Source organism: Nocardia heshunensis, from assembly GCF_054782115.1.
In genome coordinates, this window is record NZ_BAAGTC010000014.1 from 1 (window position 1) to 57,671 (window position 57,671).

General features: G+C 63.6%; 50 protein-coding genes (1 of these 50 running past the window's edge). 26 read left to right on the forward strand and 24 right to left on the reverse strand.

Translation table 11 applies throughout. The features are described 5' to 3' along the window. From ACYVN4_RS35635 to ACYVN4_RS35650, 4 genes are all read right to left on the reverse strand, one after another. Positions 1-1,105 (reverse strand): hypothetical protein (locus ACYVN4_RS35635; RefSeq protein WP_460726983.1); only part of this gene is annotated, 1,105 nt, incomplete at its 3' end. Next, positions 1,105-1,428, reverse strand: coding sequence for a hypothetical protein (locus tag ACYVN4_RS35640; protein WP_460726985.1), 324 nt, complete (start codon positions 1,426-1,428; stop codon positions 1,105-1,107). The genes ACYVN4_RS35640 and ACYVN4_RS35635, both read right to left, overlap by 1 nt. After that, positions 1,418-1,783: a hypothetical protein gene (locus ACYVN4_RS35645; RefSeq protein ID WP_460726987.1), complete on the reverse strand. Its 366-nt coding sequence runs from the start codon at positions 1,781-1,783 to the stop codon at positions 1,418-1,420. The genes ACYVN4_RS35640 and ACYVN4_RS35645 overlap by 11 nt, the downstream gene beginning before the upstream one ends. 378 nt (positions 1,784-2,161) lie before the next feature. After that, positions 2,162-2,680 carry an alpha/beta fold hydrolase gene (locus tag ACYVN4_RS35650; RefSeq protein ID WP_460727181.1) on the reverse strand — a complete coding sequence of 173 codons (519 nt, stop codon included), beginning with the start codon at positions 2,678-2,680 and terminating at the stop codon, positions 2,162-2,164. On the opposite strand from ACYVN4_RS35650, the gene ACYVN4_RS35655 reads away from it, so the two are divergent. Together ACYVN4_RS35655 and ACYVN4_RS35660 are read left to right on the forward strand one after the other, a co-directional pair. Continuing rightward, positions 2,612-2,854: a CGNR zinc finger domain-containing protein gene (locus tag ACYVN4_RS35655; protein WP_460727168.1), complete on the forward strand. Its 243-nt coding sequence runs from the start codon at positions 2,612-2,614 to the stop codon at positions 2,852-2,854. The genes ACYVN4_RS35650 and ACYVN4_RS35655 overlap by 69 nt on opposite strands. Before the next feature lie 357 nt (positions 2,855-3,211). Continuing rightward, positions 3,212-4,315 (forward strand): SMI1/KNR4 family protein, encoded by a 1,104-nt coding sequence (locus tag ACYVN4_RS35660; protein ID WP_460726989.1) that lies wholly within the window; start codon positions 3,212-3,214, stop codon positions 4,313-4,315. Positions 4,316-5,083: 768 nt separating this feature from the next. On the opposite strand, the gene ACYVN4_RS35665 is transcribed toward ACYVN4_RS35660, so the two are convergent. Next, positions 5,084-6,559, reverse strand: coding sequence for an MFS transporter (locus ACYVN4_RS35665; protein WP_460726991.1), 1,476 nt, complete (start codon positions 6,557-6,559; stop codon positions 5,084-5,086). 805 nt (positions 6,560-7,364) lie between these two features. Here ACYVN4_RS35665 and ACYVN4_RS35670 point away from each other — a divergent pair. The 4 genes from ACYVN4_RS35670 (at position 7,365) to ACYVN4_RS35685 (ending at position 10,745) form a co-directional block, all read left to right on the forward strand. After that, the gene (locus ACYVN4_RS35670) at positions 7,365-8,684 is read left to right on the forward strand and encodes an ABC transporter substrate-binding protein (protein WP_460726993.1); all 1,320 of its coding nucleotides are present in this window, start codon (positions 7,365-7,367) and stop codon (positions 8,682-8,684) included. Continuing rightward, positions 8,681-9,616: a carbohydrate ABC transporter permease gene (locus ACYVN4_RS35675; RefSeq protein ID WP_460726995.1), complete on the forward strand. Its 936-nt coding sequence runs from the start codon at positions 8,681-8,683 to the stop codon at positions 9,614-9,616. Before ACYVN4_RS35670 ends, ACYVN4_RS35675 begins: the two co-directional genes overlap by 4 nt. Next, complete coding sequence (locus ACYVN4_RS35680) at positions 9,616-10,464, forward strand: carbohydrate ABC transporter permease (protein ID WP_460726997.1); 849 nt, start codon at positions 9,616-9,618, stop codon at positions 10,462-10,464. The genes ACYVN4_RS35675 and ACYVN4_RS35680 overlap by 1 nt, the downstream gene beginning before the upstream one ends. Before the next feature lie 62 nt (positions 10,465-10,526). Further along, on the forward strand, positions 10,527-10,745 hold the full coding sequence (locus ACYVN4_RS35685; RefSeq protein ID WP_460726999.1) for a hypothetical protein: 219 nt from the start codon (positions 10,527-10,529) through the stop codon (positions 10,743-10,745). An 18-nt stretch (positions 10,746-10,763) separates the two neighbouring features. Here the strand turns inward: ACYVN4_RS35685 and ACYVN4_RS35690 are convergent, their stop codons facing one another. After that, positions 10,764-11,306 (reverse strand): hypothetical protein, encoded by a 543-nt coding sequence (locus tag ACYVN4_RS35690; RefSeq protein WP_460727001.1) that lies wholly within the window; start codon positions 11,304-11,306, stop codon positions 10,764-10,766. 252 nt (positions 11,307-11,558) lie between these two features. Next, a complete protein-coding gene (gene mtnB, locus ACYVN4_RS35695; RefSeq protein WP_460727003.1) occupies positions 11,559-12,287 on the reverse strand; it encodes a methylthioribulose 1-phosphate dehydratase in 729 nt (242 codons plus the stop codon). A 640-nt stretch (positions 12,288-12,927) separates the two neighbouring features. On the opposite strand from mtnB, the gene ACYVN4_RS35700 reads away from it, so the two are divergent. Then, entirely contained in the window at positions 12,928-14,091 is a 1,164-nt protein-coding gene (locus tag ACYVN4_RS35700) for an FG-GAP repeat domain-containing protein (protein ID WP_460727005.1), read from the forward strand. Positions 14,092-14,155: 64 nt separating this feature from the next. Here the strand turns inward: ACYVN4_RS35700 and ACYVN4_RS35705 are convergent, their stop codons facing one another. The 3 genes from ACYVN4_RS35705 to ACYVN4_RS35715 form a co-directional block, all read right to left on the reverse strand. Further along, positions 14,156-14,746, reverse strand: a complete 591-nt coding sequence (locus ACYVN4_RS35705; protein ID WP_460727007.1) for an LppP/LprE family lipoprotein — start codon at positions 14,744-14,746, stop codon at positions 14,156-14,158. Positions 14,747-15,260: 514 nt separating this feature from the next. Further along, positions 15,261-15,518 (reverse strand): hypothetical protein, encoded by a 258-nt coding sequence (locus tag ACYVN4_RS35710; RefSeq protein ID WP_460727009.1) that lies wholly within the window; start codon positions 15,516-15,518, stop codon positions 15,261-15,263. 376 nt (positions 15,519-15,894) lie between these two features. Further along, the gene (locus ACYVN4_RS35715; RefSeq protein WP_460727011.1) at positions 15,895-16,284 is read right to left on the reverse strand and encodes a hypothetical protein; all 390 of its coding nucleotides are present in this window, start codon (positions 16,282-16,284) and stop codon (positions 15,895-15,897) included. A gap of 801 nt (positions 16,285-17,085) precedes the next feature. On the opposite strand from ACYVN4_RS35715, the gene ACYVN4_RS35720 reads away from it, so the two are divergent. Next, positions 17,086-17,499 (forward strand): Rossmann-fold NAD(P)-binding domain-containing protein, encoded by a 414-nt coding sequence (locus tag ACYVN4_RS35720; protein WP_460727013.1) that lies wholly within the window; start codon positions 17,086-17,088, stop codon positions 17,497-17,499. A 182-nt stretch (positions 17,500-17,681) separates the two neighbouring features. On the opposite strand, the gene ACYVN4_RS35725 is transcribed toward ACYVN4_RS35720, so the two are convergent. Beyond that, positions 17,682-18,722: a polyprenyl synthetase family protein gene (locus ACYVN4_RS35725; protein ID WP_460727015.1), complete on the reverse strand. Its 1,041-nt coding sequence runs from the start codon at positions 18,720-18,722 to the stop codon at positions 17,682-17,684. Positions 18,723-18,983: 261 nt separating this feature from the next. On the opposite strand from ACYVN4_RS35725, the gene ACYVN4_RS35730 reads away from it, so the two are divergent. Then, entirely contained in the window at positions 18,984-20,009 is a 1,026-nt protein-coding gene (locus ACYVN4_RS35730) for a terpene synthase family protein (protein ID WP_460727017.1), read from the forward strand. On the opposite strand, the gene ACYVN4_RS35735 is transcribed toward ACYVN4_RS35730, so the two are convergent. Then, positions 19,916-20,785 (reverse strand): hypothetical protein, encoded by an 870-nt coding sequence (locus tag ACYVN4_RS35735; RefSeq protein ID WP_460727019.1) that lies wholly within the window; start codon positions 20,783-20,785, stop codon positions 19,916-19,918. The two genes, ACYVN4_RS35730 and ACYVN4_RS35735, sit on opposite strands and share 94 nt — an antisense overlap. Before the next feature lie 132 nt (positions 20,786-20,917). Then, positions 20,918-22,135, reverse strand: a complete 1,218-nt coding sequence (locus ACYVN4_RS35740; protein ID WP_460727021.1) for a helix-turn-helix domain-containing protein — start codon at positions 22,133-22,135, stop codon at positions 20,918-20,920. 199 nt (positions 22,136-22,334) lie between these two features. On the opposite strand from ACYVN4_RS35740, the gene ACYVN4_RS35745 reads away from it, so the two are divergent. Continuing rightward, positions 22,335-23,660, forward strand: a complete 1,326-nt coding sequence (locus tag ACYVN4_RS35745; RefSeq protein ID WP_460727023.1) for a cytochrome P450 — start codon at positions 22,335-22,337, stop codon at positions 23,658-23,660. Between the two features lie 87 nt (positions 23,661-23,747). Here ACYVN4_RS35745 and ACYVN4_RS35750 read toward each other — a convergent pair whose 3' ends face one another. Further along, on the reverse strand, positions 23,748-24,692 hold the full coding sequence (locus ACYVN4_RS35750) for an alpha/beta hydrolase (RefSeq protein WP_460727025.1): 945 nt from the start codon (positions 24,690-24,692) through the stop codon (positions 23,748-23,750). 514 nt (positions 24,693-25,206) lie between these two features. On the opposite strand from ACYVN4_RS35750, the gene ACYVN4_RS35755 reads away from it, so the two are divergent. From ACYVN4_RS35755 to ACYVN4_RS35780, 6 genes are all read left to right on the forward strand, one after another. Then, positions 25,207-25,527, forward strand: coding sequence for an EthD family reductase (locus tag ACYVN4_RS35755; RefSeq protein ID WP_460727027.1), 321 nt, complete (start codon positions 25,207-25,209; stop codon positions 25,525-25,527). Between the two features lie 512 nt (positions 25,528-26,039). Continuing rightward, positions 26,040-26,423 (forward strand): antibiotic biosynthesis monooxygenase family protein, encoded by a 384-nt coding sequence (locus tag ACYVN4_RS35760; protein ID WP_460727029.1) that lies wholly within the window; start codon positions 26,040-26,042, stop codon positions 26,421-26,423. A 144-nt stretch (positions 26,424-26,567) separates the two neighbouring features. After that, positions 26,568-27,038 carry an ester cyclase gene (locus ACYVN4_RS35765; RefSeq protein ID WP_460727031.1) on the forward strand — a complete coding sequence of 157 codons (471 nt, stop codon included), beginning with the start codon at positions 26,568-26,570 and terminating at the stop codon, positions 27,036-27,038. Positions 27,039-27,264: 226 nt separating this feature from the next. Next, a complete protein-coding gene (locus tag ACYVN4_RS35770; protein WP_460727033.1) occupies positions 27,265-27,915 on the forward strand; it encodes a nuclear transport factor 2 family protein in 651 nt (216 codons plus the stop codon). 567 nt (positions 27,916-28,482) lie between these two features. Continuing rightward, positions 28,483-29,496 (forward strand): NAD(P)-dependent oxidoreductase, encoded by a 1,014-nt coding sequence (locus tag ACYVN4_RS35775; protein ID WP_460727035.1) that lies wholly within the window; start codon positions 28,483-28,485, stop codon positions 29,494-29,496. 191 nt (positions 29,497-29,687) lie between these two features. Beyond that, a complete protein-coding gene (locus ACYVN4_RS35780; protein WP_460727170.1) occupies positions 29,688-30,179 on the forward strand; it encodes a DUF4240 domain-containing protein in 492 nt (163 codons plus the stop codon). Positions 30,180-31,053: 874 nt separating this feature from the next. Here ACYVN4_RS35780 and ACYVN4_RS35785 read toward each other — a convergent pair. Next, positions 31,054-31,917 carry an aldo/keto reductase gene (locus tag ACYVN4_RS35785; RefSeq protein WP_460727037.1) on the reverse strand — a complete coding sequence of 288 codons (864 nt, stop codon included), beginning with the start codon at positions 31,915-31,917 and terminating at the stop codon, positions 31,054-31,056. 331 nt (positions 31,918-32,248) lie between these two features. Here ACYVN4_RS35785 and ACYVN4_RS35790 point away from each other — a divergent pair, with 331 nt between their 5' ends. Both ACYVN4_RS35790 and ACYVN4_RS35795 read left to right on the forward strand, forming a co-directional pair. After that, a complete protein-coding gene (locus ACYVN4_RS35790; RefSeq protein ID WP_460727039.1) occupies positions 32,249-33,070 on the forward strand; it encodes an alpha/beta fold hydrolase in 822 nt (273 codons plus the stop codon). A 626-nt stretch (positions 33,071-33,696) separates the two neighbouring features. After that, positions 33,697-35,223: a zinc-ribbon domain-containing protein gene (locus ACYVN4_RS35795; protein ID WP_460727172.1), complete on the forward strand. Its 1,527-nt coding sequence runs from the start codon at positions 33,697-33,699 to the stop codon at positions 35,221-35,223. Between the two features lie 333 nt (positions 35,224-35,556). Here ACYVN4_RS35795 and ACYVN4_RS35800 read toward each other — a convergent pair whose 3' ends face one another. Further along, the gene (locus ACYVN4_RS35800) at positions 35,557-37,506 is read right to left on the reverse strand and encodes a BTAD domain-containing putative transcriptional regulator (protein WP_460727041.1); all 1,950 of its coding nucleotides are present in this window, start codon (positions 37,504-37,506) and stop codon (positions 35,557-35,559) included. Between the two features lie 36 nt (positions 37,507-37,542). After that, the gene (locus tag ACYVN4_RS35805) at positions 37,543-38,730 is read right to left on the reverse strand and encodes an FAD-dependent monooxygenase (RefSeq protein ID WP_460727043.1); all 1,188 of its coding nucleotides are present in this window, start codon (positions 38,728-38,730) and stop codon (positions 37,543-37,545) included. A 104-nt stretch (positions 38,731-38,834) separates the two neighbouring features. On the opposite strand from ACYVN4_RS35805, the gene ACYVN4_RS35810 reads away from it, so the two are divergent. Beyond that, positions 38,835-39,587 carry a TetR/AcrR family transcriptional regulator gene (locus ACYVN4_RS35810; RefSeq protein WP_460727045.1) on the forward strand — a complete coding sequence of 251 codons (753 nt, stop codon included), beginning with the start codon at positions 38,835-38,837 and terminating at the stop codon, positions 39,585-39,587. Positions 39,588-39,769: 182 nt separating this feature from the next. Here the strand turns inward: ACYVN4_RS35810 and ACYVN4_RS35815 are convergent, their stop codons facing one another. Further along, positions 39,770-40,876: an alpha/beta fold hydrolase gene (locus ACYVN4_RS35815; protein ID WP_460727047.1), complete on the reverse strand. Its 1,107-nt coding sequence runs from the start codon at positions 40,874-40,876 to the stop codon at positions 39,770-39,772. A gap of 823 nt (positions 40,877-41,699) precedes the next feature. On the opposite strand from ACYVN4_RS35815, the gene ACYVN4_RS35820 reads away from it, so the two are divergent. After that, on the forward strand, positions 41,700-43,511 hold the full coding sequence (locus ACYVN4_RS35820) for an AfsR/SARP family transcriptional regulator (RefSeq protein WP_460727049.1): 1,812 nt from the start codon (positions 41,700-41,702) through the stop codon (positions 43,509-43,511). Between the two features lie 441 nt (positions 43,512-43,952). Here ACYVN4_RS35820 and ACYVN4_RS35825 read toward each other — a convergent pair whose 3' ends face one another. The 3 genes from ACYVN4_RS35825 to ACYVN4_RS35835 form a co-directional block, all read right to left on the reverse strand. Further along, the gene (locus tag ACYVN4_RS35825) at positions 43,953-44,303 is read right to left on the reverse strand and encodes a hypothetical protein (RefSeq protein WP_460727051.1); all 351 of its coding nucleotides are present in this window, start codon (positions 44,301-44,303) and stop codon (positions 43,953-43,955) included. Between the two features lie 830 nt (positions 44,304-45,133). Continuing rightward, the gene (locus ACYVN4_RS35830; protein ID WP_460727053.1) at positions 45,134-45,877 is read right to left on the reverse strand and encodes an SDR family oxidoreductase; all 744 of its coding nucleotides are present in this window, start codon (positions 45,875-45,877) and stop codon (positions 45,134-45,136) included. 214 nt (positions 45,878-46,091) lie between these two features. Then, a complete protein-coding gene (locus ACYVN4_RS35835) occupies positions 46,092-46,889 on the reverse strand; it encodes an alpha/beta fold hydrolase (protein WP_460727055.1) in 798 nt (265 codons plus the stop codon). Between the two features lie 397 nt (positions 46,890-47,286). Here ACYVN4_RS35835 and ACYVN4_RS35840 point away from each other — a divergent pair, with 397 nt between their 5' ends. From ACYVN4_RS35840 to ACYVN4_RS35855, 4 genes are all read left to right on the forward strand, one after another. Beyond that, positions 47,287-48,330 (forward strand): aldo/keto reductase, encoded by a 1,044-nt coding sequence (locus ACYVN4_RS35840; RefSeq protein ID WP_460727057.1) that lies wholly within the window; start codon positions 47,287-47,289, stop codon positions 48,328-48,330. Between the two features lie 31 nt (positions 48,331-48,361). Beyond that, a complete protein-coding gene (locus tag ACYVN4_RS35845; RefSeq protein ID WP_460727059.1) occupies positions 48,362-48,742 on the forward strand; it encodes a PPOX class F420-dependent oxidoreductase in 381 nt (126 codons plus the stop codon). Continuing rightward, on the forward strand, positions 48,739-49,065 hold the full coding sequence (locus ACYVN4_RS35850; RefSeq protein WP_460727061.1) for a putative quinol monooxygenase: 327 nt from the start codon (positions 48,739-48,741) through the stop codon (positions 49,063-49,065). Before ACYVN4_RS35845 ends, ACYVN4_RS35850 begins: the two co-directional genes overlap by 4 nt. A gap of 266 nt (positions 49,066-49,331) precedes the next feature. Then, positions 49,332-50,510, forward strand: a complete 1,179-nt coding sequence (locus ACYVN4_RS35855; RefSeq protein ID WP_460727063.1) for an alginate lyase family protein — start codon at positions 49,332-49,334, stop codon at positions 50,508-50,510. Positions 50,511-50,816: 306 nt separating this feature from the next. Here the strand turns inward: ACYVN4_RS35855 and ACYVN4_RS35860 are convergent, their stop codons facing one another. The 3 genes from ACYVN4_RS35860 to ACYVN4_RS35870 form a co-directional block, all read right to left on the reverse strand. Beyond that, positions 50,817-51,863, reverse strand: coding sequence for a glycosyltransferase family 2 protein (locus ACYVN4_RS35860; RefSeq protein ID WP_460727065.1), 1,047 nt, complete (start codon positions 51,861-51,863; stop codon positions 50,817-50,819). Between the two features lie 1,115 nt (positions 51,864-52,978). Next, entirely contained in the window at positions 52,979-53,275 is a 297-nt protein-coding gene (locus tag ACYVN4_RS35865) for a putative quinol monooxygenase (protein ID WP_460727067.1), read from the reverse strand. A gap of 12 nt (positions 53,276-53,287) precedes the next feature. After that, positions 53,288-54,328, reverse strand: coding sequence for an aldo/keto reductase (locus ACYVN4_RS35870; RefSeq protein ID WP_460727069.1), 1,041 nt, complete (start codon positions 54,326-54,328; stop codon positions 53,288-53,290). Positions 54,329-54,451: 123 nt separating this feature from the next. Between ACYVN4_RS35870 and ACYVN4_RS35875 the strand changes: the two genes are divergently transcribed. Both ACYVN4_RS35875 and ACYVN4_RS35880 read left to right on the forward strand, forming a co-directional pair. After that, positions 54,452-55,300, forward strand: a complete 849-nt coding sequence (locus ACYVN4_RS35875) for a helix-turn-helix transcriptional regulator (protein ID WP_460727071.1) — start codon at positions 54,452-54,454, stop codon at positions 55,298-55,300. Positions 55,301-55,937: 637 nt separating this feature from the next. Continuing rightward, positions 55,938-57,671 carry the 5' portion of an AfsR/SARP family transcriptional regulator gene (locus ACYVN4_RS35880; RefSeq protein ID WP_460727073.1) on the forward strand. It continues 1,527 nt past the right edge of the window, so only the first 1,734 of its 3,261 coding nucleotides appear in the window; it begins with the start codon at positions 55,938-55,940; the stop codon falls past the right edge of the window.

Below are 57,671 nucleotides of genomic sequence, written 5' to 3' on the forward strand. Positions count from 1 at the left end.
TGGCGCCGGGACCGCCTGGGGTGGCGCCGGGACCGCCTGGGGTGGCGCCGGGACCGCCTGGAGTGGCTGGACCCTTGGGGGGATTGTTCGCCCCTTCCTGGATCGTCTTGGCCGCCGCCGCGTAAGCGGTATCCCAAGCGGCGGCGGCGGTCTCGAGCGGCGCGATGTAATAGCGTTGTTCGGCGTCGGGGGTCAGGGTGTATTTGCCGAAGTCAGAGCTCGTGACGTCGGCGTCCCCCTGGTACAGGACCACGTTCATGGCACTGAGTGCACTGCCGCCCGTGCTCTCCATGATCTGATTGGATTCCTGTGCGGTGGTCGGCGGCTCGTACTTGAGCTGGTCGTTCAGACGGTCTTTGATCTTGACCAGGTTATTGAACAGGTCGGAACTTGTCTTCGTGGCGTCGTACGTGGTGTGTGCAATGTCCTGGTGCGCCTGAATATAAGCTTCTTGCTGGCTCTGCAACTGACTCTGCAGGTCGATGCTCGCATCTCGGACTTTAGACCAACCGTTCGCCTCTGTAATTTGCAGTCCGGCGAGTTCCGTGATGAAGTCGGGTACGGCCTGGGGATCGCGGAGCCCGAGCGTATTCACATCCCACCACATCATGAACTCGGTATTCGCTATCAGGGCCCTCAGCGGTCGGCTGGCTCCCTTCGGCCTAAAGAGTCTGGTGTCTACGGCATCCACTTGCCCCTTGCCGTCGGTCGGTTCGAAACCATAGGCGCTGAACTGTGGTGCGGCCGATAGTTCATTGCAATAAGCGTCGACAGCGTTGTTCTTAACCGCTACGATAAAATCCCTATATTTGGGGTCGTCGGCAAGTTGGGCACCTTTCGCGGCATCGAGAAAATCCTGTTTGAATGACTTGGGATCATCCCAGGCGTCAGTGTTGTAGAGTTTCTTCCAGGCTTCTTTGAGTTCTTCTGGACTCAGGTTCAGGAGTTTGTCTAGGGCATCCTTGATCTGCGTGTTGGTGAATCCATATGATCCAAGCTGGTGGAAGAATGCTGCGGGCTTCCAATTGTCCCTAATGCTATAATAGACAGTATCGACGTTGCTGATAGGCTCTGGCGGCTGGGGGCGTGGAGGCATGCCGGACATCAGGCGTCCTTCTGGCTGGCGGTGACGTCGTGGCCCGGCGGAATCTGCAGTACATCCGCCTCCTCGATTTTGCTGGCCGCATCGCGTAAGTGGTCGCCCGCGCGCTCGTGACTGGTGGCCTGACCGTGGGCGTCTGGGATTAGACCGGTGTAGCTGTCTATCAGGTAGGCATGCGTGGGCGCGTGGAACGTTCCGTTGCGTCTCAGGAAAGCGTCGAGATATTCTTGCGGAACTTTGGCTTTCCGAAGTATTGCTGCGACGGCATCGTGTTGCTCGGCGATGCGACGAAACTCATCCGGACGGGCGTCTAAATTATCCGACATTTTCGTCTGCTTTCTTCTGTAGGCTGCTCGCCACATCGGGGTGCAATTCCCATACGACCTCCTCGAACGGGCGAGGCAGCTGGGCCGGGTCGTTCATCGCGAGGGTGTATTGCCGCTTGGTGTCCGCGGTGCTTTCGGTGATGGCCGCCATGATTTCCGCGGCCAGTTCCCGGTTGTCGAACCGATCGCAGGTTCCGGGCGTCAGATATAGGTTCCGCAGTCGTCCGCGTACATCGACCTCGGGAATGACCAGTCCACTCGGTGATGGACGGCGTGCCACGATTGCATCGGCTCGTTCCCGAATTTCGGCGATGTGATGGCGCAATTCCCGCCTCATGCTGAATCCGGCCAGCACGTCGGGATGGAGCTCTCTCATCGGTCCCCGCTCGTCAGTGGACGGCTCGGACAGACGCGTGCTGTTGCGAGGGGGGAGTGGTGACGATGGGCGGTTGGCCGGGGTCGGCCCGGGCGGGAGGCGGCGGAGTCGCGAGGGCACTCGGGTTCGGTTGCTCGCCGTTGTGATCGGCAACGGCTGGAGGCAGTTCGGTGATGCCACGGTTGAGCAGGCCGACCGGCGTGGGGCTGCGTGGAATGAGCCGAGATGGATCCGAGGCTACCGTGGTGGAGTCGGGCGGATCTGGAAAGAACGGATCCGGAGTTATCGACCCATCCACCGTCATGTCCGTCGACACCGCCTTCCGTTTGACCTGGCTTTCATTGTCGGCTGTTCCCCCTACTGGGAACGGATGGTGCGGTTTCCGGCATCGTCGAGATGCATTGTGTTGCACAGGTTCTGAGTGGTGGAATGGCGACGGTCTTGAAGGACGAGTTCGGGCATTCCACTCTGGGAATCATCCGGGGCGGGAACTAGATTTCCCATCGAGCGACAGCGCCGAAGATCTCGTCGTGCTTGCCCCACGTGATCATGGTTGGGGCTGGTGGGGCAGTAGAAGAACAGCTGGAGCTGAATCTCTTTGGTGCCCGGTTCGATCCAGACGAGCCGACGTGCGAAACGGATATCCCAGAAAGGGATAAACCCTTCGAGGAAGGCGTTTTCGTGGTGACTGTTCAGTGCGGTCATCTGCTCGGGATGCTGGGCGGCGATGCGCAATCCGATCGTGGCGGTGTATTCCTGGATGTGAAGCGCAAACTGGTTGAGGCCGCGATGGTCGGGCGCGATCAGATGGTATTCGTCGGCGAGTTCATCGAAGGCTGGACGAATCATTGCCGAACTGGCGGGAGCACCGGGCACCAGCACGAGCGTCGGATTGCTCGGATCGCCTGCCTCCCACGGATTCGACGCTGCGAGGATCCCGGCTGCGTGCTGTGGTTCCTCGACACCTCCCGCACCGCCGCTCCGGGCTTCCTTGCATCAGGTGCGGGCATGTCAGTTCTGGTGCCTACCAATGGCATCCGTCAGGTGTGAGCGGACTTATTGCCACCATTGGGAATAGCTCAAACTGGAAGCCCCTAACGTTCCGATCGCTCAGCGATGTTCTGTGGATCTTCGCAGCGGGGGACTATGTCGACCGGATCGGATTACCCCTTCGATCCTGACGTTGCATGTGTCGATCACGTAATCATATGGAAGAGGTTTGAAGTGCCCGATACTGGTTCAGCCGGTCCGCTCGATCTGGCTAGCTTCTTGTCCTTCGTCGGTTCAGCAGTCGGTCTGGGAAGCTCACTGCTGAGTTTCGCTCTCTGATCGAAGCAAAATGCCAAGGCGTGTACCTCGCGACCACCGGGCTGCGAATGTGCGGCACATCCGATCGAGGGGTCCTTCGTGAATCCTGGCCTGGCACTTCTGAAGTCGCTCATGCCGCCACCGCCGCTGCCGCCGGTGGTGGCGCCGCCGTGGTCGGCGATCCAGCAGGCGATGCACCTCACGCTTCCCGCCGACTATCGCGAGTTCATCGATTGTTATGGGGACGGGGAGATCAACCACGTGCTCTCCGTGTTCTTTCCGGCGCGCCAACGCGGGCCCCGTCCTACCCTGACGGTTCTGCTCGACAACACCCGGTCGCTCCGAGAGAGCGGATTCTTCGACGATCTCGATGCCGCTTGCCCGAATCCGGCTGCGGGCCGGCTGACATCGGACAATCTCCTGCTGTGGGGGCAGACATCCAACGGTTGCCTGCTTTTCTGGGCTACCGACGGCGAGGATCCGGACACCTGGCCGATCCGTGTTCACTTTCAGGACAGCGAATCCCGCGATCATTGGGTTGACTTCGACGGCGGCATGGTCGATTTTCTGGTCAGCCTCGGTAATGGCGGTTCCTCCCAGACGAACCGGTTGATCGGCGATCCGCGCGGCGCCATGCGCTGGAGCAGGCTGAGGGATTGGAAATACGACTACGGTCGGCCACCCGCCGCCGTATTCGATGACCGCGTTCGCCTGGACAGCGACCGGTCCGTCGAGGGACGTCGCGCGTCCCACGGTTCGTTTGTCCCCTTACGCAAATATGGTCAACACGGTGGCGATCAAGCCCACTGGTGGCGAACCGGACAGGAACGACCTCTCATCGAACTCGAGGAGGCAGGTACCTCGATCCGGCTCAGCGGGGGCAGCCAACCTCCCGGCATCGTCTATTCGCTGAACGGCACCGCCGACCTCTCGGCCGATGGTGAGCTGGAAACCATCGGGGTACAGCTACTTTGCGATGGTTATGCCATCGATACGGCGCTGGTCGAAACCGGCCGCCCACGGCAAGCCGAGCTCGCGGCCGAGGTCTGTGTGCCCGCGGAGGGGCCCGGGGCCTCGATCCAGCTTCGAGTCGTCGCGCGTGGCCGGGATGACGTTGTCATCGTCAACCGCGTCCATTTACAGGCGAAGGGCACGCTGGGAACTGAAGTCCCGGCCAGACCTGCTCCTTCACTGGACTTCTGATCCAAGAAACGGATCTGTCGCTCGAGAACGAGGCAGTGTGACCATTCGTGCCCCCTGCCTACGACGAGGCCGCCACCGAGGCTGAAGACGCCCGAACACACCGCTTCGATAGCCGACCATCGTCGGCGCGCCCGGATGCCGCGTGAGGCTGACCCGATCCGGACCGCCCGTGTGTGGGGGGCTACCGCGAGTGGACCGTTGTTCCATCTCGACCAGTCACTGGGATTCACCGCCGGCCTGCTGCCGTAGGACCGCAGTGCGGGGATGCTCCACGACCGCGAGGGTGGCCCTGACCCTTACACGCGCGCGGTCGTGGAGCTACGTGATCGACTGTGTCTGATCCGATTCAACTGGTCTGCGTGTGAAACCAGCCGCTGCTGGAGCAGTGCATACGAGGGTCGACACGCTGGGTGCCGAGTCTTCGCTGGGTCAGCGAGCACGTAAAGCGATCGTACGATTGCCGATCTCTTCGGTGGGTCGACATACCTACCCGCTCATGGGAACAGTCGTCTGGGGTTTGGCGCGGTGCGGCCTCGCCTTCCAACCCTGGGAGTTGGAGGGTCTCGTCCGGAAGGCGAGGCACATCACGATGGGCGCCTGTTGCGGTCTCCGCGTCCGCAGCGGACTTCGCGCCGGCGATCACGGGAACGGGTGGTGGTGGAGGCTCCACGGCCGTCGGTAGCGAATCGTGACCCCGGGGTTGCACCTGTGCGCTGGTGCGACCCGGGCCGCTGAAGTCTAGTCAGTCACCGCCCTGCCCATCCGTCGTCAATTCCCATGCGCGGGAATGTCCGAGGAGGCCAGCGGCGGGGCGATGTCCTCGAGCGAGCGACCCTCGGCATCGACGGCGAGGGCGCGCGCGACCAGACCACCACCGATCATCACCGTTGCGCCCAGGAGGTAGCCGATGAACAGGCGGCCCGGGTGGGTGCCGTCGCCGATGAGTGCGCCGTAGATGACCGGGCCCAGGGCGCCGAAACATTGTGCGATGGCGAAGAATACGGCGATAGCCTGGGCGCGGACCTCGAGGGGGAAGATCTCGCTCACGGTGAGGTAGGCGGCGCTGGCACCGGCGGAGGCGAAGAAGAAGGTCACGCACCAGCAGAGGGTTTGGGTGTAGGCGTTGAGGGCTCCGATATCGAACAAGCAAGCCGACACCGCGAGTGCGACGCCGGAGACCATGTAGGTTCCGGAGATCATGACGCGGCGGCCGATGGTGTCGAAATAGCGCCCAATCATCAAGGGCCCAACCAGGTTTCCTACAGCGAAGGCGATCAGGTAGACCGGGGTCATGGTCGCCGCGACGCCGTAGAACTTGCCCAGCACCAAGGTGTAGGTGAAGAAGATCGCGTTGTAGAGAAATGACTGACTGATCATCAGGCTCGCGCCCAGGATTGCCCGAGAGGGGTACTCGCGGAACAGGATTCGCGTCAGTGCCGCGTATCCGACATGGTTGGCGGGTCGGATACACAGTGCGTGGGTGTCGTCGACGGCTGCCAGTTCGACACCGCTGGCACGCACCTCGTCCTCGATCGCGCGGATGGTGGCTTCGGCCTCGTCACCGCGGCCGTGCATGATCTGCCAGCGGGGGCTCTCGGGGAGGTCGCGACGAACCAGCAGGATCACCAGCCCGAGTACCGGCCCGAGCAGGAAGCCTAGGCGCCAGCCCGCGGACAAGCTCACGTACTCGAGCAGCACGTAGGTGCCCAGGGTGCCGAGAATCGCACCGGCCCAATAGGTTCCGTTGACGGCGATATCCACGCGCCCGCGGTGGCTCGCTGGGATGAGTTCGTCGATGGCGGAGTTGATCGCCGCGTATTCGCCGCCGATGCCGGTTCCGGCCACGAAGCGTGTGAGATATAGGAAGGCCAGCCAGCCGGGTCCGGATCCCAGGGTCAGCGCGGTGAGTCCGCTGCCGAGCAGGTAGACGCCGAGGGTGATCATGAACAGTTTGCGTCGTCCGAGGCGATCGGAGAGATTGCCGAAGAACAACGCGCCGAACACTTCCCCGACCAGGTAGACAGTGGCGACCAGGCCGACCGCGGTGGAGGACAGGTGCAGGGTTTCGGGCTTGGTGAGGGTGTCGGCGACCGCGCCGGCCACGGTGATCTCGAGCCCGTCGAGCACCCAGGCGACGCCGAGGGCGATGACGATCCGGGTGTGGAAACGCGACCAGGGCAATCGGTCGATACGCGCGGGTATCGTCGTTCGCACCGTACCGGACGTGCCGATTTTCTCTGCCATGTCGACTCCCGAGCTACGTCTCTGAGACTCCGGACGCAGATGCCGCGGACCACGGCCGCCGGCCGGATCCGATCCCCTGCTGATATTCCGACCAGAGTAGGTCGTCCCCAACGATGGGAGGGTCGACTGTCATCGAAACAGCTTATGCCCCTTTCGAATTCACATGATCCATCAACGGTGTGCCGCGTTGTGTGGCGGCTGTCCAGGCGTGGGTGAGAATGGTGCAGCCGTGTTGCTGCCCTGCTTCGACATCGAGATGCGCCTGGGCGGTCTGATCGAGTCGATGGCATGCGGCGATCCGGTGGGTGAGGATGCCCTGTGCGACAAGGGATGTCGCCTCACCGGGTTGCTTGCGCCATCGCGGGTTCGGGGATGGCGAACATCCAGGCGGCGCGGGTGGCGACCCGTAATACTGGCCGCGGCAATGACGAAAACACCTGCGTGCCTGGCTATCTCGATAGCAATGGTGGGCCACGGCGCCCGCACCTCCAGTGACGAGGACGGTCAATTGCGGATACTGCGAGACCGCGACCCTGTGTTGGTGGCGCATCAGGAATTACGCGCCGTACGTGTGGGGATGCCGGCCGCTGTTTGGTGAGAGTCTGTGCGGACGCTTCACAATAAGCCAATGAACAACGGTACGATAACCCGGGTGTGAATTGGGTGTTGAATCAAACGCGTTGGTTTGCAACGGACTTCGCAAGGCGATGCCATCAGCCGAACAATCGAATCTTGCATACGCCGTTATCTGACGGTACGGTATGCGGCGGCACTGGAACGGCCCGGAGGTCAGGAGCTGAGCTGGATGTTCGATAGATCGTTCGGGCGGCGGACATTCCTGCGGGGTGCCGGGGCCCTCGGAGCCGCGGCGGCGGCACTGCCCGCGACCGCCTGCGGCTACGACGACGGCGCTTTGACGTTCTTCTTCCAAGCCAATCCCGAAGAACTGCGGGGCCGGATGAGAATCATCGACGAATTCCAACGTCAACGGCCGGGAATCACCGTGCGAACGGTGGCCTCCGGACCCGACCCGATGCAGCAGATGTCCACGTTCTGCGCGGGTGGAAGGTGTCCGGACGTGCTGATGGCGTGGGATTTGACCTATGCCGGACTCGCCGATCGCGGGGTGCTGCTGGATCTCAACACCCTGCTCGACACCGATCCGGTGTTCGCCGCCCAGTTGCGGGCCGACAGCGTCGATACGCTCTACGACACATTCCAGTTCAAGGGCGGGCAGTTCGCCTTCCCGGAGCAGTGGGCCGGGAACTTCCTGTTCTACAACAAGCAACTCTTCGCCGATGCCGGGTTGAAGAAGCCGCCGACGCGCTGGGATCAGCCCTGGAGTTTCGACGAATTCTTGGACAGCGCAAAGGCTTTGACGAAGCATGACGCCTCGGGGAAGACGACGCAGTGGGGTTTCGTCGATACCTGGGTGCCGTACTACTCGGCGGGCCTGTTCGGGATGAACAACGGCACCCCATGGTCGGCGCCGCGGGCGAATCCCGCGCATCTGAATTTCGACGACGACGCCTTCCTCGCGGGTGTCCAGTTCTACGCGGATCTGTCCAACACCCACCGGGTGGCACCGACCCCCGCCGATCGGCAGTCCATGTCCACGATGGACATGTTCGTGTCGGGCAAGGCCGGTATGGCGATGGGTGGACACTGGCGCTACGGCACATTCACCCGCACCGACGCGGTGGACCTGGATCTGACGGTGCTGCCCGTGGGCTCGAAAAACACTGGTGCACAGTCGAATATCGGCACCACGGGGATCGCGATCGCGGCGAGCAGTCCGCGCAAGCAACAGGCGTGGGACTTCCTGAAGTTCATGACCGGGCCGGTGGGACAAGCGCTGATCGGTGAGTCCGGCCTGTTCGTGCCGGTGCTGCGATCCGCGGTGAACTCACCGGGATTTGCCAAGGCCCACACCAGGATCGGCAACCTCACGGTGCTCACCGACGGTCCAGCCCGATCCGGCTGTTTGCCGGTCACGCCGGTGTGGGAGGAAATCGACGCGTTGATGGACCGGAGCATGGGACCCGTACTGCGCGGTGCGCGGCCCGCGGCTTCCTTGAAGAGCGCCCTGTCCCGCGATATCGACCAGGTGCTGGCCAGACAATGACCTCACTGCTGAATGCGCCGCCCGAGGTTCGCGCCGCGGCCGGATCGACCACGGCGAAAACGCGGGTGCGGCGGTGGGCGCTGGTGTTCATCGCGCCGAACCTGTCCGCGATAGCGCTGTTCATGGTATTCCCGCTCGCGTTCTCGCTGTACATGAGCGTGCAAAGGTGGGACCTGTTCACCGCGCCACGGTATGTCGGATCGACCAACTTCCGGACCCTGCTGACCGCGGATCCGCTGTTCGCCATCGCCGCGCGCAATACGGCGATCTTCACGTTCGGCACGGTTGTCCCCACCGTGCTGATCGGCGCGGCCGTCGCGGCGATACTGAATCGGAAGATCAAGGGGATCAGCATCTTTCGCACGATCCTGTTCCTGCCGTTGGCGGTGTCGTCGGTCGTGATGGCCTTGGTGTGGCAGTTCGTGTTCAACACCGAGGACGGGCTGCTCAACATTGTGCTCGGCTGGTTCGGGCTCGCTGCGGTGCCGTGGCTGGTCGACCCGAAGTGGGCGATGGTCTCGCTGTGTCTGGTCAGCGTGTGGAAGAACGTGCCCTTCGCGATCGTCGTGCTGCTGGCCGCGATGCGCGGTGTACCGGAGTCGCTCTACGAGGCCGCGGCGATCGACGGCGCCGGCGAGGTGCGGCGATTCTTCGCCATCACGCTGCCGCTGATCCGCGGGGCGCTGTCGTTCGTGGTGGTGGTTTCGGTCATCAACGCCTTCCAGGCATTCGACCAGGTCTACGTCCTCACCGGCGGGCACGGCGGACCCGAGTCGGGAACCTACGTTTTCGGAATCATGTTGTTCCAGCACGCGTTCGCGTTTCTCGACTTCGGCTACGCGTCGGCGCTGTCGTGGGTCATGTTCGTTGTCCTGTTCGCGCTGACGGTGGCGCAACTGTGGTTCGCACGCCGCCACACGGGGGAGGACTGATGACCGTCTCGAGCGAACGCCGGATCAGACGCGGCCTGCTGCGCGGTCTCGCGCTCTACACCGGATTGATCGCGGCCGCCTGGTGCGCGCTGGCTCCGATCCTGTGGGCGGTGTCGGGGTCGCTGAAGAAGGAATCCGACGTCGGTGCGCCGGTGCTGCTTCCCGCGCATCCGCAGTGGTCGAACTACACGGACGTGTTCACGATGATGCCGTTCTGGCGGATGCTGCTTAACACGACGATCTACGCGGGAGCGGTCACGGCCGGACAAGTGTTCTTCTGTTCCTTGGCGGGGTACGCGTTCGCCCGGCTCCGATTCACCGGTCGTGACACGCTTTTCGTCCTGTACCTGGGTACCCTGATGGTCCCGTTGACGGTCACCGTCATACCGCAGTTCATCCTGATGCGTGCCTTCGGCTGGATGGACACGCCGTGGGCGATGATCGTTCCGGGCTTGTTCGGCAGCGCTTTCGGCACCTATCTCATGCGACAGTTCTTCCACACCCTGCCCCGTGATCTGGACGAGGCCGCCGTGCTCGACGGCTGCTCGCCGTGGCAGGTGTACTGGCGGATCCTGCTGCCCAACGCCAAGCCCGCCGCCACCGTCCTCGCGGTACTGACGTGGGTCAATGTGTGGAACGACTTCCTCTGGCCCCTGGTCATGGTGCAGCGCAAGGACATCGGCACCCTCACCCTCGGATTGGTGTGGATGCAAGGCCAATACGTGTCGAGATGGCCGGTACTCATGGCCGCTGCCATCCTCATCCTGCTACCGCTGGTCGCGGTCTACGCGCTGGCCCAGCGCGCTTTCCTGCGCGGCGTCGCGACCACCGGACTCGGCGGCCGATAGACCACACGGTCGCGGCGAGCGTCGGATCTCGTTTCCCACAACCCATTCCAAAGGAGCTCGACATGACCAGCAGTACGGTTACCCGAGTGGCAACCATCACCACCGCGATCGCTCTCGGGCTCGCCGGACTCGCCCTCGGCGGCACCCTGGATACACCGGCGACCGATGTCGATGGCCCACCGACCTGTCACGAGGGATTCTGCCGGGGGTATTCAGGCTCCGACGACATGTTCTGGCCGTGGGGAATGCTGCTACCCACCGGCAGCACCGGATCCGCGTAGCTTCCACCCGCAGGAACCCTAGGGTCGACTCACCGCAGGGCGGAAAGCGTCCATGATGTCGGAGATCGCGCCAACCACGACAGATCGGCCCCGCCTGCGGCGCACGAAGACATAGGCGATCCACAGCACGCCGAAGAGCCCGAGACTGCTTCCGCAGATTTCGACCGAGCGCAACCAGCGCGGGTTCGGTGGTGCGATCTGTACCGGGCCGACCGCACTCGATCGGGATTGACAGGTGATCGTGTACGTGCCCCCGTCGGACACCGCGAACGTGCCGATTCGTGATCGTGTCGGACGCTGCCACGATTGCTGCACGGGCACCGTGAAGCTGCGGTCGAAGCCGAGTTTCCCCGAGAGCGGATCGAAGGCGCAGGTGATGTGATCACCGGCGACCGCATCGCCGCTGATCGTGTAGGAACTATCGCGCTCGAGATACACCGAACGACCGTCCTGGCCGATGAGACTCCGATCCTCGAGGCTCATCTCCGCGAGAGAGATCATCAGGCACAGCGTGGCGGCAAGCATCGCCAGCGGCGACAGCATGTACCAGAGGGGACTCATTCGCCTGGTGGGTAACCCATTTCGGTGAAACATGACCGGGACCTTCCCATCGAACCAGTTGCTCGCGGTCGCACCCACCGAGCGACCACCGCGAAAAACAGCCGAAATGCGCAGCGGGCATTGCGAGACAGTGGAATTCGTGAACTTCGAGATCCAGATATTAGACCGAGAATAGAAGTTCCCACCGATGGGAATGCCGGTGACGTATTTCACGATACGGGGAATGGTGAGCTGGAGGGCTCTCGATCGGATCTAGTTGTCGCTCACCGCAATCTGACGTCGCCCGGTCAGGCTGGTCAATTCGCAGAGGGCCTCGAGACCTTCCGCGCGGTCCTGAGCTTGCGCGAGGCTGGTACCCCACGCTGTGATGCCGTGTCCCATGATGAACAGCACGGGCGGCGCGTCGGGATGTGCGGCCAGGTAGGTCTCGACCTCTGCTCCGATACGCCATACATCGGCATGGTTGGGGAACGCCGGAATGTCCACGACACCCGAGCGATTCCCGCCCAATGCCTTGATCAGTTCGTAGCCCGCGAATCGGATGGTACTCACCTCGGCCGCGAGTTCGTGAACCGACAGGGCGGTCGCGTGAGGAGGATGCGCATGAACCACAGCGTCGGCACCACAGGCTCGATAGATGGCGGTATGAATGTAGGCCTGTGCCGATGGGCGAAGTGAATTGTCATGTAACGGAATAGAATCCGCGATGGCGATGGTCACCATATCGGTGGCGCGAAGTTCACCCTTGGGCAGCCCACTCGGGGTGATCACGGCATGATCGCTGTGCCGCTCGGAGACATTGCCGGCGGTACCTGACATCCAGCCCCGAGCATGGAGTCCTCGCGCGACGACCGCGATTCGCTCACCCGCGGTAGACGGATCGGGCACCCGATCCGATGGTTCCGGAGTCGTCGGCCAGGTCGAATCATCGCCGTGGACGTCCCAGACAGGCGTGTTCACGACAATGGGAATCTCTCGCATCGGATCGAGGTCCTTTCACCCGGATGGATCGACAGGGTCCGCAACAGGGCATCGTTGTTCGAGCATGTGCCGAGATGCTCGTGGGCGATCGAACGGATCGGACGTCGGCGGGTGTCGACTGCGATATTCGATTGTCGGCAGCGAGAATTCACATGCCGCTGCCCGAAGCGCTACTGGATGGCGGCGGCTACGGGGGATAGGGCGAGTACGGCGGGTGTCGGCGACAGTCCCAGCCCCGGACTTTCGGAGTAATTCGGGTAACCGGGCCAGTCGATGTCACCAGGGCCGGCTCCTTCGCTCGGGCGGACGCGGTCGCCTGATGATCGGGACGGTGGCGAGGACGGTATCTCGCCGACCGGCCGGCAACAATGTACCGACGGGCAGCGATCACCGGTATTGCCATCCCTGGCAATACCGGTGGGCCCAACCGGAACCTGTCGCTGACAGTTCAGTCGAGGTATCTCATGAAAGACGCCCTGCCCCATCAGTTGCCGAGCGTGCTGCCCGCGGCCATCCGGGCTTCGCGCGAGGGGAAGCGCGAACCGATCCGAGATCGCCCATCGAGCACTGATGTCGAGCTGTTCCCAGCGGCGGGAACCCCATAGGGTCCCGTGGAGAGATTTCGTCCAGGGGAGTGGAAGTGTCACGCATCAGATCAGTTGTCGTCGGCCTGATTTCCATGGTGTTCGCCGGGACGTCGTTCGTGGGCCCCGGTGCGATGAGCGGCCACGCCGTCGCTGACACCGTGCCCAATCTGGTCGGACCCGCGGTCCCAGCGGTCGCCGACCTGCGCGGCGACGGAATGAAGGATGTCGTGTTCAGCGACTTCCTACTCGGAAACGGGATATCGGTCTTTCTGGGTAAGCCCGGCGGCGGGTTCGAGCCCGCCGTGCACTACCCCACCGGCGGACAGGCCGACTACGTCGCGATCGCCGACTTCAACCACGACGGCATACCCGATCTGGCCGTCACCAACTTCACCTCCAACACCGTCTCCATTCTGACCGGCAGAGGCGACGGCACTTTCAACGCTGCCGTCAATTACCCGACCGGCTTCGCTCCCGGCGCGGTGGTCGTCGGCGATTTCAAACACAACGGCAATCTCGACCTCGCCACCTCCAATCAGAGCGCCTCCTGGTCGATCCTGCTCGGCAACGGAGACGGCACCTTTCAGCCCGCCACCACCGTTTCCACCGAAGGCGGTCTCGGGTCCGGATCCGCCGCAGTCGCCGATTTCTACGGCGACGGCAACCTCGACCTGCTGCGCGGCAATTACATCAACAGCACGATCCAGATCTTCCGTGGGCGCGGTGACGGAACCTTCGAACCTCCCGTCACCCTCACCGACGGCGCCCTGACCGCCTGGTACGGCATGGCGCGGGACATCAACGGCGACGGCAAGCCCGACCTGCTGTTCTCGAACCTGGTGAGCAGCACGATCTCCGTGCTCCTCAACAACGGCGACGGTACCTTCGCCAAACCCGTCGTCGTGCCGACCGGCGGAGTGCTGCCGCAATGCTTCGATGTCGCCGACCTCAACGGCGACGGCAAACTCGACCTCGTGATCGCCAACGCCGGAACCTCCACCATCACAGTCCTTCTCGGCAATGGAGACGGCACCTTCGGCCCACCGACCACCTACCCCTCCGGCGGGCTCATGCCGCTGTCCACCCCGATCCTCGCCGACTTCAACGGCGATGGAATCCTCGACATGGTCGTCGGCAACACCGCCACCGGGAACATCACCCTGCGATACGGCCGGGGTGACGGCACCTTCGGCGACCCGATCGACTACTCCGCCTGAGCCATCCGCGACACCGATCACCACTTGCTTCGAGTCGCAACAGACTTCGGCTACAGCGGCGCGGTCAGTTGACCGGGGGGAGCTGCCCGACCGATTGCACGGTGGCGCCCTTGAGGGTGAAGGTCACGACGCTGGAGCCGCCTCGAGGGCAGCAGGTCGGGTCGCCGGATTTGGGCCAGCGGTAGCGGACTTGGACGGTGTTCTGGGAGGAGCCGACGACCTCGGTATAGCTGTAGGGCTTGGGGGTCGCGGTGCCCAGGAAGGTGCCGTTGGTGAAGAACAGGACGTGGTTGATCGGCTGATCGCCGCCCGCCTCCACGAGCATCCAGGACAAGACCCCGTCGCAGCCGTCGGCGATCGAATCCGTGCTCGCCGTATCGATCTTCCAGGAACCGACGGGTGGCGCGGCGAGCTGGGAAAGCGCGAACGTCGCGAGGTCGGTGTTCACGCTGAAACACATGCCGTTTCCGCTGCCGTGCAGTGTGGACGTTACGCCGAATGGTTGTACGGCGGGCGTGATATCGGCTGGTGGTGTCGTCGGCGCGCTCGCGGGCGTGGCCGACGTTCGAACCAGATGGGGCAGGGTTCCGCAGCCGCCCGCGGCGACCATGACGCCGACCGCGAGTAGCGCGGAGAACATCGGTTTGACAGTCACGATTCCATCCGAGTTTCTTGTCTACTGCGGGAATTCGCCGATGGGATCGGGTGGTGTCCAGCCGTCGTCGAGGACGGCGGATCCGCGATCCGGACCTGGGTTACGCAGTAGAGGGACAACTCACAATGCCACCGATCCGGGAAACATTCGCGGGCCCTTTCCCATCCACGGGAAGCGTTGGAATCACCCGTGCCCCGAGCCCGGCTGCGCGGGTTCGGGGCACGATCTCGAGCTGATCACCAATCTGGGCGTTCTACCCGTGGTCTCGATACCGTCAGCCTCGTCTGGACCGACGACGCCTATTCCGGCGCGCTGGGTGACCGGGGTCGGTGGGCAACGAAGGACTCTCTCACTCCCCAACCCAGATCACTTGCGGCGTCCAGGCCTTGCGCGCCTCGGGGATCGTCGTGCGCGTGTCATGCCACATGACTGGCTCTTCCGATCGGCGGCCGCGGATGAGAGCTGTGGACGTCGGAGATTGGTCTGGAGGTGTGACGTGCTGGGAGATCCGGGGCTAGCGGTCGCCGCCCTCGCAGGGGCGGGTCATTGAGCCGGGGATACATCCCAAGGGAGTGGTTGCGCCGTTGGGCATGAGATAGCTGCCGTGACTGCCTCGTTGGCCTCTTTGGTCACCGTTGTCTCCGTGGTGGTGGTCAGTGGAGTGGCAGCCGTGCTCTGCTAAGGCCAGCGGAGCTGCGACGGTTGCGCCCGCGGCGATGCCAATGGTGAACAGGGACGTGACGAGGATCTTCTTCGCGTTGTAGGTGATCATGGGGTTCCTCCGTGGCTGCTTTGGAACGATCACCACGACTATCGTTCCGTTATATAGCGGCACGATAGTCGTCGGCTTATGGCCTGTTGTTCTCTCTGTCGGGAAGTGTAGGAGTGGGCAGACTGGTCGCTCACGATAGCGCGCACATCGTGCCCAGATCCGCGCGTCGCATGGTGGCGCGGGACTGAGTGTTATGTTGCGCCAACATGTTTGACGTGGACTCCGCATGCCGTTCTCGGCTCGTTGTCGGGTTGCGCTGGATCGGCTTCAGTAGCTGACGAGGAGACGGTTCGGTCGCGAGGGATAGCGGAGTTGGCACAGCCTGGTCGTCGCTCGGCAGAGGCGCGAGGCCGCGGGGCGGTACCCCTCTGTGTGATCAGACGCCGCTGCCGGAGGCGCTTCCGGACGGCGGAAGGAGATAGGCATACGGCGGATACGGGTTGAGGGAGTCTCGGTGATGGGCGCGGCCCGGACCGTGTAAGCGGGGTTGCTCACTGTCGGGGCAGTTCTGCCCATCGTGTGAAGGGTTGTCCCGATCCTCGTCGCTGTCATGGCCGGGATAGTCGTTGGGCGAGGGTGCCCATGCCCCGTCTGGATCTGCCCAATTATCGGGTTCCGGCGGCTCGTCGTTATCCGGATTCGAGGTCGAGTCCTGATGAGCGGGCGAATCGAGCACAGGCGTGGCGAATGTCGGCGCCGCGGCAATGGCCGGGGACGCCGTGAACGCCACGATCATCGCAGCGGACACCGCGACCGCGGAGCGCATGGCTCGACGTTTCAAAGATTTCATTCGGGCACTTTCCGAGCACCGCGAAATAGTTTGTCGAGTGCCCTTTTCCGATGGTGGGTTGGTCGCTCGAGGCGGGACCGCCTGTCTAACCAGTTTCAGAATCTACGGATGGGTTGGAGACAGGCCCTTGCCAATGGTGGAAAGTGTCCGTCAAATATTCGAGGCTGCCACTGTCGCGATGTTTCAGCGGCGTGAGCGGGTGTCGGAACCGGATCCAGCTGATCGGATGCTCCACCTCGGACGACCCTCATCCATCGGTTCGCCTCGAGAGCAGATTCCCTGCGTGTGGTTGCGTTGGAGGGCAAGCGAATTGGGTCCCGGCCACGGCGTGGCGCGAGCACATGCAACTCGCGCCACGCACTCTTGATCATGCTTACCTTGGGCGGTGAGAGGTGCCGACCGGTAGAACAGACCCGTGGCGATCCGGGCTTCGCGTCGAGAGGGGGGAGGACGCTCGGGCACCGGACCCATCACGAGTGTAGTTCTGCCGGAGAAGAATTCACCCATCTATTCCCTTCATTGGGAATATATGCTGATCGATCGCCGACCGATGTCGACGATTTCGCGGATGCTGCCATCGCGATAATCACTGCGCCACTCGGGAATAGGCCTATCCACGTCGATGGTTATGGCGGTGTGTGTAGCTGACCTGAAAGTGCGTGCTGGCGGCCGTTCTTCGATCGGATCACGCTCGATGACGTCGTTCTGAACACAACGTACAACGTCTGGAGCAACATACTGATTCTCGTCACCGGAGTTTCTGGGAGCCTGGGCGGCATGGTCCGCGACGGTCTGGCCGCGCGCGGCGATCTGGAAGTGGTGAGCGGTACTCGATCAGGTGGTGGCTCGACCACCCGGCGTATCGATTTCGATGATCCCGCCACATTGGTCGGCGGATTTCGCGGTGTCGGTGTCCTGGTGTTCGTCTCGGCGGGCTACGCGGAGGATGATGTGGTGCTGAGCCGGCACAGGGCGGTCGTCGAGGCCGCCGCCACGGCGGGGGTTCGGCACGTCATTTACACGAGCTTGGCCGATTCGGGCCGGCATATGAGCATCGCTGTTCCACATCGCGGTACCGAAAAGTTTTTGGCGGCAGCGCCGTTCGATGTGACGGTGCTGCGAAGCGGTGCGCGCCGGAGGATACGAGTCACAATCGATCTCGACCTCAAAGTGAGCATCGTCGAGGGGTAGGGCGACAACTCTGCGGATCACTCGCATTCCTGGGGGAACCGCAGATCACGGGCATGCGGACAACCCTATGCTTCCGAAGGGGAGCTGCGGAATCAGGATTGACGGTCACCTGTCCTGCGGCTGGTTGTCGAGCACAGTGCCGAGGGCGATCGTGCGAAGTGATGCCCGCCGAGGGGGTCGTGTCAGTGGGTTCGGTGGGTTACGAGGTGGGCGAGAGCCTGCAGGTCGGGAGTGCGGAGGTCGGAGGGCAGCGCGGTAAGTGCGGTGGTGATGCATCGGCGTGCGCATTCGTCGGCCATGTCTTTGCCGCCGGCGGCGACTACGAGGTCGGTGGCGGCGGTGACCTCCGCGGGGGTCACCGGGTGGGGGGATCGGTAGAGCTCGGCGAGTGAGTCACCGGCCGGAGTATGGGAGGCCATGGCGGCGATCACTGGGAGAGTTCGTTTGCGCCGCACCAGGTCTCGTCCCGTAGGTTTACCCGTGACGGCTGGGTCGCCCCAGATGCCGATGATGTCGTCGATGCACTGGAAGGCGAGCCCGAGGTGCAGGCCGAAGGTTTCGAACGCTGCGACGGTGTCTTCGCCCGCGCCGGCGCACCGCGCACCCAATCCGGTGGCGCAACTGATGAGTGCTCCGGTCTTGCCGGCCGCCATGGTGAGGTAGTCGTCGATGCTGACCTGGGTGCAGGTTTCGAACGCGCAGTCTTGTTGCTGGCCGCGGCACACCTCGACCGACGCAGCCGCCAGTCGGGTGGTCGCCGCCGCCGCGACGGTCGGGGTCAGGGTGGTGGCGGCGGTGTGAAAAGCCAAGCTGTGCAGCACATCTCCCAGCAGAATCGCGTCGCTGATACCCCAGATCGCCCACACGGTCGCTCGTCCGCGGCGGAGGCGATCACGGTCCATGACGTCGTCGTGGACGAGGGTGAAGTTGTGGATCAGTTCCATCGCTGCTGCGGCGGATGTGGCGGGTAGGCGGCCGGTGTCGCCGCATGCGGCGGCGGTGGCCAGGGTCAACGCCGCGCGCAGCGCCTTGCCTGACTCCTCGGCGATCGGATCGCCGCGCTCGTCCCACCAGCCGAAGTGATAGCCGGCCATGCGCCGCAATGGATCTCGCAGGGTCTCGACTGCTTCGCGTAACACGGGTGTGCACAGATGGCGTGCTTGGCGCAGCACGGTCTGCGCACGTTGGGACAGCTGTTGTGGGTCGAGGGTCGTCATGGTCATACGTCATCTCCGATTCACCGCGCCCCATGAGAGCGGAGGTCACGCTAGATCGCTCGACGCCGGTGGCGGACAACGCTGTTGGTGGCCGCACCTGCATCGCATGGTGAGCACCACATGGCCGCGCTGCGGTGTGCCTCCCGAGGACGTGCTGTGGAGGGCAACGGCGCGGCGTTGTGGGGTCCTCGCCGGGTTGGACCGGCCGTGCTGTGGTCGGTTCTAGGCTGCGGCGCGTCACATCGGATCAGCCCGAGGAGGATGCTTGTGAGTACAGAGGATCACGACGGGCGCGTCGTCCACCCCTTCGACATGAGGTGTAGTCCGGACCTGCAGCGCTCGCTCGCCCACACTGTCGCCTGGCACAAGAGCTATGGGCTGATCGGCGAGAACGCCTATCCGACAGACCGATTCGTGCGCATCGAAACCACGAGGCTGGTGGCGCAGGGCTGGCCCAACGCGCGAGGCGAGGATCTGGATCTGCTCGCGGATTTCATGGGTATGGCCGCGATCACCGACGAGCCCTTCGACGGGGCACTGGGCCGCGATCCCGTCGAGACGGCGCGGGTGATCGGTCGCGCGGCGAGTGTGTTCCACAGCGAGGAGCGCGAAGGTCTGCCACCGTATCTGGCGGCGCTGGCCGATATCTGGGATCGCAGCCGGGCCGGCATGTCTCGACCGTGGTGTGAGCGTGCGGCGTACCACTACGACCGATGGCTGTACGCCCATGTGCACGAGGCGCGGGGAAGGGTGCGCGGGACTCCCGAGAGCATCGATGCGTATCTGGTCATCCGCCGTGGAAGCGGCGGAATGGGCATCGTGTTCGACTTTATGGAACGAGTCGGGCATTTCGAGGTGCCGGCGGTGGCGTTCTACAGCCCCGAGATCGCGTTGATGCGTGACCTCACCGAGGACATCTCGCTGCTGGCCAACGACCTGATCTCGTTGCCCAAAGAGGAGATGGTCGGTGACATCGACAATCTCGTGTTGGTCCGCCAGCACGAGATTGGCTGCAGTCGCGACGAGGCCATGCGTTCGGTCGCCGGGTACACCGAGGAACTGATCGAACGATTTCGGACTCAGCGGGAGCGGCTGCCGCAGATGTGTGAGCAGATCGGGCTGAGCGAAGACGAGCGTACAGCGGTAATGCAGTACGCGGCTGCGATGCGGTGGTGGCTGGGCGGAGCGATCGAGTGGTATTACACCAGCTTCCGCAACAGCCTCGAATACGCCCGCACCCAGGCCGCCACCGCGAACGGGCACCACGCCTGGCAGTTGAATCCCACTCGCTGAGCATGGGATTCGACGAGGTCCGCCCCGCCGGGCCACTGGGAGTGGCGACGCGCCGCAGTCACGGTCGGGGCGGCGGGAAAACCGTGGCGACGCAACAGGATTACGGCAGCGGCGGTGATCCACAGGTAGGTCGTACCGGCGCCGGGCAGCACCTGGGCGAACGAACCCGGCGACCAGGCACCGGTCGGGACGAACACCGACACCACGCCGACGACATCGATCACCGCCACGCCGACGGCGGTATGCGTCAAGGCGGTGGGCAACAGGCGATGACGTCGATTGGCCGCGGCCACCGCGAACCAGATCAATCCGAGCAGAACAGTGTTGAGTGCGAAGCAGATCTCGGTGAGATCCCACGAATAGGTGATCACCATCGAGGCCGCGTGATCGGATCCGGCGGTGTCGACGGGATAGCCGCGCCCCATGACGGCGATGGTCACGAACGAGCTCGCGAACACCAGTGCCGCCGCTGCACTCGCGCCGCCACCGGCGATCATGACGACGACACTCGCGGTGAGCTGTTCGCTTCGCCGCGCGTATGCGATGGCGAGCAGCCACAGGAACATCACCGAGGCGCCGGTGAGCACCAACCACACCAGGGTGCCGATCTCGCCGAAGTGGCGGGGAAACTCGTAGTCGAGGTACACCCTGCCGTCGAGATTGTCATCGGGCCACGGGAATTGACCCAACGCGAAGCCGAGAACCATGGCGGGCAAGGGCAGCAGTCCGACCACTCCTGCCCACCGCAGATGGTAACGCCCGCTGTCGATTTCCACGAGCCGGACCTTTCTCTCGCCGCTCGCACGGTGGGGCGGATCGGTGTGACGGTGCGCCCACCGACGCGATTGTGTCGGCCCGCAGGGCGGGTTTGGCCAACCCACGCTGGCCCCAACTTCGTGCCGCGCTGTTCAGGGCAGGCCTGCCAGTTCGGCCAGATGGCGCACTTCGGGGCGCACCAGGTAGTTGTCGCGCCGGATCAGGTGGCGCACACTCCGGCGGGCATCCGGGTCGTAGCGGATGTCCTCGGCGCACACTCGGGACGCTTTGGTCAGCGCCAACGCTGCGGCGATGTCGTCGCGTCGGCGGATGTAGGCGCTGGCCTGGGCGATGTGATATTTCGTGCGGCGGGCCGGCAGGTAGTCCGTCGGTGGTTCGACGGTGGCGGCCAATCGTATCGCTTCGTCGGGATCGTTGGTCGTCAACGCGATCTCGATGCTGGTCAATCCGACCTCGATGGGCCCGAACGCGATGCCGTGACACTGGGCGTCGGCATCGAGGGCGGCCGCGGCGGCCCTGGCGGCCTGGAGCATGGTCGCTGTGTCGCCGCTGCCCTGAGCGGTCGCGTGCGCGCCCAGCAGCTGCAGCGCGCCCCAGAGTGTGGCGTGACAGGTCGAGTCGGGCACGGTCATGGAGAGTTGGTCGGCCGCGGCCTGGGCGTAGTTCTTGCAATGCGTGGGGTAGGACAAGCCCAGCAGCGCGTTCCCGACCTGCCAGGCGCTGGCAGCTATCAGGGTCGTGTCACCCAGCTCTGTCGCGGTGGTCATGGCGCGGTCGGCGACGGTGGCAGCCATTGCGTGATCGCCGCAGGCCGACAGCAGCTGGCGGGCGAGATGGTAGGCCTGTATCAGCAGCACCGCCGAGGCGTCGTCACGGGCTTGCCACTGTGCCGCGCGGCAGGCCTGCAACACACCGGGCAAGGTCCGGGCCAGCTGCGAATAGCGTTGCGGCGCAGCGTTCCAGCTTTCCCGACACGATCGCAGCCCTCGGTCCAGCTCGGTGGGTTCAGCCGTGGTGGCGGCACCGCTGGTGTCGTAGATCCGCAGCGCGGGATGATCGACGATCGCGCGACGCAGCCGGCACAGCATCTGATCATGGTCGGCTTCGCGTGGCAGCGGTGCGGGTGCGGTGTCGATCAGTTCGGTGAGATCGTCGATGTGCAGGATTTCCGCCAGCCGCAGCAGTACTTCGATGCTGTCGAGTTTGCGTCGGCCCGATTCGACCAGCCGCAGCCATTCCTCGCTGCGTCCAGCGAGGTTGGCCACCACCTTGCGCGACAGACCGCGTCGGCGTCGGCGTATCTCGAGGCGTTCACCCACGGCCAGATCGGTCGTCTGCAGTGCGTTCATAGGTCGGTCCCTCCGCTGTGGTGATGAACGTCGGATAGTGACACTCGGCCTGCGCTCCACCGATCCACCACCTCCCATCGGCGGGAAACATGTTGGCGCTGTGCATGGTTCGCACGTCGCTGTCGTCGACCTGCTGGGGACGCGGGTGATTCGGTTCGCGGCCAACAGTTTTGAGACAAATCAGAAGGAGTTGACGCACGTGGTATCCACGATCCCCGCCGCACCAGGCGCGCTGCCGCTGCTTGGGCACGCCATACAGCTCGTCCGCAGACCCCTGTCCTTCGTGGAATCCCTTGCCGCGCACGGAAATCTGGTGCGTATCCGGATAGGTACGGTGTCGGCGGTGGTCGTGTCGGACCCGCGCGTGTTGGACCGACTACTGCACGATGATCGGGTGTTCGACAAGGGCGGCCCGTTGTTCGATCGGGCGCGTGAGGTGGTGGGCGACAGTCTTCCGGTCTGCCCGCACAGCGCACACCGTCGGCTTCGCCGCCTCGCTCAACCTTCCTTCCCCGGCTATGCCGAGATCATGACCAACCAGATCACGGCTGTGGTCGAACGCTGGCGTGACGGGCAGGTCCTCGACGTCCTGCGCGAAACCACCACGATCGCCTCCAATACGTTGGTGGCGACGATGTTCTCCGAGTCGCTGCCGCCGGAGGTGTTGCAGCGCATGCTCACCGACCTGGCTGTCATCGTGAACGGGATCTACCGGCGGGTCATCGTGCCCCGACGACTTGCTCGGCTCAACCTACTGGGCGCCTGGCGCTACGAGCGCGCGAGCCGACGTCTGCGTGCGGACATGTCGATGATCATTGCCGCGCGCCGCGGCGACGGCAGGGATCATGGTGATCTGCTCTCGGCGTTGTTGGACGCTGACGACCCCGACAGTGATCAGTCCCGACTCGGCGACGAGGAGATCATCGGACAATTGTTGTCGTTCTTTTGGGCGGGCACGGAAACGACCGGTAGCACCGTGGCGTGGGCGCTGCACATGCTGGCGCACTATCCCGAGGCCGAGCAGCGTCTTTTCGCGGAGGTCGACGCGGCGCTCGGTGGTCGTGCCGCGACCTATGCCGACCTGGAGCAACTCGAATTGACCGGGCGGATCATCACCGAGACGATGCGGTTGTGGCCGTCGGCGTGGTTGCTCACCCGCACCACCACCGTCGACACGGTGCTCGCCGGGCACGAGATCGCAGCGGGGACCACGATTGTGTTCGGCGCCTATCTGATCCATCGCCACCCCGATCAGTTGCGCGTCGATCGCTTCGACCCGGATCGGTGGCTGCCGGGAAACACTGCCCCGCAACGCATCTCCTACGTTCCCTTCGGGTCGGGCGCGCGCAAATGTATGGGTGACGTGTTCTCCCAGACCGAGGCGACGCTGATGCTGGCCACCATCGCGGCCCGCTGGCGGCTGAGTCATGTCGCCGATGCTCGGGTACGTCCGAAAGCCACGGCCATCCTGTCCCCGTCCGGATTACGGATGGATGCCTCAGCGCGCACCGGTCACCGGCAGTGAGACCGCCATTCACTCACGTCCCACGAATGACCGGATCCAGTCCGTGCCCCCTGCCGGCCCTCGACGATGCAAACCTATGAACGACCTTCAGTCGCGCAGGGCGGCACGCAGGTCCCCCAGCCACTTCCGCTGGGTACTGCGCGCCACTGCGGAATCGGGTGCGGCGAGTTCGAACAGATGCCAGGTGCCGGGCACGTTGCACACCGTGACCGGGACACCCGAATCCATGAGGCGGCGGGCATAATCCAGTGCCTCGTCGCGCAATGGATCAAGGTCGCAGGCCAGGACGAAGGCGGGCGGCAGGCCCGAGAGGTCCTCGACCAGTGCCGGGCTCGCGTAGACCGGGACGGTCCCGCTCTCCAGTTCGGGCAGGTAGTGCTGGTAGGTCTGCTTCATGTCGGTGTTGTTGAGGATCCGGCGATCGGTGATGAGCCGCGCCGAGTCGGAGTCGTGGCGATGGTCCACGGTCGGGATGTACATCGACTGGTAGGCGATAGCCGGACCGCCGCGATCCCGCGACAGCAAGGTCAGAGACGCCGTCAGCCCGCCGCCCGCCGACTTACCGATGACCGCGATGCGCTGCGCGTCGACTCGAAGGTCGGTGGCATGCTCGGCGATCCATACCAGCGCGGCGTAGCAGTCCTCCATGCCGGCCGGGTAGCGATGCTCGGGCGCGAGCCGGTAATCGACCGAAACGGCCACCGCGCCCACCTCCTCGGCGATGGCGATGGCGGTGCGATCCTCGCCCGGCCGGGATCGGCCGAAGGCGAAGCTACCGCCGTGAATGTGCAGCACGGCAGGCAGCGTCTCCTCGACGCCCTTCGGCCGGTAGACGCTGATCGGGATGAGATTGCCGTCCGGCCCGTCGATGTCGAGGTTCTGGATATCCACGCCGGAGGTATCGAGCGGTAGCGAATCCATCGACGCCTGGAAGTTGCGCCGAGTCGCCGCGATGTCGTCGAAGAAGTTTGGCCGTTCCGGCATACGGTCCAGCAAGGCGGCGAGTTCGGGATGAACGGTCAGAGTGTGCACCTTGACTCCAATGGTCTCATTGATACTGCCTGCTTGGTATCGAAGATATAGTCTCAATGAGACTGTGTCAACGGGTGGGAACCCTCGGAGAATTGGGACAATGGGGCGGACAGTCGATCGGCTTCCGAGTGTGACGGCTAGATGCCCAACGTATGCTTCCCACCCTTGGGGGCAGTTGCTTCGTCAGGCCGAAATTCGACAACGCATTCGCAATCGGCGATACCGCGCTGGCCTGCCGGGTCGAGCGGGCCATTCGGGTGGATCAGTGTGGGGCTGCTGGATTCGCCTGTCGCAGAGCAGCTTCCGCCTACGAGCGATGCGCTGGTGAATGGGGGTGCGCCAGGGCGATCCTCGGCGATCCGGTCGTTCGAGGCCTCGACCACCCCCTAATCGGAGTGGGTGCGCCGAGTCTCCCGCAGTGGGAAGTCCGTTGTGCGAGTGAGCATCTAGTGTCGTGACCCGCGGGCGTGCGCGCCCGCGGGTCACCACTGGAGATTCGAGCGAGAGGTCTTTCATGACGGAACAGGGCAATCCCACCAAGATCAGCTTCGTGTATTCCAACCCCACCGACCCGGAGGCCTTCGAAGCGGCCTACGCAGAACAGCTCACCCTCGCGCGCAAGCTGCCGGGCCTGACTCGGTTGCAGGCCTCGAAGGTGTGGCCCAAGGAGGATGGCAGCCCCACCCCGGCCTACCGGCTGCTGGATCTGTATTTCACCGACTACGCGGCCGCGAGCGCCGCGGCCGCCGAGGCTGGTCCTCTGGTTGCGGCGACCCGTGAGAATGCCACCGGCGGTGTCGTGATCGCGTTCGCCGAGATCCTCGAAGACGCCTGACTGATCGGTCGGGCATCGGTGGAATCACAACTCACCGAGTGAACGACAGGTGCTCCGATCCGGGACGACCCGACTCGCGGTGCGAGCCGCTCGTTTCGCGCTTGGAGCACCCCTCCCGGCTGACTCCAGCCTCCGTCCGCGCCACTGGTGTGAGGTCCACGTTGCAGGCAACCTCGACATCCGGTGTGGCATCAGATGTCCTGTGCGCCTTGCCTCGATGGTGTCACGTGACGAATTCGTGGACACTCCGTTGGATGTGAGAAGACATCAGTTCGAGTGCGTCGAAGGCGTCGTTCGCGGTGCGTCCCAAGGCGGGTGTACGGCCGAGGTGCAGTTCGGTGAGGTAGCTGAGGCCTTGCACTTGTCAGGTCGGTCCTTGTGGGGTGTTTGGGTTCGCCGCGGTCAACATCGATGAGCTTTTCCCAGTGGTGGGAGGTTTGGGGCGTCGGCTGGCACGGTGGCCTGGTTAGGTTGCTCGTCGAAGCCCGATGGTGTGGATAGGTGGTTGAGTGATGACGGAGTTGGTTGATGGTGAGCCTTGGGCGGTTTCGGAGGCGGCGGTGCCGGATACCACGCCGGTCACGATGATCAATGCGTACTCGGTTCCGCTTGAACAGTCCGATCGATTCTTGCGAATGTGGCGAGGGTCCAGCGCCCGAATCATGTCCGAACAGCCGGGTTTCGTTCGCGCGGTGATGCACAAGACGATCGCTGGCGACGAGTTGACCTTCGTTGATGTGGCCGAGTGGCGAAGCGCCGACGCCCTTAGGACGGCTCGCGCCAATTCCGAATGGCGCGCGGCGATCACCACCATGCTCGATGATCCCGAGCTGCATGTGAGGGCAAGGCCCGGGCGGTATCAGGTGGTCGATTACGTGCGGCCAGCTGGCGAATAGTTTCGGCGGCCGCAACTTCGCGCCGAAGGGAACGAGCGCTCCGACGATAGTGGGGAACTCGGCGTGCCTCCGTGCTACGTGGGGCCGTCGATGTGTCCATGGAGTCGGAGCGGGTTTTGTTTGCATAGTTGTTCGAGGAGTTCGATGAGTCCCGCTGCTACTCAGAAGAAGCTGGCTATCCGTAGTCTCGAGATCATGTCGAGCGGTAGCCGCGCCGACTTCGACGCGGTCTACCATCCTGACGCGAGTAACCGTGAGAGTCGTCGCGAACCGCCCGCGACCCGGGTTCGCGGCCCGGAGGGGTTCTATGCGACCGCGATGTGGTTGCGGGCCGCGTTCACCGAGATGGGCCACGAGATCGTGCATGTCGTCGCTGAAGGCGATCTGGTGTGTCTCGATACTGTCATGGCTGGTCGGCAAACAGGTCCCTTTGTGCTGTACACCGATGACGGCGAGGTCGATCAGGTCTTCGCCCCACAGGGCAAATCCTTCTCCGTGGCCCAGACGCACTGGATTCGTATCGTCGACGGACTGGTCATCGAACACTGGGCCGCGCGCGATGATCTCGGTCGAGCCCGCCAGTTGGGTTGGCTGTCCTCGCAGGTTGCAAAGTGACCACATCGGCAGTCCGGCAGTTGTCTGAGCACTCCGGCCTGTAGCTCACGGTCGATCCTTGAGAAACGTTGTGAATGGCAGGGTTTCGGATTGGCCGCAGTCGATTTCTACGAATCGCGGGCCGTTGTGGTGTCATGACGGTGCGCTGGCATTACCGGTGGGTGGAACGGTTGGTGCTGTCAGCCGTTGACAGTTGGCTGACGGTTGCCCGGTGCACAGTGACCGTATGAGGAAGGCGACCGCTTCGTTGACTGCCGTTGGACCGTCGGTTGATCCCGAGCCCGGTTATTACATGCCGTTGGATTGTCAAGCGCGGGTCTTGAGCCCAGCGGACCGCTTGGACATCGCTGATCTGGTATGCCGGTTCGACTGGTGTTTCGATCGTCGTCATTTCGCTGGCCTGGCCGACATGTTCACCGATGATGTCGTGATCGATCATCTGTGGGGACGTCGGCGGGGTCGTCAGGCCGTGGTCGCGTTGTTGCGGCAGTGGCAGCACGCCAATCTCGGTGTGCGCCATGAGAGTACGAACACTGTGGTCTGGGCCGACGATCCCGATACGGCGCGGGCGCAGAGCTATCTGACCGAGCGGGTGGTGACCGGCCCGGCGGGTGGTGACGGTCGTGCCCCGGCGTTGGGGCCGGTGGTTGGGCATGGGCTGGTGACCGATCGGTTCCGCCGTGGTACCGACGGGATCTGGCGTATGAGTCGGCGCACCGTCGACCAGATGTACTTCACGCCCGGCTACTTGGGCGATGAGGATGCTCGTCGATGGTTCGCACTGTCAGCCCGCCAGCGTCACATCACTACCGACCGTCCGGAGGGATGGGATCCACAACCTCTCGACGACGCTCAAACGAATCGGCTATCGGTCTAGCTCACGAGCCATGCTTTCTCCGCCGATATGGACTTGACCGGGTAACGAAAAGCCCTGCCAGGGTGAATAGCGGCCCCCGATTCGGTCGGATGGCCCACTGGCAGGGCTCTTCTGGGTAATCGGCCGGGCCGCGACACAGTGTGGGCGGTAATCCGTTCCAATGATGACGCTACCGGACCGCGGCGATAGCCGCCGTGCCGCCACCCCATGCACGGCGGAACAAGGGGCCGATACCCAAACTTCTGGGCGTTGGAGGCTCCCTGGTTTGGAAGGTGCGTAGTCGGAGGGCTTGTGGTCGTCGGATCATTACGGCCGTGCCGTCGATCATCGTGCAGCCCTCTTGGTCGGTTGAGTGGATCACCTTGTTTGGCCGGTCGAGTATGTCGCAGGCCGAATGATGGACTTGCACATTCTCATTCAGCGCACTGGGCCGAGAGGCGCTGTACGCCTCAGGTTTTTGGACCACCGGGTTGGCACCAAGTTGGTCGGGGGCTTTGAACTCGCCGACTGGTACAACATCTATTCTGCGAAAGACAATGCCATTCCCAGAACTGGGAAGGAATTACCGTGGGCGACGGCACGGTCGCTCGGTTGGCGAGAAGACCTCTGGTTGGAGCCCGCCTCAATCGAGCGGGCGGAGGCGGCCGCGCCCCAACTCACGAGGAGTACACAATGACCACTGTCGCGATACTTGGCACGGGCACGATGGGTGCCGGCATGGCGCGTTCGTTGCAGCGGGCCGGAATCACCACTCGGGTATGGAACCGCACCCTCGCGAAGGCCGAACCACTTGCGGCCGAGGGGATCACGGTGTTGGTCGACGCCGCGGAGGCGGTGAAAGATGCCGATGTCGTGATCACCATGCTGTCTGATGGTGCCGCGGTGTTGTCGTCGATGGCGGCGGCCGCGCCGGGTTTGAGGGCAGGCCAGATCTGGTTGCAGACCTCTACTGTGGGTATCGAACCGACGACCGAACTGGCATCATTGGCTGAACGTCACCAGTTGCGCCTGATCGATGCCCCGGTGATCGGGACCCGGCAGCCGGCGGAGAACGGACAGCTTCTGGTTCTCGCTGCCGGAGACCGGCAGGCTCTGGCGGATGCCACACCCGTTCTGGACGCCGTTGCCGCGCGCACGATCCCACTCGGTGACAATGCCGAGGCGGCGACCGCCAGCCGCCTCAAACTCGTCGTCAACTCGTGGGTGCTGGCAACAACTGTCGCGACCGCGGAGGCCATCGCTCTCGCCGAAGGACTCGGGTTGGACACGACCGCCTTCGCTGCCCTGGTTCAGGGCAGCGCGGTCGACAGTCCATATCTTCAGGTCAAGGCCAATGCGATCGCCGCTGGAGATTTCACACCGAACTTCGGGTTGGACATGGCCGCCAAGGACGCCGTCCTTATCGCGGATGCCGCCGAGGCTGTCGGTGTGCGGACCGATGTGATCGATGCGGTGGCCGCCCGGCTTCGCCGATCTGTCGAGGACGGCCTGGGCGAGAAGGACGTCAGTGCAACGTATCTCAGCTCGACACACGCCGAGGCGATCACGGCGTCGGTTGGTACCTCAGTGACGCCTCGGTGATATGTCCGCGGCCCGGGCGCCGCGGCAGGGGAGAGCCGGATCGGACCACAGCGATGGATCACGGTTGACTCGGTGAGCGTCTTTGAATAACTGGTCGGTGTATCGCGAATCGTAAATGCTTGATAGCCGTGCATCGATTTCCCGGCTGTGGGAATACTGCTCGGGTCGATCATGGTGTGCTTTCGATCGTGATGACTCACGAGAAATTTTGGGCGCTCATCGCCACTATTGATGGCCGAGCAAGTCGGCATTCATGTCGGCGGTTGTCCAGATACTTGGCGTCGCGGCCGGTTACTGAGATCGCGGGTTTCGCCGAGTTGTTGTCCGAGGCCCTGTACTGGCTCGATCAGGAGTGCTTCGGCCTGCAGCCGGTCATCGATACGGCCACGTCGCGACGGGTGGGTACGCAGTCCGGCGAGAGCTTCCTTCGCGCTCGGTGTGCCGTTGTGGCAGCGGGCCGTGAAGTGTATTCGAGTATGTTCGATCGGCCAGTAATGTTTGCACGGTACACGGCGCTCGATGGACAATGTTTGTTGTCCATCGTGCCCGAGGCCTTTCGGGAACGGACCGGCCTGAATTGGTCCAGGCAAACCTGGCTGTCGTTTGAGTCGTATTCGAATGACAGTGGGTGGTCGGGGCGATTCCGGAAGACTCCACGATATCCACAATTCTGCCGACTTTGATCTGCTGGCGGCAGCGGTTATTTCGCTGCTGACGAGACCGATCAGAGTGCTCCCGCGTGGCGCGAGGGCAGTTGTTCCTCTTTCTCGCCCTTGACCGAGGCGCTACATGATGAACAGGTCGGCTAGACGTACGTGACCGGCAGATGCCCTGGTCGCAGGGCTGATATCGGGTCGGGCCTCACACGCTCCAGGGTGGTGTGCGCTGCATGGCCGGCCAACCAATGCGAGTGCTATAGCGGTGTCGATAATCGCTTCGATCCTTTCCGGATGCCTTGTGGCGAAGCGGCATGTGTCGACTACACGGGGCTGGTCGGTGAGCATGACAACTCGCTCGAGGCCAAGATGATCCAGCAATGCGACGAGTTCCGCGGCATCGGTTTGATCCTCGTGGTGTTCTTCACCTCCCGAACAGATGGAGGACTGGCAGTTCACCGAGATGAGTCGCCAGTCCGGTGCCAGTTCCCGAGAGAGTTCCGTCGAGTTCTCGACGTCACAAGGGCGACTGTGCACGGTGAGCAATGGACGCCCGCTGCCGCCGGTATCGAGGTAGGAGATGGTGGGTCCGAATGTCGTTCGCATGGTCATGCCGTGTTTCGTTCTTGTTGTGCGGGGATTCTTCGTCGACTTGTGGTGGGCGCCCAGCGATAAAGCTGGGCCCCGCCGATCAATAGCCGCTGAATTGGCTCACATGCGAGGATCGCTCGTCGGAGCCGGTCTCGGGATTCAATTTATTCACTCCCGTGCTGGGTATCTGTGTGATCGACAGTGTGTTGACGTGGGCTGTCAACAACCTGTCATCCTGTGACAGCCCTGGGTTCCGCCGTGACTGAAGACGGGGCGCCGTTGAGGATCCCGACTCCTGACGTGCGGGCTCTCAATCGTTGACTGACTGCAGATGCGCATAGACCTCATCGGTGAAGACATACGTGTCCGGGTCGGCATTCGGATTCGCGCGTCGTCCTGCGTCGAGCGCGTCGATGATCGCCAAGTCAGCGGCCGAGAGCACGAAGTCATGGAGGGCGGCGTTGGTGCGCACGTGTTGGGGTGAGGTCGATCTGGGGATGGCCACCAGACCGTGCTGCAGGTGCCAGCGCAGGATGACCTGCGCGGGGCTGCGGTCGTGTGCGGCAGCGATCGCGGTGATGGAGGGATGGCTCAGCAGTTCTCCGCCTTGCATCAGCGGGCTCCAGGCTTCGACGACGATGCCTCGATCCGAGCAGTAGTCGCGCAGGGCGGTCTGGGCGAGACGTGGATGAAGTTCGACCTGGTTGACCGCTGGAACGATCGTGGCCGCTGCCAGTAGACGATTCAAGCGTTCGATTCCGAAGTTGGATACCCCGATCGCGGCAGCGAGCCCGTCAGCATGCAGATCCTGCATGGCTCGCCAGGTCTCGGCCATCGACTCGTCGAAGGGCCAGTGGATCAGGAACAGGTCCACATGGTCGACGCCGAGACGTTCGAGGCTGGCGTGGGCGCTCGCGATGGTGTGGTCATAGCCCTCGCGATCCACGACCTTCGTGGTGAGGAAGATCTCGGGTCGGGCGATCCCGGAGTCGCGGATCGCACGCCCGACACCTCGTTCGTTCCCGTACGCCGCTGAGGTGTCGATGCTGCGGTATCCGGCCTCCAACGCGGAAGCGACCGCGCGCTCGGCGGTCGGATCGTCCAGTTGCCAGGTACCGAAGCCGAGCATGGGCATGGAGGCGCCGGTATTGAGGGTGACGGTGGGATGCGTCATGAGACTCCTTGGTGCGGTTGATCAATAGCAACATGAGATAGTGCATTCCTCGTCTGGCAACGAGCTGATAAGTGATGTGGCAGAGCAGATTTGGGGGAATGGAGCTGAAATGCCCAGGCACTGCGGATAATCGGCGCGTCGACCTTGAGATTCCGTGACTGTCGGTTGTGGCCGCTCTGTCAGGCGACGACAGTTCCCTGCCAGGGGACCCGACCATCCTTGCGATCACGCTCGTGCATGAGGCACCCAGAGCCACCACGCTCATGCCCGCTGTTCCGGGCAGTTGGCATGAAGGAGTGCGACCGGTCTCGACCTGGAAAGGAAATTGATAATGCCGAGAACTCCCGTCGTTCTCGAACACGGGCCCAGTAATGTCGAGTACCTGATCTCGGGCAGCGGGCCTGGCTTGGTGCTGGTTCACGGCACCTTCGGCGACGCCGAGGTGAGTTGGCAGCCTCTCATAGATGCCGTACAAGGCCGCTACACCGTCGTGTCGGTCAATTTGGCGGGTTCGGGCAGAACGACGGCTCCCGACAGGGTGACGGTCGACGACCTTGCGATTCAGGTCGCCGGTGCAGCGGCCGACGCCGGGTTGGATCGCTATCACCTGGTCGGTCATTCCCTCGGCGCGGTCACTGCGGCGGTGGTGGCGGCCCGTCACGCCCAGCGGGTGGATTCGTTGCTTCTGCACGCGCCATGGTCGGTCACCGATGCACGCGGCCGATTCCAATTCGAGCTGTGGGAGCGGATACTGCAGGCCGATCGCCGGTTGCTCGCCAAAATCTTGCAGCTCACGGGGTTTCGTCCCGACACCCTCGTCGAGGCCGACGATGCGGCGATGAGTTCCTCGGCCTCGCTCTTCACCGCCATGCTCAGCTTCACGCATGCGGCCCAGGTGGCCGCCGCGCGCAACGTCGATATCGCAGGGTTGCTCTCGGGGATCAAGACACCGACACGGGTCTTGGTCAGCGCCTATGACCAGATCATCGCCCCGGCACAACAACACGCGGTAGCCGCTGCGATCCCCGGTGCGGATCACCGCGAGTTCGCGGCTGGACACGCTCTTCCTCTCGAGGATCCCACCGCGTTCGCGAGCGCCGTGATCGAGTTCCTCGACCGCCAGCCTGACGTGGTTGCGCTCACGACCGACTGATCGCCGGAGGCATCGATCTACGACCTGAGTTTGGACGTAGATACATTGCCCCGTTGCCCAGACGAGCACGTGCGTGAGCCAGGCACAGGTTCGCAGGGTTCACCAGCTCCACCTCTTTCGCCGACTGGGCGGTGACCATCGGGGCACATCTACTCCGAGCCCTTCCTGGAGTCTCGCCGTCGGCGATGCGGTTCCAGCGGGCGTGCAGGGTGATCCAGTCGTCGTCGGGTCGGATGCGTCGCTCTGGCGGTCCGCATCTGCCGCGGGTCGCTGAGCAAACCGGCCGGTGCGGCGTGGCAGAAGATCAACCCCGTGTTGCCGATCCGAGAGGTCGGCCAGTATCCGCTACTCGCTAAGTATCGTGCGGTTGGCATACGCGGGTCGGTGGCTCCGATTGGTTTGAATATCACCTCTGTGGTCGTCGTCGATGCCAGTAACGGTGAATCGTCCGAATTGTTCCCTTTCTTCGATATGAGATTCGAGTCGCTGCCTGCTTGATTATCAGGATGCGCCTCGGGCTCGCGCATGGCTCTTGGTATCGTGCAAAACTGGTCGTGTCTCTCCTTTGGGAAGAGTTGAAAGATTCGAGGCTAGGTGTGAAGTCGGATCCCCGTCCCGGGCAGTCCATGGGGCATTTGTTTCCGCGTCAATCCGCAGAGTGGCATCCAACGTTGAATGAGAATCTCACTCCATTTGATGTGCGGCCATTCAGCGGAAAAATTGTTTGGTGGTTGTGCTCGTACTGCGGATATCCGTGGCAGGGCATCATCGGTAACAGAACACGAAGCAATAGCGTGGGATGCAGGTCCTGCAACGTGAGGAGGGCTGGTGATAGGTTGCGGCGGCGCGCCCTCGACGAAGGGCGCTCGTTGTTGCTCCAGCGGCCAGACCTTGCCGAGGAATTTCATCGGACCAAGAATGGAACACTGGGGCCGGGAGATGTTTCTGCCGGAGACAACCGAAAGATGTGGTGGAAATGCACGCGCCGCGGGCACGAATGGGAAGCCAGCCCGAATAACAGGACGAAGCCCAAACCATCCGGATGTCCGAAGTGCATACTCTATGGAACCTCGGAGACCGAGATCCGACTTCGATTCGAACTCGCCGCCGTTGGCTGCCCAGTCGATATGAATCTCTCGGAAATTCCAGTTTCCGGACGTCGTCCTGTCAGGGCTGATATCTCGATACCCGAATACCGGATTGTTGTCGAGTTCGATAGTGCGAGATATCATTCCGCAGCTGCATCTATGCGCCGCGACAGGCGTCAGACAGCAGCGCTCCGCGAGGTGAATTGGACCGTTATCAGGTTGCGTGAGGAACCGCTACCTCTGTTTACTGAGCATTGTTTGCGGGTCCCACGAGGGGCCTCGGTGAAGATTTTGGCCCGAGCGGCGCTGGCCGAGCTTCACCGCCTCGGACTCCGGCCTCGCCTGCTTGATCGATATCTGTCGGAAGATGAGACGTGGTCGAGTGATAGCGCGGAGGAATACATCGCTGACCGACTTTTGGAGAACCTGGCGACAAAGTATCCCGACGTCGCGAAAGACTGGAACTATTCTAAGAATGGAAACGATTCACCGGAAAGAACAAAGTGCAATAGTTTGACACCTGTCTGGTGGTCTTGTGCGAGCGGCCATAGCTACAGGTCCTCACCTGCTTCCCGTGTCTACAGTGGGTCGGGCTGCCCGACTTGTGGAAGGTTGGCAATGCGTGCAGCGAGAAAAACTCCCGCTGCAGAGCGGTCGGCCGGCGATCTTCGGCCGAACCTGCTGTCGCTATGGCATCCGACATTGAATGACGGCGCGACGCTCTTTGATTTCAGGCCCTATTCGAAGGTTCGGGCCTGGTGGCTCTGTCCAATATGTGGAGATCCGTGGGATGCGGAAATTGCCCAGGTTGGGCCGACCTGTAGGTCGTGCAGCTACAAGGTGCGAGGCTTCTTGCGTCAGCTACCCAGGCGTGGACGATCATTGATGGATTTGCACCCCGATGTTGCAAAGGACTGGGACTGCAGCATCAACTCTTTCGGTCCGGACGAGGTTTCTTCAGGATCCGATATCACCGTCGGATGGAAATGCCATAAATGTCAAAGCGTGTGGACCAGGTCGGTCCGGTCTCAGGTGAGGAGCGCGACGTGCCCGAATTGCAATTAGTATGCATGTTGGATTCTCATCGATCTGAATCTCATCGCGTCTCTACTCGAAGCGATCTCGCGGTCGTCTCGAACGCGACGCTTCAGAGATCAGTACGGCGATTGCCTCGCGGTTCGTGTACTGCGTTGGGTGGTTGGAGCCGTGTACCCCCGGCTGCCGGGGACGGCAAGGGCCGGCTGAGCATCGCAGAACCGCGCGAAGCGCGGCAGCTGGGGACGTTCCATGAGACGCGCAGGGTCGTTGGCTTCGAAGCATTGATCTCCAGCCGGTTTGCGCGAGATGTTCGAGGGTGTCGATTTGCCCCCCACCATGGCCCCCCCGTGCGCGGGAGCATCACCTGTGCGGCGTATCTACATGTGAGGTAGGCCGCGGTGTATCTGGATGGTGGTTGGCCTCCGATGGGCGCCAGGATTGTCCGGCGGCGTAGGCGCGGATGGTTTCGACCATGCGGTAGCGTTCGCCGTCGAATTCGATGAGTGATTTGGCGACCAGTGAGGTCAATGCGTCGAGGGTGTCGGTGCCGCAGGTAGCGGTGATGGCGTCGAGGTCGGCTCCGTCGACGAATACGGAGAATTGTCGTGCGAGGTGGGCTTCGGGTTCGGTGAGTAGTTCCCAACTCCACGCGACCGCGGCGTGCAGGGTGCGGTGGCGTGGGATAGTGTGGCGCGCTGTACTGGTCAGCAGGGTGAATCGGTCGGTGAGACGGGCGGCGATCTCTGATAGCGGGAGCGCTTGCACGCGGGCGGCGGCCAGTTCGATGGCCAGCGGCAGGCCGTCGAGGTCGCACACCAGATCGCACACCAGCGTGTAATTGTCCTCGGTGAGTACGAAGTCCGGGCGTACCGCCACGGCCCGCTCCACGAACAACCGCATCGCGGCGTTGTCGATTGCCTGGGTGAGAGTCGCGTCGTGTTCGGGTACGGGCAATGGTCGCAGGGGGTAGAGCCGTTCGCCTTCGATGCCGAGGGCTTCGCGGCTGATCGCGAGGATGTTCAGGTCGGGAACCTGTTGTAAGAGTTCTGCGACGACGGCGGCGGTGGGGACCGCGATGTGCTCGCAGTTGTCCAACACCAACAGCATTCGGCGACCTGACAGTGAGCGTTTGAGACCGGTGATGTAGTCCGCTCGAGGCTCGATTGCGGCTGCGGCCGGTTCGAGAGCGGCCAGGATCGTGTTTCCGATCGTGGATGCTTCGGTGCGGCTGAGATGTTCGTTGTCTACGGCCGCGAGTGAGACGAATGCGCAGCCCGCACTCTGGTCTCGTCCGGTCGTCCGCAGCAGCTGTGTCACCAGTCGCGTCTTGCCGACGCCGCCTGCGCCGACGAGTGTGACCAATCGTGAGATATCCAGTGATCGGTGCAAGCCCGTGAGGTCTTCTGTACGCCCGACGAAACTGGTCCAGTGTTGCGGCACAACCGAACCAGCGTTACCGGTGTCGGATGTTGCCTGCGAGAGTGGTGACGTGGTCAGGGGTGTGTCGAGTGCACGGGTTGCGGACACGAATACCCAGGGGCGGGTGGGCATCTGGGGATCGGCTGCGCGGGATTCGGCGTGCGCGGGTGGCGTGGACGGGATCTGCGTCATGGCCTGGTGGAGCGCGGGTGAGGGGGCGATGCGGAGTTCGTCGTGTAGCAGGGACTCGGCCCGTTGGTAGGTCTGCAGGGCTTCGGCGGAGCGTCCCACCGTGGCCAGGGCCCTGATCAAGCGTGCGATCAGAGTCTCACGGAACGGGTGCGTCGATACTTCGGCGGTGAGCTGGTGAATGAGCTCACCGCTGCGGCCCAGGGCGTGGAATGCGTCCGCGCGCAGTTCGATTGCGGTGAGACGCTGTTCGGTCAATCCCGCGGTGAGTTCACTGATCGTGGGTGACGGGTGAGCCCCGCCCAATGCCGGTCCACGCCACAGGTCGAGACCCATGTTGAGGCATTCGACGGCTCGGGTGTGCCGACCTGACGCGAGTTCGGTTCGTGCCTGGGTCACGGCGGTGGTGAACCGATGGGCATCGGTGGAGTCCGGTTCCACGGTCAGCCCATAACTCGATCCTCGCCGGATCACGTGGTGGGGCAGCCGGACACGCAATCTCTTGATGAGGGTATGCAGGGCGTTGGTCGCATCGGTGGGTAGGTCTTCGGCCCAGATTCCGTCGATCAGACGAGTTGCCGGCACCGGTCGGCCCGGGTCCATCGCGAGCAGTGTCAGCAGCGCTTTGACCCGAGGCCCGCCGAGCGGCAACTCGCGACCGTCGGCGGTGACGGTTATCGGACCCAACAGCGCGATCTGCATGGCTTGTCCCACCTTCGGTGAAGCCGCTGCGGCAGCTCACCGTGCCGATTCGACGATTTCGGGGTAGTCCTTCAGATCGATGTCGTTCTTGGCCGAGTCTCCGTACTTCAGCATCAGGTTGAAGGCGCGCGAGCCCACGAACCAGTTCCGGAAGCGCAGGCCCGTCGCGGTCTTCGGTGCCAGGAACGGGCCCGGGCGCGCATCGTCGGCCTTGCGGGTGTAGCGCTTCATGATCTGCTCGTAGCGGGCGAACGCCTGGGTGTAGTCGCCGTCGGCTGCGGCCAGTTCACCGGCGAGCACGTAGGCTCCGATGATCGCCAGGCCGGTGCCGAATCCGGCGAGGGTGTTGCCGTATCCGGCGTCGCCGACGAGTGCCACGCGCCCCGAGACGAACTTCTTCATCTGGACCTTGCACAGTGCGTCGAGGTAGAAGTCGTTCAGGAACGGCAGTTCGGCCAGCATCTGGGGCACGGCGCCGCCCATGCCGGCGAAGGTCTCCTGCACGATTCGACGCTGGGCGTCGAAATCCTGACGCGAGTAGTCCAGCTGCGGTGAGGCGAACATGTACATCTGTGCCGCCTTGGGCCCGCCGGTCTGCGCGAACCGGCCGGGGGTGTTGTACACATCGGAGGTCGCGCGTTCGTGGGCGACCGCGGAGGTGCCGGCCCAGCGGGAGGCACCGGCGATGGCGTAGTAGTAGCCGTTGTGGGTCACGAAGTCCGACTCCGGTCCGAAGGTCAGCTTCCGTACCCGGGAGTGGATGCCGTCGCAGCCGAAGACCAGGTCGAACCGTCGCGGCGGGGAGTTCTGGAATTCGACGTACATGCCCGCGTCGGTCTCGGTGAGCGCGGTGATGGTGTCGTCGAAGAGATATTCGCAGGTGTTCGCGGTCTTCTCGTACATGATCTCGGCCAGGTCGCCGCGCAGGATCTCGATGTCGCCGCCGGTGAAGTCGCCGGAGATGAAGGCCTGCTGCGTGCCGGTCTCGTCGCGCATGACCATGTCGGTCTTGCCGGTCTCGCGGCGCTTGATCTCGTCGAGGATGCCCATCCGTTCCAGCACGGTCATGTGGGTCTGGCCGGTGAAGTCGATGGCCTGGCCGCCGGCGCGCAGTTGCGGGGCCCGCTCGACGACGGTCACCTGGTAGCCGTATCGGTTGAGCCAGTAGGCGAGGGCGGGGCCGGCGACGGAAGCTCCGGAGATGAGGACGGTGGTGGTGCGCATTGCGATGACTCCTATGTTAATTGCGTCCGGTGGACGCGGTGACTGAGATAAGCGTATGGTGGACGCAGTTACTTGTCAACTTCGAATCCGGAAAGATGGCGACCATGCCCGCTCGTTCTGCCCTCGCACTGCTGTGGGGCACCCTTGACCGGCCCAAACGCGGACCGAAGCCGTCCTTGACCCTGGCGCGGATCGTTGCCGAGGCGGTCGTGATGGCCGACGTCGAGGGTCTGGCCAACCTGTCGATGGCTCGACTGGCCGAGCGGTTGGGCTGCGCGAAGATGGCGCTGTACCGGTATGTGCCTGGCAAGAACGAGCTCACCGCGCTGATGCTCGACTACGGTCTGGGCGTCCCACCGGATCCGAGTGTGCTGGCGCCCGAGAGCGGTGAGGCGCCGTGGCGGGCCTACCTGCGCCTGTGGACGATCAGTTTCTACGACTTGGTTCGAGATCACCCGTGGGCTCACGAGTTGGTCAACGGTGTGCGACCCGTCGGACCGAATGAGTTGGCGTGGATGGAGGCCGCACTGACCTCGCTGGCCGGTACCGGGCTGACCGGTGCCGAAAAGCTGGACACCATCGTGCTGTTGCTCGGGCATGGTCGCATCGTCGCGTTTCAGAATGCCTCGATGGTCGGCGAGGACTGGGAGGGACAGTTTCTCGAGGAACTGGTTGGTGTGCTCGCGGCGCAGGCCGAACGGTTCCCGCAGGCGGTGAGCTCGCTCGCCGAGAGCATGAGCGGGACCGCCGCCGAGTCGGGTCGGGGTATGGCTCTGGAGTACGGGATCGACCGGATTCTCGATGGTGTGGCCGCACTCATCGCCACCCGGGGGCAGGCCGTACTCCAGGGCACCTGACCCGAGGAAGCTGGGATTTGTGTTGTCGGCTGCATCCCTGACCCCTCGACGGGGATGCACCCGACAAAGACGGGTCGGCAGCCGGGTCTTCAACGACATCAGCGAGGTGATTTCGATATCGGACCTTGTTCACCGGGACCGTGCTTCAGCTGCTCGCTGTCGAACGCGGTGTGTCCGCGTTGTCAGTTTCGTGTTGCCCGGTAGTGATTGGTGACATCCGGAGCCTGGTTGATCGTCAGCGGACGGACCTTGTCCAGGAGCAGGTCGAGGAACTGATCAGGATGACGGAAGCCGGCGAAGTGGCTGGCGTCTCGGATCAGCGAGAAGTCCTTGACCGGTGCGGTGATATCGCTGACGTACCTGCCGGCGGGGGCGGGCGGGGTCAGTGCGTCGTTGTCACCTTGGAAGACGAACATCGGGATGACGAAGGAGGTGCCTTCAGCCCGTTCGTCGATCATCACCGCTTGCGTGCCCATCTGTTCGGAGAAGGTCATGCCCTTGAGGTATTTCTGCAGGCCGCGCAGGTTGTGCAGCGGGGAGAACCACAGTGAGCGGATCACCACGGTCTTCATGGTGTTGAAGGAGAGTGGATCGCTGGTGATGACGAACTTGTTGTAGGCCGACCACTCTTCGGGGGTCCAGCGCGATTTGTCCGAGCCCATCGCGAGGGCCTTGGCCAGGTCCTTCTTCTTGCCAGAGTTCTGCAGTCGGCTCACCATCGCCTGGTAGGCCGAGACCTCGCGACCGCCGTCGTTGATGTTCTGGTCGGTTCCGACGTAGGCGTAGAACAATTCGGGGTGATTGCGGGCGAGACGGAGCCCAACGTTGGTGCCGAAGGAGTTGGCTACCAGCAGAACTCGGTCGACGCCCATCCGGCGGCGCGCATCGGCGATGACGTGCAGAGCGTCCTGATAGACCTGTTCGAGGGTCATGTCGCCTTGGGCGTCGGGTGCGGCGGCATAGGTCTTGCCGGAGCCGCGAACATCCCACCGCACGATGGTGAAGTACTGCTCCCAGGGGCGGGTTCGCGTGATGAAGACGTGGTTGGACGCACCTGGTCCGCCCTGGATCTCGACGATCACCGGGTTGCGGCGGTCGTCGCCGCGGACCGAGATCCATTGGTCGAGCCCGCCGATGTGCACGAAGCCCGACTCGTCGATTCCGTTCGGCGTGGTGATCCGTAGTCGTCGAGCGTTGGCCATTCGTTTGATCTGCCGGTAGCCGAGCAGGCCGACGATCGGAGCGCCGATGACGACCACGACGACCACGGCAATGATGGAGCCGAGCATTCCTTCTCCTGGATAGTCCTGTGTTGACTGAAAAGTCTGTTCATGCCTTCTGTCAGCAACCTGTCAGCCGATGACAGGTGCTGGCAGAAGCGAGCGGAACTGCCCAGCGGATCGCCTACCCACGTGGAATCCGTGAGTGCCATCCAGAGGCGGTATCTCTTCGACGTTCGTGAGCCGTTCCCACTCGTGGGTCGGCCCCTGTTTCTGAGGGCTGGCGTCGATGAGGTGCGCACACGATCCTTCGAATCGGAACAGAAGGAGCGCTTGTGACCATGACTTTTCATCGCATCGCGTCCACTACCGGCCTGGACTGTGTGCTCCCGTCACTATCGAAGCGCTGCGGTCGAGCGGCGGGTCTACATAACAGGAGCTGAAACGCTCAACAGAGCTGCGCGACGACATTCGAGAGGTTAGAGCGGGTCGAGGTCCTCGAGGTCACACCAAACCTCGGAGCCCACGGTCGTTCGAATCTGGGAGAGTATTTCGCGCCTGATCTGTTGCAAGGTCATGTGATTCGCGAGAAGGTTGTTCCTCGAGACGACGAGCTGGGCCGATAGCGCCTGGCGCTCTTGTGAAGTCGTTACCGAGCCGCCAGCGTCGGCGGTCGCATACCGGGGTCGACGGTCGAGTTGCCGTCGGCCTACGGCACCAGCTCGAGAGCGAATGCGCACGTTGGTCGACCGCTTCGATCGATCGAGCCTTCGGCAGCTACTTATTCAGATGCAGTGTGTGGTCGCGAAGATCGTGCACCGGTGCGAGACGGGCAGGCTTGATGCAAATTGGGCTCTTGGGTCCGGTGACAGTGACATCGGAGGGAGTCGATGTGCCTGTCGGCGGTCCGCGGGTGCGGGGACTGCTCGCGCTGCTGGCGTTGGAGGTGGGTAGGCCCGTTCCGGATGCCCGCCTGGTCGACGGCATCTGGGACGAGGACCCGCCAGCCGATGCGGCCAACGCGTTGCAGAGCCTGGTCAGGCGGTTGCGGCTGCTGATGCCGCAGGCGGTGACTCGCCAGTGCGGCGGCTACGCCCTGACTCTTGATCCCGGCCTGACCGATGTTCACCGTTTCACTGCTGCGCTGGCGCTGGGGCGTCGCCTCGTGGCTGCGGGGCAGGTCGACGCTGCGGCAACGAGTTTGGACTCCGCATTGGCCGAATGGCGCGGCGCGCCCATGGCAGACATCTGTGGATCACCCATACTGCACGCCCTCGCGACAGGACTTGCAGAGCAAAGACTGGCGACGATCGAGTTGCGAGCCGAGGTCTACCGCATACTCGGACGCAGTGAGGAACTCTTGCGAGAGCTCGCCGCGGAGCTCGATGCGCACCCCCTGCGCGAAACCCTCGCCGCTTGTCTGGTCACCGCTTTGAGCGCCGCAGACCGACACACCGAGGCGCTGCAGACCTTCGATCGCATGGACGAGAGGCTGCGTACCGAATGGGGTGCCGTACCCTCGGCTGTCCTTGTTCGTGCCGCCACCGCGGCGCGGGCCGCCCCAAGACCGTGCGGCGCAACGCAGAGACGAGCAATCGTCGAGGCCGCGCCCTCCGTCGATGAGGGATGCGCCGAGGGACAAGTGATTTGCTCGGACCTGCCGCGACGCGCCACGAGTTTCCTAGGCCGCGACACCGACGTGGTCGGGCTGGTGCGAGTACTGGGATTATCGCCCTTGGTCACGTTGGTCGGCACGGGAGGAGTGGGCAAGACACGCCTTGCGACCGAGATGCTCGCGGCCCACGGGCCGGAATGGGCGGGCGGATTCGTCTTCGTGGATCTGGCGGGTGTGGGTCGAGATCAGCCCGGAAAGCCCGGCACTGCCGCGATCGGTGTCGCCGTGTTGGCTGCGCTCGGCCAGTCCGTGCGCAGCGGGGCATTCGAGGACGACTGGCTCGATACCGTGTGCCGACTGCTCACCAGCCGCCGGATGTTGTTGGCACTGGATAATTGCGAACACGTCGTGGCTGCTGTTGCCGAGCTGACAACGGCACTTGTGCAGAGACTTCCGCTATTGACAGTCCTGGTCACCAGTCGTGAAGCGCTGGGTGTGGATGGGGAGCGTCTGTTCCCGGTTCGGGCTTTGGCCTTGCCTGGCCGTGAGGCGACCTTGGTCGAGGCCCTCGACCGCGCGGCGGTGGGATTGTTCGTGGAGCGGGCTACCGCGGTGCGCCCGGATTTCGTTCTGTCCGAGGACAACTGTGCTCAGGTATGCGCGCTGGTGTGTGAGCTCGATGGTCTACCACTGGCGATCGAGCTGGCCGCCGCGCGCCTGCACGCGCTGCCACTGTCGGAGATCGCGGCCCGGCTCGGTGATCGGTTCTCGGTGCTGACCAGCACTGCCCGCCACACCATCCCGCGACACCGCACCCTGCTGGCCGCAGTTCAATGGAGTTGGGAACTGCTCAGTGAGCCCGAAGCCGAACTCGCACGCAGATTTTCGGTGTTCGTCGGCGGAGCGACCCTCGAAACGGTGACCCGGATCTGTGGCCCGGACATCGTGGACGTGCTCGCCTCGCTGGTGGCCAAGTCATTGATCGAGTTCGACGGCGAGCGCTACCGCATGGTCGAAACCGTCCGCGCCTACGCGACCAGGAAACTCGACACTATCTGCCAGATACCTGCGCTCATCGCCAGCAAGTAGTCGAGATACGTATCGGCACAAGCACGTCCAGAGTCGAGCTGTTCGACCCACCTTCAGTGCGACAGCTCGGTTGCCTTCCACCGACACCAGGGTGTGGTGGGAGAGCAGTTGCAAGCACACCGAAGAGGTCGAGGATTCGAACTCAGGCACCCATGATGGGGCGCGGGCGTCGGTGGATCTGACTTCTGGCGTAAACCACGCTCCTCACGTCCTGACAGCGCTGGCAGCTGCTACGAGGAGCGCGATCTCTGAAACCAGCAGCGACCCGTCCACAACGTCAATGTAGGGCGCGCGCTGGATGTTTCACCGCACCCGCGCACGCCGTGCTGGTCAGAACGGTGGTTCGTTGTTCTGCGGACCGGCCGATGTCTATCAGATCTCGACGAGAAAATTGTCCTAGTAGCGGGCGCACGCATCGCTGCTATCTTGCAGATTCGAAGATCAGTTTCCGGAGATCACGTTCAAGCTTGACAAGACCTGATCGCGGTTCGCGATGAACCGAAAGATTGGATTTGGATTGTCAATCCTGAACAGTAGCTCCCGCAATCGATCCCTTTCGTCTCCGGTAATCGGAATCGGGCTACCAGACAGAACCGCAGCCAAGTTGTCGATGATGAGATCAAATTCGCTTTGTTCTCGAAGTCGCCCGAAGTAGCCGTAGATGTCGGTGCCGTCCTCTGCGTTAGCTTCGATCCGCTCCCTGAGCTCAGCCAGGAGAGAGTCGGTCCGTTCTTCCCACCAGCGCGAAGCTGCGATCGCCGCTGCACGATCGTCTTCGTTCAACTCGGTCATCTCACTCTCCAGTGTTCGGGGTCAGCACGAGATCGGGGCCACGCCGCCAGACACCGGGCTGGCCGCCGTGAGGCCAGGCTGTGACGATAGCCCCGTCCTTGTCGACGACGACGGTCATATTGATTCCGTACCCCTTTTGATTTGAATATCCTTCGATTTCGTAATTGCCGTTCGGCTGCGGTTTCTTGGGGTATGGATCGAGGGATCCTGGCGATGGATTCGGCGGCGGCTTGGATATCGGTTGCATCCCAAGTCATCGCGATGCCCGGACACTCTGGCACCCGTAAGAAGCACGCTGGGCCACACCGGAGTACGCTGTCCAGCCAGCGGCCCGCAGAACCTCGCACGGTTCAGGTGCCCAGCACAGCGATCCGTCGTGCGGTGCGCAAGGCTCGGAGGCGGCGTCGACCTAGAGCTCCAGCATCACCTTGTGATGTAGTGCGTGTCGGCGCTGGTAGTGGGCGTTAGTTTCGGGCGCGGTATTGGCGTAGGCGTCGCCACCGAACGCAGTTTGACGCTACCCGAACCGCTCTATGTCAAAGCCGCTCTGGGCGAACGAATCCCGAGCTCCCCACACAAGACTCGACCCCCGTTGGTGCCACACCATCCAAAGTCATCAACACCTGACGCTGCGTTCGCCGCACGACTACACGGGCCTGAGAACTCTCGAAGCACCTGTAGCAGTAGGACTTTGCCGTTCCACATGTGCAGCACCTATTTGGTCGGGCGCTGTTCAGGTCAGGTTCCGGGCCGGTTCGGTGATAAGGCAGCGGTGGCCGGGATGTGTCCTCCCAACCGGGACTCCCGGTTGGGAGGACGATGGGTCGACCTCAGTGTTGCTGAGACAGCCATTCTTCGAATCGTGTGGGGGCGATGCGCGCGTCTGTGCTCGGCAGCAGGACGGTGCCGGCCATCTCCGGGCCGAAGATCCCAGCCCAAGAGGGAACTAGTTCGATCGTGCGGCCACGTGCCTGGTTGGTGCGTCGCGCCATGTCGACCAGGTCCTGAGGATCAGGGCCTGCGATCTCGTGATAGCGGCCTTGGGGTGTGCCGGTGACGATTTCGGCGAGGATCTCGGCCACATCGATCGGTGCGATCGGTTGAACGAGCAGCGGGGCGATCGTGGCCTTCCCGTCTTGTTCGGTCCAGCTGGCGACCATCGCAGCGAAGTCATGGAATTGCGTCGCGGACACGATCGTCCACGGCACCGGCCCCTCCGCGACAAGCCTTTCTTGCTCACGTTTGCCCGCGTAGTGGGCGTTACCCTCGACCCGGTGTACTCCGGCGATGGACAACAGCACATGGTGGCGGACATTCGCTCGCTGTTCGGCCGCGAGCAGATTGGCGGTGGCGGTCCCGAAGGAGGCGACTACCTCAACCGGATCAGCGGCAATGATATTCGTGACGTCGACCACCGCATCGACTCCAGTCAATGCGGCATCCAGGCCGACGCCGGTGGAAAGGTCGACACCGGCACCACGACTGATAGCGACTACGTCGTGCCCCATCGCAGTCAAAGCGGAGGCAGTCAAACTTCCGATATTCCCGGTTGCCCCGGCAATAGCGATTCGCATGAAGGTGTCATCTTTCTAATCGATGAATCGGACAATTCCGGCTGACGCCCAGTGTTGTCGGTTCGTGGCAGCTCAGGCAGTGCACACGGTGACTAGGCTTAGGAGGACTAGGTCTTGCTTGCGATGGTGCGTGGCTGGCAAGGACGCAAGTAGTGCACTGACGTTGGGTTGCTGGTCAACGACGGTCGAAAACCCTAACGGGACAGGGCGCGCTTCACGACGCGAGGAACTTTTCCAGGGCCGTCACCACATAGGTGGGATTCTCCTCGAGCACCCAGTGGTTGGCCCCGGGCACGACGTCGGTCGTGACGTGGTCGGCCACGCGAGGGAAGGAGGCTCCGACGGCGGGGCCGAGGCTGTGCTCGCCGCCGACGGCCAATACGGGGATCGTCAGCTTTCCGTCCCGAGCGAGCAGGTCATCGATTTGCTTCAGGCCGACGTTTTGCTGGCGGAAGTATTCCAGCGATGCGTGAACTCGGCCGGGTCGGGTGAACGCGGCGATCATCACGTCGGATTCACTGGGGTCGATCGCGCCGTCGGCTTCGCTGTAGAAGTAGTTGAAGAAGTCGTGTTCATGTCCTGCGATAAGGCGCTCGGGGAAGTCGGCGCGGGGGCCTGTGGCCAGCCAATCCCACCACGTCGCGCCGGGTTTGGACTGGACGATGTTCAGGTAGTCGGTGGTCGCGGGGGCTTCGTAGACGGCGAGGTGTTTGACCTCGTTGCGATATTGCGTGGCGTAGGCCAGTGCGATTTGTCCGCCCCAGTCGTGTCCTGCCAAGTCGATCTGTCCGAGTTGTAGTTTCTGGACCGCGGCGTGGATGTCGGAGGCGACAACTTGGGGGGTGTAGCCGCCGTCGTCTTGGGGCGCGAATCCGGAATCGCCGAAGCCGCGCAGGTCGATGGCGACGACGGTGTGGTCCTTGGCCAGTTCGGGGGCGACTTTGCTCCAGGCGCGCCAGGTCTCCGGCCATCCATGCAACAGCACCACGGCCGGGCCGTGGCCGCCGATCACATAGTGGATCTTGACACCGTTGTTGTCGGTGGTGCCGTCAGTGAAGCCGGGCAAGGGAGCTGCAGTCGCGGTATCGGAACGTACGGCGGGGGTATCCGAATGTGAGGAGCAGGCTGAGCCCACGACGGCGGTGGTGGCCAGGACTGCTGCGAGGAGCCCGCGGCGCAGGGATGGGATCGGGTTCATGGTGGCAGCGTCGCGGATTCTTCTGTCAGTTAACTGTTATCGACTCGCACGATCACGCGGTCGTGGGTCGTGTGCGTCGCGGCCGGATGATGGGGCGTGGTCGAGCCTGATTTCAGGCATTTCGTCACGACGACGTCGGCGGTGAGCGAGGCGGTCGGAGATGGCAGCCGTTGACAGGCTACTGACAGGCCGTGCGGGCAGGGTGATGGCCATGGGCGAGATGGTCAAGAATCGACTCGGTGCCACCGACATGCAGTTGAGTCCCTTGGGGTTCGGCGCATGGTCGGTCGCCGCGGGTGGCTGGTGTTATGGGTGGGGTGCCCAGGACGATGCGGAGTCGATCGCGAGCATTCGGTACGCGGTGGAGACAGGGATCAACTGGATCGACACCGCGGCGGTCTATGGGTTCGGCCATTCCGAACATCTCGTCGCCAAGGCCCTCGCGGGATTCTCCGACAACGATCGACCCTATGTGTTCACCAAGTGCGGCCTGGTCTGGGACGAGGCAGATCCGTTCGCCATGCCCAGGGCGGTCACGACGCCTGCCAGTGTGAGGCGTGAGCTGGAGGACTCGCTTCGTCGGTTGAATCTCGAGTGCATCGACCTGTACCAGGTGCAATGTCCTGACACCGGACGGTCACCGGATGCCGCGGGTGTGGAGGGCACCGACGCTGCGGTGACACCGCTGGCGGAATATTGGGCCTTGATGGCGGAACTGGTGCAGGAGGGCAAGGTCTCGGCGATCGGTCTGTCCAATCACAGTGTGGCGCAGCTGCAGGCGGCCGAGGAGATCGCGCATGTCGATGCCATCCAGCCGAGGTTCTCGCTCATCCATCGTGCCGCGGCGAACGAGCTGGCGTGGGCCGCAGCGTACGGAACCGGCGGAATCGTCTACCAGCCGCTGCATTCCGGGCTGCTGAGCGGAGCCTTCTCCGCCGACCGTGTCGCGGCATTGCCCGAGGGCGATTGGCGAAGGACCGCTGTCGAATTCACCGCCGAGCTGCACCGCAACCTCGCCCTGGTCGAGGGACTGACCTCTATCGCTGCCGCGCACGGGATCACGGTGGCCGCGGTTGCCATCGCCTGGACGCTGTCATGGACCGGTGTGACCGGCGCGATCGTCGGTGCTCGCCGACCCGATCAGATCGACGCGTGGATCGACGCCGCGACCGTGCGGCTGACCGACGACGACCATCACCACATCGCTGAGTTGCTGATCGCTGAAGGCATCGGCGCCGGCCCCGTGCTGCCCTGACCGACCGACTTCCACACAGAAGGGATTTCCTATGTTGTCCGACAAAGCCAAACGGCTCCTCGAGGATCGCACTGTTCTGACGGTTGCCACCCTCAATCCCGACGGGTCCCCCCAGACGACACTCGTCTGGGGGCGCACCGACGGCGACGATGTGGTCTTCTCCACGGTGAAGGGGCGACGTAAGTACTCGAATCTTCTGCGTGACCCGCGCGTGAGCGTGAGTGCCTTCGACCCGGACGACACGTTCACCCGCGTCGAGATCCGCGGCCGCGCAACCGTATCCGACGACCCGGACGGTGCGCTGATCGACGAATTGTCACGCAAATACACCGGTTCGGCGTGGACCGAAGCCGATCCGGCCGCCCAGCGCGTCATCGTTCGCATTACCCCGGAGAAGGTGGTCGAGTCGTGAGTACCGCGGATCGTGAAATCACCGTCGTCGCAACGATTGTGGCGAAGCCCGACGATCGAGAGACGGTCGCGCGCCTCCTCGGGGCGGTCGTCGCGCCCACCCTGCAGGAGCTGGGCTGCCTCGGATACAGCATGTATCGCGACACCAGCGACCCTGACACCTTCGTCGCGATCGAAAACTGGCGCAGCGCCGAGGATCTCGACAAGCACCTTGCCACCGCGCACCTGCGTCAGTTGGTGGTCGATCTCGAGGGACTGCTGGCTTCTCCGCTGAAGATCTCGACCTATCACCCGCTCACCGCTGCCGTCGTTCAGAACGGCTGATGTCCGTGTCCGTACCCCTGGCGGGTCTGGGATAACGGCGGATCTTGATCGCGGTCCTTCCGGCCGACCCTCGAGGTTGGGCCGGGAGGACCGACTCGTATCGGGGGAGAACAACGGCACTGCCATCGATGGGAAGTCCCGACATGCGCTGCCTTGCGAACATGTTCGCGTGCAGGCCGATAGTGGCCTCGCTGCTGGCTTCGCTGCTCCGGAGAGAGGACGACATGGTGGCATCGCGTTGGCGCCGGGATGTGAAGGCGCGTCGGATGTCGCTGCCTTCGACGGTTGTGGTGATTCTGGGACTGTTGGTCGGTTGTGCATCGCCCGCGGGGACGGCTCATCCGCCCGAGCACGTGAGCGGGACGAGTGATGCGGCGGGTTTCGTGCATCCCGGAGTGTTGGTGTCGCTCGGGCAACTCGATTTCGTGCGCGGGCAACTGCGCGCGGGCGCACAGCCATGGAAATCGGCCTTCGATGCCATGCTGGCCAGTCAGTTTGCGGGACTGGGCTATACGGCCAAGCCCCGAGAAGTTGTCGAGTGCGGGCCCTATGACCATCCGGACAACGGATGCGGTGATGAGCGACGGGACGCCGATGCCGCGTACACCCAAGCGCTGGCGTGGTCTCTGACCGGTGACGATCGGTATGCGAGAAAGTCGATCGAGATCATGGATGCATGGTCGGCGACCCTGAGCGACCATACCGGCAGCAACGCCACGCTGCAGAGCGGGTGGGCGGCATCGGTGTGGACTCGGGCGGCCGAGATCATCCGCCACGGCTTCGCCGGCGGGTGGCCGGATCTGGGCCGATTCGAGAACCTGTTGCGGAATGTGTATCTACCCAAGGTGATTCCCGGCACGACCTCGAACGGCAACTGGGAGCTGTCGATGATCGAGGCCACCCAGGCAATCGGCGTCTTCCTCGACGATCGGCACGCCTACGACACCGCGGTCTCGATGTATCTGGATCGAGTGCCTGCGTATATCTACCTCAGCTCCGACGGCCGGCAACCGCACATGTCACCACGCACCCATGCCCCGATCGCCGACTACTGGTGGGGGCAGACACGGCTCGTCGACGGGGTCGCGCAGGAGACGTGCCGCGATTTCGCGCATACCGGCTATGGGTTGTCGGCCGCAGCGCATATTGCCGAAACCAGTCGCATTCAAGGCCATGACCTGTATCCGCAGGTAGCCGATCGCCTGCGAGCCGGATTCGAACTGCATGCGCGATACCAACTCGGCACACCGATGCCGGAGTGGCTGTGCGGCGGACAGTTGCGCCGCGAACTGGGGCCGGTGACCGAGGTCGCGTACAACGCGTTGCACAATCGGATGCACATGGATATGCCCGACACCGAACGGCTCACCGTCAAGCAGCGTCCGGCCGGATTGGACATGTTCACCATGTGGGAGACACTCACCCATGCCGAGAATCCGTCCTGACGATGATCAGTCGGCGGGCGTGGATGCGTGACGTGGGCGCTTTCCGCCCCCTTCATACGAAGGCTGTGGCGTCAACGCTGGTCTGCTCGGCTGCTCTGGTAGATCGAGCGGGCGATCACACAGTCGGCTGTTCCGAATCGGGATTCGGGGTCGATTCCTGGTCGGGTTCAGGGTGATTCGCGGCCAAGACAGGGGCGAGATCCTCTCGGCTCGGCCTCCGGCATCGATCGCGACAGGTATGCGACCAGCCCCGCCGACGATCATGACCGAGGCACCGAGTGTGTCGCCGAGTGCCTTGTCGACCGGTCACTGCCGTGAGCCGGCCGCTACTCGCGCCGACAGGATGCCGTCGACGTCGGGCAACCGGCGCGGGCGTGTGGGTAGTGGCGCATGGGTCGGGGCGAGCGGCTGAGGAGATCGGCTCGGATCGGTGTCGAGGAGCTCATGTCCGGTTGAGAAGAGGGCGAAGCGGCGCCGTTCCACGTCCCAGAACCGGTAGATCGGCCATTGCAGGCTGTGGGTCAACCACGCCCCAGCACCGTGAAACCTGTGCCGCGCAGTAACTTCGATGCCGTGACGTTCGAGGGTTCGCAGGCGATCGCGTTCGTAACGCCAGAGGGTCCGTGGGCTGATCTTGCGGTATCGAGCCGAGGTCTGGGCGCGCATCTGGTCGGCTTGTTCGATCCGGAGTCCATGTCTGACCAGACACAGGGCAAGGTCCAGGTCCTCGAGTGAATCCCGCGACCGGCAGGTGTCGGCTCGAACAGCCATCCACGCGCTGCGTCGTAGGGCCATGTTCGCGCTGTGCAATGCTTCGATTCTCTTACCATCGGCGCCTGCGCGGCGGTCGAATCCGATGCTGTGATGGCGTACGGATCGGATGGGCGAATCGTGATACGTGGTAGCACCGTTGATCGCGTCGATCGCGGGGTAGCTGGCGAAGATTTGTCGGATCGTCTCGCCCCAGTCGGACGCGACCAATGTGGCCGCGTCGATGCGAGCGATCAGATCGCCTCGGGCGCGGTCGAATCCAGTGTTTCGCGCGTGGGCGATTCCGGGGATCGGTTCGGCGACGATATCGATCTTCGGGCAGGTCATCGCGTAGTGCGCTATCACGTGGCGGGTTTCGCCGATCGCCCCGTTGTCGACGACGATGACCTGGTCGATCGATGCTTGCGCGGCCAGTCGATCGAGGGTTTCGGTAATTCCTTTCTCCTCGCGAATGACTGGGATCACCACGGAAAGGCGGGCCGTATTCTGGTGGTACTCCACGAATTTCATCCATTCCGCAGTCGTCTGCGTGGAAATTTGCTCGAGTTCCGTAAAGATACCGACCGTGACGGTATCTGCCACCGTTGGGAAGGCTATGGGAGGTGGCTGGGGGAGTGCTCGGCGCGTGTCGTCGAATCCTCGCCCCGGCACGGAACCATCGTGTGCCACTGTCTTGGAGCGCGGACGGTCGTTACCGCAAAGGATCCGTGCCGATGCTCGAGCCCAAGCTTCCGGGTCGGTGGACTCCGGCCATGGTTGCTCAGGACATGGCACGCTTATCGCCTCGACAACTACCGGTTCTGACCGAAGGGCTCGCGGTGGCGGTGTGCTGGTTGTCGCTCGCCCGCCACGCGTTGTATTCCCAAGGGGTAGAACAGGTAAATGGAGATGACGGTCATGTCGGCGTCCAATGAATTGTGTGGAATGCACGTCGAAAACGCCGCCGACCCTGGTCGCGGTGTATGAACTGGTGGGTCGGGTCTGGAGGCGAGCCGCCGAATTCCGCCTCACCGCGGCGGGGACCGTTGAACTCGCTCTGACGGGTGGTCAAGATTGCTTGTTGGCGCGGGATTGGTTCACCAACGGGATCGCGCCGTCGAGCAGTGCCCTGCATACTGATCGGGCGGACGGACCGGCGTTCATGCGAGCGTTGATGTACCCGTTCCGGATGCCGTACTTTCGGCTTGCCGACGAGAGTCCTTGCGCTGATTGATGAGTGACATCGTCTGGCTGTGGCCACCGCTTTGAGGGATCTTGTCGGCTCAAGCGCAATGGCCGCAGTGAAAATGACCGAGAGCGCTGTGCGTCGTGGCGTCCGGATGCGGCGAATCAGGCTCGGAATTAGTTGGGCGCCAACACATCATTTGTTGACGCCGACACATATTGGCGTTCAACCACGGTCTGGCCCGTCCGGGTAATCTGTTGGTGCTCTGGCAGTCCTCTGTCACGGATTGAAAGATCGCTGACAGTCTGAATACGGACGAGACGCTGTGGGCACGGTCGTCACCGTTCAGCGTTCGTGTGGTGTTCGCCCCGAGGGATTGGGTGTGACCGAGCAGCCGGTTGACACTGATCTGTCAGCTCTGTGACAGTCCGTTCGGCCAGAGTCCGGGATCGTGAAAGTCAGTGACGCGGAATGGAAACGCGGCGGTGGTGTGTACCGACTGTCGCGAGCCCGTGACTCTCCGGATCGTAGGTCACGCTGGTGGCGCGTCGATCAGGGGCCGTATCGTCGGTGGCCGGATCAGGATTCTGTCCAGGACCGTCTGGGCGTGGCGCATTGGCGCGGTGGTGGCGTGTGCGTCGTAAGCCTGTCGGCTGTCCCATCGTTGGAAGGTCATCATTCGGGAGAGGTCGTTGGGGTCGACGTACACCCCGAAGGCCAGACACCTGGGATCGTCCAGGGCCGGTTCGATCAAGGCTTCCAGGGCCGTGCGGAGCCGATCTTCCTGACCCGGCACGGCGCGATACTCGACGATGACGAAGTGGGTCACGACCTGGCCGCCTCAGGCGGGGCGGGCTGGGCCACTGCCTGCGCCGGTGGACGTGATCGCGGCGGCGATCTCTTCGAGGTCGGCCGGGGTCAGCGTCAACGATGCCGCGTCGATCCAACCGTCGACCTGGGACGCCTTGCGTGCACCCACGATCGCGCCGGTGACCCCGGGCCAGGCCAGCGCCCAGGCGATGGCCACCTCACCGATGCTGCGTTGGTGGCGTTGTGCGATGGGGCGCAGCGCCTGCACGAGTTGAAGATTGGCGTCGAGGTCAGTGGTGAAGTCGGTGTGCGCACGACGCCAGTCCTCGGCGGGCAGACCCGCGACCCGCTCGGCAGTGAAAGCGCCGGTGAGCAGGCCCGACTGCATCGGCGAGTAGACGATCACACCCGTGTCGTGGGCGCGTGCCCAGGCGATCTCCTCGGCGGAGGAGCGGTTGATCGCCGAGAACGGCGGCTCGATGACATCGACGTGGGCGACGCTTTCCGCGCGCTCGAGCAGATCGGTGGTGTGGTTGGACAATCCGATGGCGCGGACCTTGCCTTCGGCTTTCAACTCCGCCATGACCTGCCAGTACTGTTCGAGCGGAGTGGCATTGGGCGATACCGCGCCGAAGCCGTCGCCGGCGTATTCGAGGGATTCACCCGTGTCGGGGTAATGCACCAGGTACAGGTCGAGGTGATCGGTCCCGAGTCGCCGCAGGGAATCCTCGACCTCGCGTCGCACGCTGGCGGGCTTCATGATCCGCCGCGGCGCCGCCGACGGGTTCTGCGGATCCCACACCAGGCCCGCCTTGGTGAACAAATACGGCCGGTCGGTGTCGGACAGGCCCGCGACAGCCTTGCCGACCAACTCTTCGGAGTGACCCAATCCGTACACCGCGGCGGTGTCGATCCAGTTGATCCCCGCGTCGAGCGCGTGGCGAATGGCCGCGACCGACTCGTCGTCGTCGGTGGCACCCCAACTGAACGTCCATCCCGATCCCGATACCGCCCACGATCCGAAACCCAGCGGGGTGATCTCCATGCCGGTTCTGCCGAGTTCGACAGTCATGACGGTTCTCCTTCATTCGATCGATGTCCGGAGCCATTCCGGTCGACTCCACTGTCGGATATGCCCGCCGGGTCGGGCAGTACCCAGCTCTGCCTAGGCACGGCACGACCACCAATCCACCGGATGAAAGGACAGCGCCACATGGTCTTCGACCGCCGCGCCGAACTGGGGGAGTTCCTGCGATCACGTCGAGCACGATTGCACCCCGAAGAGTTCGGACTCATCTCCTACGGCCGCCACCGCCGCGTCCCGGGGCTACGACGGGATGAACTGGCGCGCCTGGCCGGAATCAGCGTCGACCACTACACGCGACTCGAACAGGGGCGCAATACGCAGTTCTCGGTGGAGATCCTCGATGCCGTGGCAACCGCTCTGCGCCTCAACTCCACAGAGCGAGACCATCTCCACCGGCTCGCCCGGCCGACAGCCCCTGCGGCAGCCGAACCCTGGCAGGGACAACCGGCGCGCGCGGGCGTGCACAGCACGGTGTCCGCGATCACCGGCGGCCCGGCTTATGTGGTCGATCGGACCTGCGATGTGCTGGCCTGGAACCCGATCGCGGCGGCGTTCTACCTCGATTTCGGCGCCCTTCCCGCCACCCGGCGCAACATGGCGAAGCTGGTGTTCCTCGACGTCGGTATACGCGAGCTGTACGTCGACTGGTGGTCACGCGCACGCGATGTGGTGGCGTTCATCCGGGAAGACATGGCCCGACCGCCCCATGCTCCTGGTACACAGGCCCTCGTCGAGGAGCTCGAGGCTGCCAGTCCCGAGTTCCGGCAGATCTGGAACGAGCACGGGGTCAAGAACTCCCAGCACGGCACCCACCGGTACCGGCACCCCCTCGTCGGTGAGCTCGAACTGACCTATGAGACGTTGCGGCTCCCCGGCCAGGCCGACCTGGCCATGGTGGTCCAGACCGCGGCGGCCGATTCGCCTGCCGCGGCGGCCCTCCGCAAACTGGTGCCCTAGTCGTGCCACCCGGGGTCGGAGCGGTGGTGGGTTCGTCGATGTCGCGGGCCCGCCAGGGTGGAGAAGCCTCCACCTGCCGTGATCGCCGTAGTCTTGGTCGGGTGAATCGGCTTCGTTCAGCAATTGTGGGACTGCCTTGACATACCTCCGTAACTTTCCGGCGCCGACGAGGAGCGGATCGCTTCGGTCGGCCCACTTCGCAACTCGCCGTGACAGGGGATTGCCAGAAGCGTGACAGTGCGAGGATTCATGGTGACCCTCATGGAGGGAATGACCGTAGCCCTGTTGGGCGCACGTTATGGATGACCACGCAGCGGAATACGAACGGCCCCAGTGGTGCTCGGGCTGTCCGATGGGTCGCGCCACGACATCAACATTCGCTTTGTCGGTGTGACCGACAGTTGATGCGACACATCCGATCTCGCCGACGCGTAGGTTCGCTCCAGTGCCTGCGATTCGACGGCATGGCCGATCTTCGGTTCGACGGGGGGCCTTGGCCGGCGTCCTCGTCGTTTCCACCGCCGCGAGCTGACGACTATCTGTATGTTTGCTCACCACGCCGGGTTCGGTTGCGAGGGCGGTTGGCAGCACCGAGCGTCCACACCGCCAGGTATTCATTGTCCAGAATGGGCGTTTCATGCAAGTAGGGCTTCTTGGTTCGATCATCGCGACCTCGGATAAGGGGACCGCGATTCCGATCGGCGGGCCCCGGGTGCGAACGTTGCTGGCATTGTTGGCGTTGAACGCTGGACAGATCGTCCCGAATTCGCGTCTGATCGATGGAATTTGGGAAGACAATCCACCCGCCTCCGTGGACAATGCTCTGCACACCCTGGTGAAACGGTTGCGGGTCTCGACGATGGCGCATCATCTGATTCAGACACGACCACCCGGCTACCTGCTCGCCGTCGATCCCGACGACGTCGATGTGCACCGCTTCAGCCAACTGCTCGTGCAGGGACGAGGCCACCTCGAACAGGGCGCGTTCGGCCCGGCCTCGCGGTGTTTCGACGAGGCTTTGGGGCTGTGGCGTGGGCAGGCACTGGCCGGAGTGATCGATTCCGCGGAGCTGCGCACGCTCGCGACCACGCTCAACGAGCAGCGTCTCGCCGTGGTCGAACTGTGGGCCGATGCCTATCTGGGGCTCGGGCGTGGTGGCGAGACCTTGCGGGAACTGGCTACCGAGGTAGGCGCGCACCCGTTTCGGGAGACGTTGGTGGTGCGTCTGATTCGCGCGCTGCTCTCGATGGGGCGGGTGGTCGATGCCCGCCAAGCCTTTCAACGCACACGCCGCATCTTGCAGGACGAGCTGGGAGTGGAGCCCTCCCGAGAATTACGTGAGGCCTTGGACTACACGCCGGCGCCGCCGGCGTCCCCGGTGCCCGCCCCGCGTGTGGCGGCAGCGGTCTCGCAGCCGGCCCCGCCTGCCGAACAGATTCCCGAGACGCTCGACCGGCCCGTGATGGCGGTGCTGCCGCGGCGGCCGACGAGTTTCGTGGGGCGCGAGGAAGATCTGTCCGGGGTCGCGCGGGCGTTGCGGGCGGCGCAGTTGGTGACGTTGATCGGATCGGGCGGGATCGGCAAGACGCGACTCGCGATCGAAGTGGCACACGCGTACGCCGATGTCTGGTCCGATGGATGTGTCTTGGTCGAGTTGGCGTCGATCTCCCGGGAGTGCGAGGAGGACGAGGCCAGGGCCGCGGTCGCGGATGCGCTGCGAATCGCACTGGGAATCCGCGAACACAGCACGTCGGTGTCCGATACCGAGGAAGCGTTGTCTCGTATCTTGGCCGAGCGTCGGATACTGCTGATCCTGGACAATTGTGAGCATGTGGTGGCCGCGGTGGCGCGGCTCAGTGAATGGTTACTCGAACGACTGCCCCTGTTGCGGATCCTGACAACCAGTCGTCAGGCGCTCAATATCGCCGGAGAGAACCTGTTTCCGCTCCGGACGTTGGCGGTGCCGACAGCCCAGTCCAGTCTCGAGGACACGGCCGTCGCCGCGGCGGTGCGCTTGTTCGTCGACCGCGCGGTAGCGGTGCGGCCGGACTTTCGTTTGAACCAGGACAATCGTGCTGAGGTCACCACGATTGTGCAGGGTTTGGATGGATTGCCCTTGGCGATCGAGTTGGCCGCGGCGCGGCTACGCGGGATGTCGTTGCACGAGATCACCGTTCGGCTCACCGATCGCTTCCGGTTGCTGTCGCAAGGAACCCGCACCGCCGCACCGCGGCATCGCACACTCGCGGCGGTGGTGGCGTGGAGTTGGGATCTGCTCAGTGACGCTGAGGCCGAACTCGCGCGACGCCTGTCGGTCTTCGCCGTCGGCGCCACTATCGATGCCGTGCAGCAGGTGTGCGGTTGCGAGGAT

Excerpts from the sequence above, each read along its gene's own strand:
- ACYVN4_RS35670 (WP_460726993.1), top strand. The coding sequence starts at position 7,365 with ATGTTCGATAGATCGTTCGGGCGGCGGACATTCCTGCGGGGTGCCGGG.
- ACYVN4_RS35840 (WP_460727057.1), top strand. The coding sequence starts at position 47,287 with ATGGGCGAGATGGTCAAGAATCGACTCGGTGCCACCGACATGCAGTTG.
- ACYVN4_RS35785 (WP_460727037.1), bottom strand. The coding sequence starts at position 31,917 with ATGACGCATCCCACCGTCACCCTCAATACCGGCGCCTCCATGCCCATG.
- ACYVN4_RS35845 (WP_460727059.1), top strand. The coding sequence starts at position 48,362 with ATGTTGTCCGACAAAGCCAAACGGCTCCTCGAGGATCGCACTGTTCTG.
- ACYVN4_RS35765 (WP_460727031.1), top strand. The coding sequence starts at position 26,568 with ATGAGTCCCGCTGCTACTCAGAAGAAGCTGGCTATCCGTAGTCTCGAG.
- ACYVN4_RS35815 (WP_460727047.1), bottom strand. The coding sequence starts at position 40,876 with ATGCTCGGCTCCATCATTGCCGTGGTCGTCGTGGTCGTCATCGGCGCT.
- ACYVN4_RS35640 (WP_460726985.1), bottom strand. The coding sequence starts at position 1,428 with ATGTCGGATAATTTAGACGCCCGTCCGGATGAGTTTCGTCGCATCGCC.
- ACYVN4_RS35740 (WP_460727021.1), bottom strand. The coding sequence starts at position 22,135 with ATGAACGCACTGCAGACGACCGATCTGGCCGTGGGTGAACGCCTCGAG.
- ACYVN4_RS35680 (WP_460726997.1), top strand. The coding sequence starts at position 9,616 with ATGACCGTCTCGAGCGAACGCCGGATCAGACGCGGCCTGCTGCGCGGT.
- ACYVN4_RS35855 (WP_460727063.1), top strand. The coding sequence starts at position 49,332 with ATGTCGCTGCCTTCGACGGTTGTGGTGATTCTGGGACTGTTGGTCGGT.
- ACYVN4_RS35825 (WP_460727051.1), bottom strand. The coding sequence starts at position 44,303 with ATGACCGAGTTGAACGAAGACGATCGTGCAGCGGCGATCGCAGCTTCG.
- ACYVN4_RS35755 (WP_460727027.1), top strand. The coding sequence starts at position 25,207 with ATGACGGAACAGGGCAATCCCACCAAGATCAGCTTCGTGTATTCCAAC.
- ACYVN4_RS35810 (WP_460727045.1), top strand. The coding sequence starts at position 38,835 with ATGCCCGCTCGTTCTGCCCTCGCACTGCTGTGGGGCACCCTTGACCGG.
- ACYVN4_RS35795 (WP_460727172.1), top strand. The coding sequence starts at position 33,697 with ATGGGGCATTTGTTTCCGCGTCAATCCGCAGAGTGGCATCCAACGTTG.
- ACYVN4_RS35870 (WP_460727069.1), bottom strand. The coding sequence starts at position 54,328 with ATGACTGTCGAACTCGGCAGAACCGGCATGGAGATCACCCCGCTGGGT.
- mtnB (WP_460727003.1), bottom strand. The coding sequence starts at position 12,287 with ATGCGAGAGATTCCCATTGTCGTGAACACGCCTGTCTGGGACGTCCAC.
- ACYVN4_RS35725 (WP_460727015.1), bottom strand. The coding sequence starts at position 18,722 with ATGACCATGACGACCCTCGACCCACAACAGCTGTCCCAACGTGCGCAG.
- ACYVN4_RS35685 (WP_460726999.1), top strand. The coding sequence starts at position 10,527 with ATGACCAGCAGTACGGTTACCCGAGTGGCAACCATCACCACCGCGATC.
- ACYVN4_RS35770 (WP_460727033.1), top strand. The coding sequence starts at position 27,265 with ATGAGGAAGGCGACCGCTTCGTTGACTGCCGTTGGACCGTCGGTTGAT.
- ACYVN4_RS35710 (WP_460727009.1), bottom strand. The coding sequence starts at position 15,518 with ATGATCACCTACAACGCGAAGAAGATCCTCGTCACGTCCCTGTTCACC.
- ACYVN4_RS35760 (WP_460727029.1), top strand. The coding sequence starts at position 26,040 with ATGACGGAGTTGGTTGATGGTGAGCCTTGGGCGGTTTCGGAGGCGGCG.
- ACYVN4_RS35790 (WP_460727039.1), top strand. The coding sequence starts at position 32,249 with ATGCCGAGAACTCCCGTCGTTCTCGAACACGGGCCCAGTAATGTCGAG.
- ACYVN4_RS35805 (WP_460727043.1), bottom strand. The coding sequence starts at position 38,730 with ATGCGCACCACCACCGTCCTCATCTCCGGAGCTTCCGTCGCCGGCCCC.
- ACYVN4_RS35780 (WP_460727170.1), top strand. The coding sequence starts at position 29,688 with ATGACTCACGAGAAATTTTGGGCGCTCATCGCCACTATTGATGGCCGA.
- ACYVN4_RS35720 (WP_460727013.1), top strand. The coding sequence starts at position 17,086 with ATGGTCCGCGACGGTCTGGCCGCGCGCGGCGATCTGGAAGTGGTGAGC.
- ACYVN4_RS35830 (WP_460727053.1), bottom strand. The coding sequence starts at position 45,877 with ATGCGAATCGCTATTGCCGGGGCAACCGGGAATATCGGAAGTTTGACT.
- ACYVN4_RS35655 (WP_460727168.1), top strand. The coding sequence starts at position 2,612 with ATGGTATTCGTCGGCGAGTTCATCGAAGGCTGGACGAATCATTGCCGA.
- ACYVN4_RS35875 (WP_460727071.1), top strand. The coding sequence starts at position 54,452 with ATGAAAGGACAGCGCCACATGGTCTTCGACCGCCGCGCCGAACTGGGG.
- ACYVN4_RS35675 (WP_460726995.1), top strand. The coding sequence starts at position 8,681 with ATGACCTCACTGCTGAATGCGCCGCCCGAGGTTCGCGCCGCGGCCGGA.
- ACYVN4_RS35715 (WP_460727011.1), bottom strand. The coding sequence starts at position 16,284 with ATGCGCTCCGCGGTCGCGGTGTCCGCTGCGATGATCGTGGCGTTCACG.
- ACYVN4_RS35800 (WP_460727041.1), bottom strand. The coding sequence starts at position 37,506 with ATGCAGATCGCGCTGTTGGGTCCGATAACCGTCACCGCCGACGGTCGC.
- ACYVN4_RS35665 (WP_460726991.1), bottom strand. The coding sequence starts at position 6,559 with ATGGCAGAGAAAATCGGCACGTCCGGTACGGTGCGAACGACGATACCC.
- ACYVN4_RS35690 (WP_460727001.1), bottom strand. The coding sequence starts at position 11,306 with ATGAGTCCCCTCTGGTACATGCTGTCGCCGCTGGCGATGCTTGCCGCC.